Raw genomic sequence first — 55,772 nt, 5'->3', positions numbered from 1 at the left:
TGTGAATAGAATTTTTAAATTTTCTTTTTGTCCAATCAGTTAAAAACTACACTATGCTATTTTGTAGATAAAAAGCATTAAAACCGATATAATATATTGTTATAAACCTGTTGAATTTTATGATTCAGAGTTGAAAGTTTTCAAGTCTCTTTGATAGTTATTGTACTAGCTATATTGTTAAGGCTTTTACTTGATATAGGTTGACCCTAAGGGGTTATTTACGTTAAAATTTAAAGATAGTTATACTGCGGAGGTAAGAGCACATGGAATTATTAAAACAACGTATTCGTGAAGAGGGGATTGTCCTCAATAATCGCGTGCTAAAAGTCGATGGTTTTTTAAATCATCAAATCGATCCACAATTGTTTAAAGCAATTGGTAAAGAAATTGCTGATCGTTATCGTGATGCAGGGGTACAACGTATTGTTACTATTGAGGCATCTGGCATTGCATTGGCATTGATGGCTGCTCTTGAACTTGATGTGCCATTAGTATTTGCGCGTAAGAAAAAATCTATTCTTATGGTAGACGATGTATATCATAGTGTGGTGTACTCCTACACAAAAGAAGAAAACTACGATATTACTATTTCTAAAAAATTCTTGCCAGCTGGTGAAAAAGTGTTAATCATCGATGACTTCTTGGCATCTGGTGAGGCTGCTATGGGCCTTGCTAAATTGGTAGAAGACGCAGGTGATGAAGTGGTAGGTATGGCTATTGCTATCGAAAAATCCTTCCAACCTGGTCGCGAACGCCTTGAAAATGCAGGTTATCGTGTAGAGTCTTTGGTTCGTATTAAAGAATTTAAAGACAATGGTTGTGTATTTATTGAAGACTAATAGTCTGATTATTTGTAGAGGGAATTATGAATCAAAAAGCAGAAAAATTCGACTTACTCGTTGCTGACCTAAATAAAGGTGGTAACTCTTGGTTTACAAAGGAAGAAATGACAGATGATCTTCATACAGTCGTTTATCACGGCCGTTTGGATGTTCATGAGCATAGCTTGCCTGTATTCATCGTTGTGGATGATTCTGCATTCTCCTATGCGCGTATAGCTATTACAACAACATCTATTGATGAAAAAGTGATTCCTGCTGTGTTAAAAGAACTTAACACATTGAATCAAGATTATAAAGTATCTAAATATTATGTAAGCAATGAAGACAATAACATCTATATGGATGTATCTGTTCCTGGTTTGACTGAACAGTTTGATCCTACAGTAGTAGTTAATTTATTGCTTGAAGTTGTTCAACCACACTTAGATGCTGTGCATAAAGGCATTCTTAAAGTAGCTGGTTTAGCTTAATAGAGGTTGTTATGAATCCTAAAGCGTTATTATTTGATAAGTTTTTAAAAGACGAAGAAATCACATCCTTTGAACGTAAGGACTTTGATGATGAAGACGGTACTGTTGTATACCGCTCTTATATTAAATCCCCATTGTGGGATATGCCGTTATTTGTCATTCTCGATAACAGTATTTACAGTGTTATTCGTTTGGTGTTAGGCCCTGAAAAGGTAACTGCACAAAATATGAATGCCTTGAATGCTTTGATTAATCGAGACAATGCAACATACAAAAACTATAAACTATATATTGATGAACAAGATTCTAGTCTATATTTGGACTGCGTATATATGTGTGGTGATGATGCGTTTGAACCTGCATTAATGTATGCATTGATGTCTTCTATTGTTGATTATGTACCTGAAGCTGTAGGTGAGTTGAAAGCTGCTTTTGAAAGTGGTACTCACTAATCAATAACAAATATAGATTAACTGGCATAATGTTCGGAAATTAAATAAAAGAGGGTATCCTATCTTTATAGATAGGATACCCTCTTTTGCTTTTGCAAAAAAATATATATGGTGTAAAATAATGCGTTTATTGCATGGATATTTTTATATAAATTGAGCGGATGTTATTAATCAACCGATTTAAATAAAGTCGATATAATTAAATTTAATATTTTCGAATAGTTCGGAATATAACGAATAATAAAAATAATTAATTAAATAATATTCGAAAATTGTGTTGATTTTGTAAATATTAGGTGTTACAATTTGTGTACAAGAAGGAGGTAGCACCGTGAACTATGCAAATCAACAAACTCAAGGCAAGTCTACGGAGGCTATTTGTGCGCATTTGACCCAGTCTGTTTCGGCTGGGCTTTTTTATTAGGAGGATCTATGAAGGTCGGTATTATTATGGGCAGCAAGTCTGACCTAGACACAATGAAAAAGGCATCTGCCGTACTTGATGAATTTAACATTCCTTATGAAATGGTTATCGCTTCCGCTCATCGTACACCTGAAGCTGTAAAGGATTTTGTTACACGGCTTGAAGACGAAGGGGCTATTGCTTTTATTGCTGGTGCTGGTGCAGCGGCCCACTTACCAGGTGTAGTGGCTAGCTTTACTACATTGCCTGTTATCGGTATTCCTCTTAATGCAACAGCGTTAAAAGGTATTGATTCTTTGCTTGCTATCGTTCAAATGCCATCCGGTATGCCTGTAGCAACTATGGCTGTAGACGGTGCTAAAAATGCAGCACTTTTTGCAGTCCAAATTGGAGCAGCTTTCAACAAAGAATTGAAAGACCGATATGTACAGTATCGCAAAGATATGGCTGAAAAAGTATTAGCGGACAATGCTGAATTACAAGGTGCCATTAAACTATAATCGCTTGAAGCGTTTACATCATCATTTATATATCTTTGAATAGACAAGAGTAAAAGGAGACACATCATGGCTAACATCGACTTGGAAAAATTAACATTATTGTACGAAGGTAAAGCAAAACAAGTATATCAAACAGATAACAAAGACGAGTACATCGTTCATTACAAAGATGATGCTACTGCATTTAATGGCGAGAAACATGATACCATCCTTGGCAAAGGCGTATTGAACAATAAAATCGCTTCCTTCTTCTTTGAATTGTTGAAAAAAGAAGGCGTTCCAACTCATTTTGTTCGTCGCGAAGATGATCGCAACCAAACAGTACTTACATTGGATATCATTCCTTTAGAAGTTATCGTTCGTAACATTGCAGCTGGTTCTATGGCTAAACGCTTTGGCATTGAAGAAGGTACTCCTCTTAAACATCCAATCCTTGAATTCTGCTACAAAAATGATGAATTAGGCGACCCATTCGCCAACGAATCCCAAATCACAGCACTTGGCTGGGCTACTCAAGAGCAACTTGATGTAATCTCTACTATTACGTTAAAAGTAAACGATATTTTGAAAAAATTCTTGGCTACTAAAAATGTAACTCTCGTAGACTTCAAATTGGAATTTGGTACACATAATGGTGAAGTATTATTAGGCGATGAAATCTCTCCTGATACATGCCGTTTCTGGGATGCTACAACAGGTGAAAAACTCGACAAAGACCGTTTCCGTCGAGACCTTGGTAACATCGAAGAAGCGTACAAAGAAATGTTATTCCGTCTTACTGGCGAACGCGCCTAAGGGGGCACAATGAACTACGATCCTGTTTTTGATAAATGGCATGAAGAGTGTGGTGTATTCGGTGTCTATGATAGAACCGTTGATGTAGCACGCTATGTATATTGGGGACTCTTTGCGCTCCAACACCGTGGCCAAGAAAGCGCGGGCATTGCCGTTACCGATGGTCATGATGTAGAACTAAAAAAAGGCATGGGCTTATTGACTGAGGCTATCAAGGAATTACCATCTTTGCCTAGCCATATGGGTACTGGCCATGTGCGGTACTCCACAACAGGGTCCAATAATCCACGCAATATCCAACCTTTAGTAATTCATTACCAAGGTGGTCAAATTGCGGTAGCTCACAATGGTAATTTAACGAATGCTTTAGCCATCCGTAAACGCCTTGAAGCGGATGGTTCCATTTTCCAAACGACAATGGATTCTGAGGTTATTGTAAACCTCATTGCTCGCTCTAAAGCTAAGACACAAGAGGAACGCATTGCTGATGCAGCCCGTCAAATTGAAGGGGCTTTTTCTCTCGTTATTACTACGAACGACTCCTTGGTAGGTGTGCGTGATCCTCAAGGCTTTAGACCTCTTTGTTTAGGTAAAACGGCTAATGGCTATGTCCTTTCTAGTGAAAGCTGTGCCTTAGATGCTATAAAAGCCGAGTTCATTCGTCACATCGATCCAGGCGAAATGGTAATTATCGATGACTCTGGTGTGCGTAGCACAATCTATGTAGAATCAGAAAAAATCGACAAAAAGCTTTGCGTCTTTGAATATATTTATTTTGCTCGTGGCGATAGCCATATCGATGGTCAATCGGTATATCAATCTCGTCTTAATATGGGGCGTGAATTATATAACGAAACTAAATATGATGCAGATATCGTCATGTCTATTCCTGACTCTGGCACTACAGCTGCACTAGGCTATGCTCGTGCATCGGGCATACCATTTGCAGAAGGCTTAGTGAAAAACCGTTATAGTGGTCGTACCTTTATCAAGCCAAATCAAGAGGAGCGGGAATTAGCTGTTCGTATGAAGCTTAATGCATTGTCCCACATTGTAGGGGGTAAACGGATTGTCCTTATCGATGATTCTATTGTACGCGGTACTACGAGTGGTATTATCGTTAAAATGCTAAAGGAAGCGGGCGCTAAAGAGGTTTACATGTGTGTAAGCTCACCAACAATTGAGTATTCCTGTCACTATGGTATTGATACATCGGTGCGTAAAGAGCTAATTGCTGCTACCCATACAGTAGATGAAATAAAAGATTATATTCATGCTGACAAATTACATTATTTATCTCGTGAAGGCTTATGTCGTGCTGTATCTGATATAGCGCCTAATGATTTATGTTTTGCTTGCTTTAATGGTGATTACAGTGTAGAGGTTCCTGCGGAACAAGAGGAAGGGGTCAAATATGTGCTCGAATAAAACTAGTTTAACCTATCGCGATGCAGGTGTTGATATCGATGCAGGCAATCGTGCTGTCGAATTGATGAAAGAATCTGTAAAACGCACCTATACACCAGGTGTTGTAGGTGATTTAGGTGGTTTTGGGGGCCTCTATTCCTTAGCTGGTCGCTCTATGTCTGACCCTATGCTCGTATCTGGCACAGATGGGGTAGGCACTAAATTGCGCCTCGCTATCATGATGGATAAACATGATACTATTGGCCAAGACTGCGTAGCCATGAGTGTTAATGATATTCTTGTGCAAGGTGCAACGCCTTTATTCTTCCTCGATTACATTGCAGTTGGTAAACTTGATCCTGTGAAAGTAGCAGATATTGTGCGCGGTGTGGCTGAAGCTTGTGAAGAGTCCGGATGTGCTTTACTGGGCGGTGAAACTGCTGAAATGGCTGGGTTCTACGATAACGATGATTACGATGTAGCGGGTTTTGCCGTTGGTATCGTAGATCGTCCTAAATTGATTACTGGTGAAAGCATCAAAGATGGCGATGTGATTTTAGGTTTGCCATCTTCAGGTGTCCATTCCAATGGTTTTTCCTTGGTTCGTAAAATTGTATTCGATCATAAACAATTATCTATCGATACAAAAATTCCAGAGTTTGATAAAACTTTAGGCGAAGAATTATTGACGCCTACTCGTTTATATCCTAAAGCTGTATTGCCATTGATTGAACAACAGCTTGTAAAAGGCATGGTTCATATTACCGGCGGTGGCTTCTATGAAAATATTCCACGCGTATTGCCAAAAGGCGTTACTGCAGAGGTAGACGTCACTACATGGCCACGACTTCCTGTATTTACAAAACTACAAGAATGGGGCAATGTTGCCTGGCCTGAAATGTACCGTACGTTCAACATGGGCATTGGTATGATACTCATCGTTGATCAAAAGGATGTAGAAACGGTTAAAGAAAACCTTTCTAGTCGTGGTGAAATGGTATATGAAATTGGCCGCATTGTAAGTGGCGATAGTCCAGTTGTCCTTAAAGGGGCTGAGTTCGATGCGTAATTCTAAAAAGCGGTTAGCCCTCTTTGCTAGTGGTCGTGGTTCTAATGGGGAAGCACTGTATAAGGCTATGCAAGAAGGCTATATTAATGGTGAATTTGTTGTAATCATTACAGATCATGGTACAGCCGGAATTGTGGAACGTTCCCAATCTTGGAATATTCCACTTATTGTTATCGAGCGTAGCGATTATGATTCAAAAGCTAGCTTTGAACAAGCTCAATTAGATGCCTTAGAACCCTATAAGGTAGATGGTATTGTATTAGCTGGCTATATGCGCATAGTTGGGGCTAAGCTCATTGAACGTTATGAGCATAAGATATTAAATATCCATCCTGCATTATTGCCATCGTTCCCAGGACTTCATGGTCATCAACAAGCCATCGATTCAGGTGTAAAGATAACCGGATGTACGGTGCACTTTGTAGATGCAGGAATGGATACGGGGCCTATCATTCTGCAGAATACGGTACCTGTATTACCCGATGATACAGAGGATACCTTGAGTGATAGATTATTACCTATCGAACATAAAACGTATAAAGAGGCATTGCAACTATTTTGTGAAGACAAGCTCACTATAAAAGGGAGAGTTGTTTATATTGAAGATTGATTTATGAAAGCAAAGGAAGACGTTACATGATTAAAAATGCACTTCTTAGTGTTTCAGATAAAACAGGTATTGTAGATTTTGCGAAGGGTTTAGTTGAATTAGGTGTAACTATTTATTCAACAGGTGGTACGCTTAAAGCGATTACTGATGCGGGCATTGCAGCAAAAGCTGTTGAATCTTTGACAGGTTTTCCTGAAATGATGGATGGCCGCGTTAAGACCTTGCATCCAAAGGTTCATGGCGGCATTTTGGCTATCCGTGATAATGCAGAACATCAACAAGCTATGGCAGATCATGGTATCGAACCAATTGACCTTGTAGTAGTCAATCTTTATCCATTCCGTGAAACCATTGCAAAACCAAATGTATCCTTAGAGGAAGCTATTGAAAATATCGATATCGGTGGCCCTACCATGGTACGCTCTGCTGCAAAAAATCATGCGTACGTAGGTATCGTAGTCAATCCAAATCATTATGATGAAATCTTAGCAATGCTTAAGGAACATGGAGAATTGACTCAAGAATATCGCTTTGGTTTGGCGAAAGAAGCCTTTGCTCATACTGCTGCTTATGACGTAGCCATTGCTAACTATATGAGCGGCATCTTAAACGAAGGTCCTACACCGTCTGAATACTTAAGTGCTTATGAAAAGGTTACAGACCTTCGGTATGGCGAAAATCCGCATCAGCAAGCGGCATTCTACAAAGAAATTGGAACGGCTCATGGCATGGGTGCTTTGAAACAACTCCATGGCAAAGAGCTTTCCTATAACAATATCGTAGATATGGAAGCGGCTTGGAATATGGTGTGGGAGTTTACAGATCCTGCAGCATGTATTATTAAGCATACAAATCCTTGCGGTGCGGCTACTGCGGCTACCTTGCATGAGGCTTATGTAAATGCTTACGAAGCAGACTCTGTATCTGCCTTTGGTGGTATCGTTGCTTTAAACCGTGAAGTAGATGCAGCCACTGCAGAAGAAATGAGCAAAATTTTCTTAGAAGTTATTATGGCACCTGCTTTTGCAAAAGAAGCATTAGAAATCCTTGAAGGAAAGAAAAATATTCGCCTCATTCAGTTATCTAAACCTGAATCTGGCCAAGTGACCGTGAAAAAGGTTTCTGGTGGCTTATTAGTACAAACAGAAGATGATATTCTAGAAGACCGCGCTAACTATAAAGTGGTTACGAAGGTACAACCAACAGAGGAACAGTGGAAAGCCCTCGAATTTGCGTGGAAGCTCGTAAAACACGTAAAATCTAATGCGATTTTGATTTCTAACGAAAAACGGACACTCGGTGTGGGGGCAGGACAAATGAACCGCGTTGGGTCAGCAAAGATTGCCCTTGAACAGGCTGGTGAAGCCGCTAAAGGGGCAGTATTAGCATCTGATGCATTCTTCCCGTTTGGGGATACTGTAGAAACGGCGGCAAAACATGGTGTTGCAGCCATCATTCAACCTGGTGGATCCATTCGAGACGAAGAATCTATCAAGGCTGCCGACGAAGCGGGCATTGCGATGGTATTTACAAGCATTCGTCACTTTAAACATTAATTAGTCTATTCTGATTGAGGTTTACGGTTGAGCACTAACGATTGAGCACTAACTCATATCTAATCATTGATGGGTAATAATGATTATAGAAGATCTAAGTGCTTACATAAATATGATGTATTGATGGCGTTTAGGCGTCGATGGAGGACTTATGAAAGTATGTGTAATCGGTAACGGCGGCCGCGAACATGCCTTGGCATGGCGCTTGTCCATCAGCCCTAGCGTAACAAAGGTATATGCCATTCCTGGCAGTGCGGCCATGTCAGATTGTGCCGAGTTAGTCGGCATTGACTGGCAACAAAGCGATCATTTGATTAGCTTTTTAAAGGATAACCAAGTCGATTTAGTCGTTGTCGGTCCTGAGGCACCTCTTGTAGCAGGACTAGCAGATGTACTGAATAAAGCAGGAATTCCTGTCTTTGGCCCATCCAAAGCAGCTGCTCAACTAGAAGGATCCAAAGTGTTCGCCAAAGATTTAATGAAAAAATACAACATCCCAACTGCCGCCTATGGCGTGTTCCACAAGGTCGATGAAGCAAAAGCATTTATCGGTCAAACTGGTGCTCCTATTGTAGTTAAAGCTGATGGTTTAGCAGCTGGCAAGGGTGTTGTAGTGGCTATGACTATTGACAAAGCAAATGCGGCTGTAGAAGATATGCTCAGTGGCAACCGCTTTGGCGAGGCTGGTAGTACTGTAGTTATTGAAGAGTTCATGGAAGGTGAAGAGGCGAGTTTACTTGCCTTTGTAGATGGCAAAACAGTAGTTCCTATGATTGCTTCCCAAGATCATAAACGCATCTTTGATGGTGATAAAGGCCCTAATACAGGTGGTATGGGTACCTATGCACCAGCGCCAGTGCTCACTGATGCATTGCGGGATGAAGCCATGAAAACTATCTTGGAACCTATGGTAGCGGCCATGGAAAAAGAGGGAATGCCTTATGTGGGCTGTCTCTATGCAGGGCTTATGATTACCTCTGAAGGGCCTAAGGTAGTAGAATTCAATGCCCGTTTTGGTGATCCTGAAACACAAGTTGTATTGCCCTTACTAGATAGCGATTTAGGTGAAATCATGATGGCCTGTGCTATGGGCACATTAACAGCTGATATGGTGAAATGGAAAGACTCCTCAGCGGCTTGCGTTATTCTTGCCTCTAAGGGGTATCCTGAAACTTCATCTAAGGGTGATGTGATTCATGGTGATATTAAGCAATACGATACAACTATCGTATTCCACTCTGGTACAAAGCTCATTGGTGAAAATTATGTTACCAATGGTGGTCGCGTACTCGGCGTAGTAGGTCTAGGTAAAAATCTTAAAACGGCGCTCGATAGAGCTTATGGACGGATAGAACACATTGATTTTGAGGGCATGCAATATCGTACAGATATTGGGGCGAAAGCTTTCAAATAAAGAAAAAGTGTTTTAAATACAGTAACAGCGTTTTAAATACAGCATAAAAATGTTTTTAACAAAGTAAAACCTCTACACTCATGCATAACGCAGTGGTGTAGAGGTTTTATTTTCTACCTTTTAACGGTTACCTATGTTATAATAATGTAGATATAAAGAGGGCCCATCGACGTGTGATGGCGTTAGGCTCATCTCAAAATTTGGAAACTTATGGATGACGCCTAACGTGTAGAAGAAACCTTCTACACGTTAGGTGTTTTTACTATAGAATATTTTTCTTATAGCGACGTACAACTATGAAATATAACAAAGAACCGTTAGAACTGAATAGTCCGGTGGCCTTTTGGCTGAACTTCCCCAATGAAGAACGCGTATTTTGGGTGGATCGTCAGAGTGATCGTATCGTTGTAGGCGCTAAACGTCTGGCGACGGTCAAAGATGATGAGGACCGCCATAATTACGCCTACGTATTTTATGGGGATACTTTTTTTGAGACCTCCAAAGATCCTAAATGGTCTGGTATGGGCCATGAAATGATTGCTTTCACTCATTATTACATCGTAGAAAATGGGGAATCTTTCTATCTTCATGCTGGTGAAAGCGTGCCCATCGAGGATTTTGAGGTGCCTCGCGTACACCATAATTTTAAGGAAACCAGTGATGATAAGGCTGCTTGGGATAGCCTTATGAATGCTATTGCTGAGGGCATCAGCAGCGGTGAAATGACTAAGGTCGTCTCCTCTCGCGAAGTAGAGTTTACCAGTGATACACCATATAATGTGGCTAGTATTTTAGCTAATCTAGTAGATAACAATCCTAATTGTTTTATCTTTGGTTACGAAAAGGATGGCCGTACCTTTGTGGGTGCATCTCCAGAAATCCTAGTGCGTCATCGTGGCAGTGAAATCCTCAGTTATGCCTTAGCTGGCACGGCGCCTAAACATGGGCCTAAGGCGTGGACTAAGGAACAACTGTTAACAGATAAGAAAAATCTTTTTGAACATAATATCGTCCGTGATCGCATTGTAAATACTATGAAAGCTATTACTCCAGATGTGACCATAGGTGAAACGGGTATTATGGAGTTAGCTCACCTTTATCATTTGCGTACTATTATTACCGCAAAGGATAGTACGAAGTCCCTCGTAGAGTGGGCAAAATTATTACATCCTACACCTGCTCTCGGTGGGGAACCTCGAGAAAAGGCATTAGCATTATTACAAACGTACGAAGCCCATGAACGTGGCATGTACGCAGCTCCATTTGGTTTTATGAAAGACATGGGGGATGGCATCATAGTCGTTGCCATTCGATCGGCTCTCATCATGGATAATGTACTGTATGCCTATGCAGGGTGTGGTGTTGTTGCCGACTCTGATGCGGATGAAGAATACGCAGAAACTAATAATAAAATGCGCACCATTTTGGAGGCGCTATAATACATTTCCAAACCCTTAGGGGGCGTTGAAAGGGAATATAATGAACGAATATATTGCTGCCTTGGTAGATGAATTCTACCAACTCGGCGTTCGTCATGCGGTGTTTAGCCCTGGCTCTCGTTCTACAACGATGGCCATGCTTTTTACAGAGCATGAAGGATTTGAAACATATATGAATATAGATGAGCGCTCTGCTAGTTTTATGGCTCTTGGCATTGCAAAGGCTCATAAGGAACCGACCGTACTCGTTTGTACCTCTGGTTCGGCAGTGGCTCATTATTTGCCCGCTATTTTAGAGGCTCAATATAGCGGTGTGCCTCTCATCGTTTTATCTGCAGATAGGCCACACACGTTGTTACACGTAGGGGCTCCGCAAACAGTAGACCAACAGAAAATCTTTGGTACCGCTGTAAACTATTACGAAGAATTAGCAGTGCCTCAAGAGGCTCATTACTATACATATCCACGCCAAGTAGCACGTAAAGCGTATATGAAAGCTATGGATACTAAAAAAGGACCAGTACATATCAATGTTCCTCTCTTTGAGCCCTTGGTACCTGAACTGGATAGTAAACATTTTGAAGCGGGACGTAGTCCCTTTAACGTAGTTAAGCCACATTATAGTAGTGGCTGTAATTATGATAATATAAGTCATAGCAGTCATGTAAACAATACTAGTAGCAATAAGGATAGCTTCCTCGGACAATATAAGAATATTCTTATACTAGCTGGACCACAGGTAGATGTTGTGGAAGCTAATAATATTCTTTCTTTTGCTACAACGCTACAAGCACCTATCTTGGCAGATCCATTGTCTAATGTAAGACGATGTTTAAACTCGGTTGGTAGTCATAGTGAGAAGGAATGTATCGATACTAGTAAGGTTGTTATTTCTACATATGATGCATTTTTAGCTGATAAAGAGCTATGGCCTATACTAAAGCCTGATTGCGTAATTCAGTTCGGACAAATCGTTGTGTCTAAACGTGTACAACAGATGGTGGCGAGTTGGGATCATGTAGAATACATTGAGGTTAATCCTACGATGGACTCTATGAATCCAACGGGTAAAACCACTATGCACATGCAAGCAAGTATTGATGTATTTACGAATCTGTATGGTGTACAAAATGATTCCCCAGCATATCTTGGCAAGTGGCAGCATTTAGAAACAGCAGGAAAACAGAAACTAGGTACAGCAATAGAGGAACCAAGTTGTTTTGAAGGTTGTACGATACGCGAGTTACAGCAACATATTTCTAGTGATGCACAAGTACTTGTTGCCAATAGTATGAGTATTCGAGACTTTGATTACTTCTGGTTTGGTGGTGAGTCTGCCGCCGTACTGTATGGCAACCGCGGTGTAAATGGTATTGATGGTACCATTTCTACTGCTTTAGGTCTTGCCACAAATGGACTGCCTACATATCTTGTAACTGGTGACTTGTCTTTGTTCCATGATTTAAATGGATTAGCAGTAGCCAAAATGCATAATCTCAATTTGACGATTATTTTGCATAATAACGATGGCGGCGGCATTTTTGAGTACTTACCGCAAAAGGGAACAAAGCATTTTGATTACTTGTTCTCCACATCGCAAGGCTTAGATTATAGCGGGGCTGCCAAACTCTATGGCTGTGGTTATACTAAAATCACAAGCCCTGATGAATTGAGCACTGTGCTAGCTAATGTTAGCTCAGAAACAGGCGTTCATATCATTGAAATCCCTACAAATCGGGAATATAGTCGACAGTTACATAAGAAATATACAAAAGTTTCAGTTGATATGGAGGCATTACTATGAGTCAGTATTTTTGTAGTATTGTAGATAATGCTTTGTGTAATCCAGCTCAACGCATGTACTTTGATTTGGGTGAATACCGCTACGGTTTAACTGTGGTTGGCGATGGAGAACCTATTGTGTGCTTCCATGGATTCTCTGAATCGAGCTACACTTGGGATGCTATTAATCTTCCCGGCTATCGCGTGGTCCGTATCGACTTGATTGGTCATGGTGATTCAGATATTCCTGATGAAGATAAGGCTTATACGATCCCTCAAATGATAGAGGATTTACATACCGTTATTTATCATATGGTTGGGGATAGATATTACCTCATGGGTTACTCCATGGGGGCCCGTATTGCACTTTCTTACGCTTTGGAATATGAAAGTGAAATCAAAGGAATCATCCTTGAAAGTGGCTCTGTAGGTATCGCCTCTGATGCTGAGCGAGCAGAGCGCCGTAAGGCCGATGAAGATTTAGCGGCTCACATTGAAAATCATGATGGTGCGTGGTTTGCTACACGTTGGGCGGAGGCTCCTATTTTTGAAAGTCAAAAACAACTTTCAGAGGGCGTAGAGGAATTAATCTATCTACGTCGTTCCAATAATAGTACGTATGCCTTAGCATGTACCTTGCGTGGCTCAGGCCAAGGGGTAATGCCTTATGTAGGGGATAAATTAGAGAAATTATCTCTTAAAGGCTTATATGTAAGTGGCGCTTTAGATACAAAATATACTACAATAGGAAGAGATGTGTTTGGCAAGTTGCCAAACTTTAAGCATGTCATCGTCGAAGGGGCGGGGCATAATGTGCATATAGAAAAACCGCAACTATTTGAAGAAGCGGTGTTAGATTTTTTACAGAAGAAAGGTTAAGTCCATGAGCAAATTTGATTGGAAAGTATTGAATCGTAATTATGAAGATGTAATTTACGAAACATATAATGGCATTGCAAAAATTACTATTAACCGTCCAGAGGTGCGCAACGCGTTCCGTCCTAAAACAGTTATGGAGTTAATCGACGCTTTCACAGTAGCTCGTGAAGATAACGAAGTAGGCGTAATCGTATTGACTGGTGCTAACCACGGCAAAGGTGAAGATAAAGAAGCATTCTGCTCCGGTGGCGACCAAAGCGTACGCGGTCACGGTGGTTATGTAGGCGAAGATAATGTTCCTCGTTTGAACGTTCTTGATTTGCAACGTTTGATTCGCGTTATCCCAAAACCTGTTATCGCTATGGTTAATGGTTTTGCTATCGGTGGCGGTCATGTGTTGCACATCGTATGTGACCTTACCATCGCTTCTGAAAATGCTAAATTCGGTCAAACAGGTCCTCGCGTAGGTTCCTTCGATGCTGGGTATGGTGCAGGCTACTTGGCGCGCATGATCGGTCATAAACGAGCTCGTGAAGTATGGTTCTTGTGCCGTCAATACACTGCTGCTCAAGCGTATGAAATGGGCATGGTTAATACTGTAGTACCATTCGACAAATTGGAAGAAGAAACAGTTCAATGGTGTAGTGAAATCCTTGAATTGTCTCCAATGGCATTGCGCATGTTAAAAGGTTCCTTCAATGCTGATACAGATGGTCTTGCAGGTTTACAACAATTTGCAGGCGATGCAACATTGATGTACTACACAATTGATGAAGCAAAAGAAGGTCGTGACGCGTTCAAAGAAAAACGCAAACCAAACTTCAAACAATTCCCTAAATTCCCTTAATAGGGAGAGTTACTAGTCCTAGATTGGGGACTAACTATTTTAAAATAATAAGGGCGCCTCTATATGGGGCGCCTTTCTTGTAATGTCACTAGGATATAATGTTTGGATATGAGATTAATCATTAGGAATAATGTTTAGATACGAGGTGAGACGATGGATTGGTTACGTTATGGTGCTGAGCACTATCCTAATCGCATATGTATAAATGAATATACCTATAACGATATATACCGTGGCGTAGTTCATGTAGCTCGTAAATTAGAGCCTTTAAAAACCTCTCGTGTGGCCGTTTTATCGGACAACTCTGTGATGATGGCAATCTATGTATTAGCAGCTATGCTTGTACATAAAGAAGTTCTATTACTTAATGTACATCTTAAGCCTAACGAGATAGGAAAGCAATTGAAACAATTAGGGGTTATTACTATTTTACATAGTAAAGAACGACGTGATCACCTGCCTAATTCACTGCGTGCCATTGAGTTTGAACCTCTAGAAACCATTCTATCTGACCGAGTTTTAGAAGATGCCTTTGACTGGACATTTAATGATACAGATATTGCAGCTATTATGAACACTAGTGCCACAACGGGGCAGATTAAGTCTGTTCCTCTCCGATGGGGGCAAATTAGAGCTCATGTACAAGCGTCTCAAGAGGTGTTAGGTAAAACCGAACAAGATAATTGGCTTATGGTATTACCTCTGTTCCATGTAAGTGGTCTATCTATTTTGATGCGGTCTCTTTACAATGGTACGGCTGTTACTATATTGCCTAAATACGATGAGATAAAGGTTTTAGAACTCATTGAATCTGAGAAAATTAATATGATGTCTCTGGTACCAACAATTTTGACTCAATTAGAACCGAAGATTACACATCATAAGTTGCGTGTTATCTTGCTCGGTGGTGAGTTTATTCCTATGGCTCTCATCGATGCTTGTGAAAAGAAATCCTTACCAATCTACAAGACCTATGGCATGACGGAAACCTTTAGTCAAAGCGTGACTTTCTCCGTATTGGATTACCCTCATAAACGAGATTCCGTAGGAAAACCATTACCAGGGATGCAGGTTCGCATTGATAAACCTGATGCAGACGGTGTAGGTGAGATTCACTTAACAGGCCCTATGGTTATGACTGGATATATTGACAAGGAACCTATCGATGGTGACCTTAATACCGATGATATCGGTTATGTCGATGAAGATGGGTTCGTATATATTTTGAATCGTCGCAAGGATCTCATCATTTCTGGTGGTGAAAATATTTATCCTAAGGAATTAGAGGATTTAGTCTACACATTGTCATCTGTCAAGGAATGTGCCGTTGTACCTGTACCTGATCCTAAATGGGGACAAGTACCGGCTCTATTTGTGGCCTTTCACGATGGTGAAAGCATGACTGCAGATGCAATTCTATCCTTTATGACTAAATCCCTGGCAAAATATAAAGTTCCTAAATACGTAAAGATATTGCCTGCGTTGCCTAGAAATGGAACAGGTAAAATTGTGCGCAATGAACTGCGTTTAGAAGATTGAGGCGCCTATGAATGATATTTTAAACTTTAAAAGTATAACTACATATCGCCTTAAATTGCCGTTGAAGTTCAACTTTAAAACTGCTAAAGGTGAAGTAAAAGAACGAGAGACCGTTGTCATCCGCATCGAGGACCAACAAGGTTATGTCGGTTATGGAGAGTGTGTAGCTTTCACAGAACCATTCTATACAGCGGAAACCGTAGATACATGTTGGAAAACATTAGTAGATGATTATATCTTTAATTTGCGCATGATGCGGCCTAAACCGCTTATGACCTATGTACGGCAGTTGCAGTTCTGGCTAAATCGAGATCACATGCCAATGACTATTGCTGCCTTAGAAAATGCACTGATTAACCTTCATTGCGAGCGATTAGGTGTAAACTCCGTTTCCTATATTATGGGGCAGCCTTTACAAGATACTATTGAAAGTGGTGTTGTTATCGGTGATGTACCGATGGAACAATTGCTAGATGCCGTAGAAGCTCATGTGGTAAATGGTTGTAAGCGCATCAAGTTAAAGGTAAATCCTACAGATGGCTATGAACGGGCAGCTTTAGTGCGTAAGCATTACCCCAATTTAGTTTTGGCTGCCGATGCGAATCAAAGCTATTCTTATGATGATATTGATGAGGTCCGTCAATTTAACGATTTGAAGTTAGCTTGCATAGAAGAACCTTTTGCTATAACAACGCTTCAATCCTATAAGGAGTGGAAGTGGGAACGCCTCAACAACGATGATTGGCATATTGAAACGCCTATCTGTTTAGATGAGTCCATCTTGGGCTATGACGACTTATCGTATGCTATTGAATATGGCCTGATTGATGTACTCAACATAAAAGTAGGTCGTATGGGGGGGCTCGTACCTACTAAGGCAGCTATTAATCTGTGTAGAGAATGTCATATTCCGTATTGGGTTGGCAGTATGGTAGAGTCGGGCATTTCTAAAATGCTGCACGCTCAACTAGCGGCTCTAGGTGATTCCTATATGGCAGGAGACCTATCTGATTCTAATAGATATTTTGAACGAGATCTCATCTATCCAGATTTGACCTTTAAGGATGGTGTTATGCACGTTCCTGATGGAGATGGCTTAGGTGTAACTGTTTTTGATGATAGACTAGAAGCATATTGTGTGGAGAAACGAACACTATGAATTTGATAGAATCATTACAAATTGAAAAGCCTCATATGACTAGTGATACTACATGTATTGCGAAAATGAATCTAGGCGACTTTCACAAGCAACCGCAAGGTTACCTAAATGGTGGAGCCACCTTGGCCTTTGCAGAAATCGTTGCAGGTATGATGAGTAATGAACTTATTGGTGCAGATAAATTTGGTGTAGGACAATCTGTAACAGCTAATCATTTGCGCCCTGTACGATGTGAAGGGGCCTTAACAGCTTACGGCACCTTACTTGTAAAAGGGAAAATATCCCATGTGTGGCGCTTTGATATGCTAGACGATGCAGAGCGACTTATTTCCCAAGTAACCGTAACACTATCTATTGTGGACTTTGATCGGTAATAGAATAGGTAATAAGCAATAGATAATAGGCAATGATAAAAGGACAGTACATACTATTTTAGTATCTACTGTCCTTTTTAGATTTTGTATAAATTAATAGTTACTTATTATTTATTACTTTTTATTTGCTATTTACGAGTCACTGTATATAAGTCTTCCATGTCTGGAATATCGTAAATAACCCATGTGCCATCACCTAAGTGACGCATCAAAACACGTATATCTTTTGTCATATTTTTTTTATTGTTTTGGATTGTTACTATTACGGTAGCTGTATCTCCATCGTCTTCAGATTTGATATTTTTAACCTCTACATCATGCGCTTTGAAGAGACGGCCATCCACAAGGCGATCGACCATGGACATGTTGTCATCACTTTGAGCCGTATTATTAGTGTCTGTTGTAGTTGGCTGAGATTTAAAGCTATCTGGATCTTCAATATATTTTCGTATCACATCTTCAATTAAAGATGGACCAAATGTTTTAGCTGCTGCAATAGTAGCTTTGCCAAATGGATTGGATGTATCTATATATTTATTGCCTTCCCGTTCTAATATATTTTTTACAATAGATTTCGTATCTATATGACGTAAGGCTTCATCGGCATCTTTATCTTGTATGGCTTGATGGATAATTTTTAGCGTATAAGCTGGTGTGTGGGGAATGTACCACATGAAATACCACGCTGCTGCTAAGGCACCAACAATAGCAATAATTAAGATGGTTATAAGTGATTTTGATTTCATTGTATTGCTCCAAAGTATTTTATATTACATTCTTATTATTTATATAATATATATTTATTTTATCATAGTCAAAGGCCCTTCACTATAATTATTAATTAGTGATACTTAAAATAATAGAACTTTCAAATATATGCACTAATAGACTATAAAGAATATATATGCTGTAAAGTGGATAAGATATATTATTGCTTTAGCTGGCTAAAGGATATATAATAAAAGTATCTTTCATGAAATTTTCATATAAAAGAGGGGTAGATTATGGTTAGTAAAAGGGTTATTATCAAATCTTTAGTATGCACGGCATTGACTTTTAGCTTTGCTACATGTGCTTTTGCTGCAGATAAGGATAATGGGGAAACAGTTCAATCAAGCTGGATGGATCGTACGGATATAGGTATTGGTTTCAAAGGGACTCAGGAAGATACTTATCATGACTATGCAATGCCTAATAAACAAATGACCGATAATAATCTAAGCTATGATTCACGATTTCATTACCGGAATCATAACTCTAAGCAGAAAATGAACTCAAAGTATTTTATAGAAACATTACAACCCATAAAACAATATGGTAAAGATGGAAAATCCGTGGTGTTTGTACAAGGTCGCTTAGATGGTAATGGTGGCGAAAAAGTTTCCACTACTACATATTGGAATGGGTCGGACGCAGATCTTGGAAGAATTGACGGTCAAGGAAGTTATATTGATAAAGGTGAAGTAGTAGAACATGATACTCTTGGTGTTGTTGGTACTGCTGGTATTGGCTATCGTCGTCTTAGTACACATGAGCATGCCTACGTCGGTGCCGATGTATTCTATGACTATGCTTTTAAGGATAAATTTTCTCGTGTTAGTGCAGGATTAGAATATGTAGCTGGTCTAAATACGATTAGTGTCAATGTATACCATGGACTATCAGAAAAAAAGGTGGGACCTTATGACATTAACACACCTTTGCGTCAAGTACCACGGGCAATAATTTTCCATGATAGCTTTAGTACACCACCTGATGGTATTCGTAGAACACCCCGATATTCTTATGAACATGTATTGGATGGCTTTGATATACGGTATACACGTGATTATAAGAATGCTCGTTGGCTATCTAGTTATGTGGAAGGATATCATTGGAAAACAAAAGCACCAGGAGAACAGCCAACAGAGATGTTCTATATTGACCAACATAAGTGGCAGTCTATACATGGGCTAAAGGTAGGCGCTAAAATGAATGTGACGCCTCATATCTCTGTAGACTTAGGAATTGGTAAAAGTAATATTAGCTCTGTGGAACCTTATGTATCTGTTATGTATACTTTAGGTAAGTCTAGATATGCGTACTTTGGTGGTAAACATAGTGAAAATATGATGACTTCGGCACGTTCTAAGATGTTTGATAAGGTTAAACGCAGTGATATGAAGGTTGAGTATTACTGGGAACAAGACTTGCGTGACGGTCCTTGGGATCATTTATAATTAATATCGTATTAATTATGGTGGTTTATAGTTCTTAATAAATCTTAATGAATTGGTATCTATCTATTATTTAAAATAGGTGGATACCAATTTTATTTTATAGGTTTATGAAATATTGCGTATAAATGAGCATTTGAAATATAAATGGTAAATCCAAATGATTTTTGCTAGATAATTCTTAATTTCATATATTTTGGAAAAATTCATCAAAAAATTAGAAAAAAAGTACTTGCATTAGTAGCTTACCTCATGTTAATATATACGAGTAGTCAACGAGAGTTGATACGCGGCCCCGTGGTGTAGCGGTTAACATGTCGCCCTGTCACGGCGAAGATCGTCAGTTCAAATCTGATCGGGGTCGCCATTTTTTTTACAAAAAACGTGCCTCGGTAGCTCAGTTGGTAGAGCAACGGACTGAAAATCCGTGTGTCGACAGTTCGATTCTGTCCTGAGGCACCATTTGTATTCCATGCGGTTGTGGTGGAATGGCAGACACGCCATCTTGAGGGGGTGGTGAGCGTACGCTCGTGAGGGTTCAAGTCCCTCCAACCGCACCAAGATATAAGGACCTACAGTTTACTGTAGGTCCTTTTTGCTATAATATTTAAAGTTGTAGGTGTATATAGGAGAGAGAAATGAATAAGAAATATTTTGTACTAATGCTGCTTTCACTAGCATTATCTAGTCAGTTTAGTTTAGCTGCAACAGTGGACGGGATAAACCAAAATACTAGTGCTGAACTGAAAAATAATGCAAAGTCAAACCAGTCTGTACAAACTAAAGCTCCTGTGAAATTAGATTTTATTGAGATTATTCCTGGTGCTTTTAAAGCTGTTATAAGGGATAAATCTATAAATCCAAAAAAGCTTTCGATTGAAGATGAAATTACATTAGAACGGAAGGAGAAGGAGCACGCTTCTCAGCGATTAAAAATATCAGAAAAAACTGATTTTGGTAGTGAATACAAAACGTTTGATCCACTTTATAATGATAAGGATAAACAAGCACTAAAAGAAATTAAAAACTATAATACTGAATCAACACGTAATCAAGGTTATTTTATTGGTGGTCGAGATAAACCTTTACGCATCGTGAGCCCATATATGAAAAAGAATGGTCAAGGAGAGATTAAGCTAACAAATCCCATTAATACTAAAGATTATAGGACGCGTGCTGATCGGGATAAAGCAAATGAAAAGGCAATTCGAGAGTATTTAGATCAAAATAAAGGGCATGATTTATTTACCGTTCGCTCTAAACAGGAAATAAAAGAGTTACTAGAGAGCCTTTTGAAACCTATAGAATTAATTGAGTATCCTATCAATAATCCAAAAGATTATAAAATGATGCCTATGATTCCTGGTTTCCCAAAGAAAATACCTGGTTTTGCAAAAAATATTCATATGCATAGTAATCCAAGTTTTTTTCAAGGCAGGGCTTACGTACAACTTACATTTGGAGGTACACCGGAACAATTAAAGCCATATATTGATGAAGCACGTTCTAACTCTAAAGTGGTTATTTTAAAATCTGATTTATCCCATGTGTATGTTAAACAATTTATTGATTCGAAGATGGACTATGCAGATTCCCTATCTGCATTAATCCTAAGGTCGATACTGACTGTAAAGAATACAACTGTGCCGATGGGTAAATTTATACAAGAGCGACAAGACCATCCAATTGATAAATTTGTAGATGAAATATATGAGTTAGAAAATCAAGTACTAGCAGAATTTAATAAGGTACAGATTGCAGATGAAGACAAAAGTGCAAAGTATAAGAGATATTTTGAAACTCGTAAACGAATACAAGACGCTCGAGATGCATTAAAGCCTAAACAAGATTATGAAAATAAGCGTGCCAAAGATAAAGTGTATCCAACTTATACTGAAAAAGAAAATCGAAAGCTTCAGCAACAATATTTGCATAGATTGTCATATAATGAAGATTCAGTAGAAATACCTGATAATTATGTATTATATGTATTTGATTTTGGTGGCAGTTGGAATCATCCCTATTCTTTAGGTGCTGCAGTTAGTCCAGATAGTAACTATATCATTTATTTCTGCCAACAAGGTTGATTGTAAAAATAAAAGGTAGCAACAATATATGTTGCTACCTTTTTACTATATCCATATTGGCAGAATTTCATATTATATGTACAATCATAGTAATTAATAATTTAAATTGTTTTAAGAATGAGAGTGTTTTATGAAGTTTAACTATGGCGATACATTGCGTATCCGAAATGAGTTATATACGATCCTAGGCAAAATTCGTTACATTGATACTCATAGGAGAATTTGGTATAAGTATAAGCTGGTTAAACATAAGAATAATGCTGAGTTTTGGATCAGTTGGAATGAAAAACATGATGTATATCAGTTTACAAAGTTATGTGGCAAAGTAATACCATCTGATATGAACGTAGTTCATCGAAGTTATCAGATGGCAATAGGTACAAGAGGGGATATAGATACAGATATAGATATTGGTGCTTTCTCTCGTTATGAAGAGTATGAAGATATTAATGGTACTCATATACTTACTATTGAAAAACGGGTTCATACGACAGAGTATTCCAAAGGCGTTTATGTTGATAAAAAATATGTGTTGCTTGAAAGCAATGCAGAGATAACTAAGCCTATTCTAGATAAAATGGATACCGTTAAGAAGGTGAGATTTATAGGGCCAATTATTTGGTTTTTGGCAAATTTCTTTAAGAATAAATAAAAGGTAGCAACAATATATGTTGCTACCTTTTGGTTTGCTCTAGAATTTAGTTGTTAGCTGTTTGCTTCAGCTGGTTGTAATTGTTCAAGTTCTGCTTCTTTAGCATCTAATTCTTTTGCGCCAAAGTGTGCAAGTACACAGAATGTAATGCAAAGAACACATGCTACTAATAAGAGGTAGAAACCTGCATTCCAACCAAATTTATCTGCTAAAACACCAAATAGCGTTGTACCAAGGTTGGCACCTACGATGTAACTCATGAAGCCACGAAGACCAACGGCAGAGCCTACAGCGAATGGAGGTACAATATCCATAGTTTGTACAGATGCTAAGAATTGAGGAATGTAGATTAGGCAACCTACGACAGCAGCAAAGAATGTAACCCACAAGAGGGATTCACTTTGCCAATAGCCGAAGATACAGAAGAAGATAATACTTACTGCAATGATTGCTGGTGGCATACGATAACCTTTAAAGAATTTATCGGAAATATAACCTGCAAAAATTGTAGAAGGAATAGCTGCCCATTCAAAGAATAAGAATGCGATAGACATTTCTGCTTTAGAGAAGCCTTTCACTTGTAATAAGTAAATAGGCAACCATGTAAGCATACCGAAACGAATCATGTAAACGAATGTATCAACTAGAGACACATACCAAGCATTTTTATTTTTTAATACATATTGTACAAAAATTTGTCTTGTGCTTAGGTGTGGTGCTTCTGCACTTCTATGTGCTTTATGAGCTGTATCGGCAATGATTTCACTAGTTGGTGGTAAGCCTTCTCGTTCTGGACTTTCTTTAATCAAGAAGCAAATAAGAATAGCTACTACAATTGCAATAATTGCAGGAATGCCATAGCTGCCTAATTGCCAGTGATCAGTAGTGGTGAAGTATAACGCAGCAGCTACGATTGGTGCTACGATACCGCCACCAAGATTATGGGAGATATTCCAAATTGCCCCAAAGCGACCACGTTCTTGTTTTGGATACCATTTAGCAAGTGTGATGAAGGATGGGCCTACACCAAAGCCTTGGAAGAAACCATTAAGAACTACTAATACTAAGAAGAAAGCGAGACTGTCGGCAAAGCTCATAAAGATATTGATAATTGCACAGCAAATAAGACCGAAAGCCATAAATTTTGCAGGGCTTGCTTTGTCAGCAAGACTACTCATGAAGCCTTTACTTAGACCGTAGGCGATAAGCATACCACTAGATAGCAAACCGATTTCCGTTTTGCTCATGTGTAAGATATCTGATAAAAAATGAGTTGATAAGGCAAAGTTGTTACGAACGATATAGTACGCAGCGTAACCAATAAATACACCGGCTAGAGATTGAAATCTATATTTGTAATATAAATTCATAATCATATTCTGAGGAACCGATGGTTTTGCCTCTTTTGGTTGTAGAAATGAAAACATAGTTATTACCTTTCTTTCATAATAACCAAATTCTAGTGCACTGCTAATAGTACCATTTATAGATGATTTATGTAAATGATTAATGCTACTAAATTAAGCGTTAAAGCCATAAAATTAATTGATATATGGTTATTTTACAGAAAAATATTATTTATATGTATATAGTAGGCTTAGGATATAGTAACGTGCGGTAGATATACTACATTCTATAGGCTTTGAAATTTATTGTAATGACGATTTATATTTTGGTATAATTATACTCATGCTGAATAGTTCTTAATTATTCTTATTTTAAGGAGATTGTATATGAAAGGTTTTACTAAACGTGCTATACTCGCTGCTTGTGTTGGTGCAGCCATGCTTATTACTGTAGGTTGTGGTTCTAATCAAAGCTCTCAATCTACTCAATTGACATATAATGGTTCCTCCACATTGGCACCAGTTATTTCTAAAATCGCTACAGATTTTACAGAAAAGAATAAAACTTGGAATCATGCGGATAGCTCTTTGCCAGATAAAGATATTACTATCTATGTATCTTCTGGTGGTTCTGGCACAGGCATTAAAGCGGTTATCGATGGCACTGCGGACTTCGGTTTAGTAGCTCGTGAAGTGAAAGACAGCGAAAAAGCAAAAATCAAAGATTACAATGAAATTAAAGTAGGTATTGATGCCTTAACAATTGCCGTAAATCCTGAAAATCCTTTATATGCTATAAAAGATAATCTTACTAAAGAAGAAATTATTAAAATCTTCTCTGGTGAGTACAAAACTTGGAATCAAGTAGATCCTTCCTTGCCTAATCAAGAAATCATCGTAGTAACACGTGATCTTGGTGGTGGTGCTCATGAAGTATTCCAACAAAAAATTATGGGGTCCGTAGAGGTGACTAAAGACGCTATCCAAGCTCCATCCATGGGTGCTCTTGTAGCTAAAGTTAAAGAAAATAAATATGCTATCGGTTACGCATCGTATGGTATGTTAGGTCAAAACAAAGGTCAAATTGTTGCCTTTAAAGTTGATGGTGTAGCTCCAACAGACGAAACGATTACTGATGGTTCCTACATGATTCAACGTCCACTTCTTATCGTAGGTAAAGGTAATATGGGCGGCGTAGCAGATGCTTTCACAAAATACTTGAAGTCTGAAGAAGGCCGCAAAGTTATTCATAAAATGGGCTTTGTTCCTGTAAACTAATCAGATAGAATAAAAGCAAGGCTGCGGCCTTGCTTTTTTCTTATGAAAGGAGAGTCTATGCATTTATCAGATCGTTTTACATCTGGCATAGTACCGATTATGGCGGTGTCTGTTCTCGCTTTATATATAGGGCTCGTGCTCTATATGGCGATAGAGGCGTGGCCCGCTTTGATACATATGTCTTGGACGGATATTGTAACCGGTACAGTTTGGAAGCCTATGGCACAAAGTCCTGTATTAGGTCTTTCCTATATTATTTCTGCTAGTCTCTATGTATCGCTGTTATCTTTGATATGGGCGTTGCCATTGGGGATTGGTACCTCTGTAGGCTTGAGTCTAGGCGTATCGCCACGTATTCGCCAATTTTGTTTATCTACTATCGATATGATTGCTGGCATACCTTCTGTTATTGTTGGTTTTATCGGTCTTGCCGTAGTGGTTCCGGCCATTCAAACGATGTTTTCTTTGTCTACCGGTGAGTCTATTTTATCGGCTAGTCTCGTATTAGCCTTTATGATTTTGCCTTATATTGTGACTCACTGTACGGAATCTATCGAAACCTATCGTCAGCGCTATGAAGAAACGGCTTTGGGCCTTGGTATATCACCGTGGCATACTATGAAAGCGATAATATTGCCTAGTGCTAAAGGTTCTATCATTCTTAGTTCTGTTCTAGCCTTCTCTCGTGCTATGGGGGAGACTATGGCCGTTATGATGGTTGTCGGTAATGCGCCTATTTTGCCTAGCTTATTAGGTAAGGCTGAGCCGATTCCATCTCTTATTGCTCTTGAAATGGGTAGTGTAGAGTACAACAGCTTGCATTATAGTGGTTTATATGTAGCAGCGTTAGTGTTGCTAATGATTTTAATACTGACTAATATTCTAGTCTATATGTATTCTTGGAAAACTAGAAAGGACGGTCATCATGAAGTTATCTAATCTTGCATTAGCTACTTGGGCTTATGGCAGTCTAGTCCTAGTTATGGCAATACTCATCGCTGCTTGCGCCTATATTGTGTATCATGGTGGACCGTTAATAACCGTTGATTTCCTCTGGCTCTATCCAGCGGGGATGCCTCTCGGTGTAGAAGGGGGCATATTCCCTGCCATAATCGGCAGTATTCTAGAGGGCTTATTAACGGCTTCTATGGCGGCTATTGTAAGTATTCCTTGTGCCCTTTACATGGTATATGGCAATATTTCTCGATGGAAATCAGAATGCTTTTTGTTCACTCTACGCTGTATGTCCGGATTACCATCTGTTTTGATTGGCTTGTTCGGCTATAGTGTGCTGATTTTATATCTAGGTATCGATAAAAGCTTATTATCTGCGTCGATTACGTTAACGGTAATGGTTATACCTTTTATTACGTTGCGCCTTGTGAAAGTATTCCACGAGTTTCCTCGTAAAACGTATGAGGCAGCTCTCAATATGGGGCTTTCACCAAGTTATATATGGATGCATATGGTCATACCTAGTGCCATGAGAGACGGATTGAGCGCTATAGCCCTTGGGTCGGCCTATGCGATGGGAGCCACCGCACCGATTATGTACACTGGTGCCGTATTATATACGCGATCCATACCGAATATAACGGATCCATTTATGGCCTTGCCGTATCATTTGTACATTTTAGTCAACGAAGGTTATTCAGTAGATTTAGCTTATGCTACAGCCTTTGTATTGATGGTTATATTACTTTGCATTAATATTATTTGTCGCTGGATAGGAGGGCGGTCTTGATGAGCACCATATTAGATATTAAAAATATAGAGGTGTCCATTGGTGAGCATCCTATTTTGCAACACATAACCTTGCCTATTGCAGAACATGCTGTTACTGCGGTTATTGGGCCGTCTGGTTGTGGTAAAAGCACATTGTTAGCTACGCTTAACGGTAGCTTACAGGCGCCGAAAAAAGTTACTAATGGACAAATTATTTACGATGGCCTATCTACAGACTCAATGGATCCGCACATATTACGTCGTCAAATCGGTCTCATCGGACAACAACCGACTGTATTCCCTGGTACCATTGAAGATAATATGGTATTTGCTCTAAATTATTATAAAGAGTTATCCGCTGCAGACAGAAAGGCTAAGGCGATACAATGTTTAGAGCAGGCTGGATTATATAGCGAAATTAATGGTGACGTAAAGCGTTTGGCAAGTTCTTTATCTGGCGGTCAACAACAGCGCCTGTGTATTGCCCGAAGCTTGACCGTAGATCCAAGGGTTATGCTCTTTGATGAACCATGCTCTGCTTTAGATATAAAAAATAGCTTACATATTGAGGCGTTGCTAACAGAGTTAAAAGTAAAACAAACGATTGTCATTGTTACTCACAATTTACAGCAAGCTAGACGCATTGCAGACTACACTGTATTTATGAATGATGGCCAAGTGGTAGAGTGGGGCTCTACGGAGCAAATATTCTCTGATCCACAACAAGAATTAACTCGTGATTATTTGGCTTTTGGCTGATAATTTTGTAAATTTTATACTTTTTAAAAATATTAAAGATAAAATTTCTATAAACTGTTGACAAAGTTATTTTATAATTGTATATTAAAGGTGACATACTGGCGTGTCAAAAAGGGACTTAGAGAGAGTTTAGCCAGACTGACATACGATATAGTTCGAGAGTAACTATATACATAAGAAGGTGTACCGCTGAGAGACGAGAGAAGGGCGGTACGCCTTTTTTGTATGTCAAATACAATTCAGTGTGTTTTATATACAATCTTAGATCTTTACAATCTAATTAGCAGTATAAAATATTAACATTTTAAATATAAATTTTTGTTAAAATAATGGCGGTTACGAGTTTAAAATATGGACTAAGACCTCCTTATGTATTACAATGTATTACATAAGGAGGTGCTTTTATATGGCAAATATTTCAGTCCGTCTAAATGAACAAGAAGAAGAGTTATTTAAAACCTATGCTGAGTTTATGGATGAAACACTTTCTACCCTCTTTAAGAAGGCTTTACTAGAAAAGATTGAAGACGAATTTGATCTTAAGGTAGGTCAAAAAGCATTAGCAGAATACAAGCAAGATCCAGTTACCTATTCTGTGGCGGAAATGCGTGCAAAATATGGCTTATAAACTTGAGTTTTCTAAACGGTTTGACAAGCAATTTTCTAAATTAGATAAATCAACGCAACGCTATCTTTTTAATTGGCTCATAAAGAATGTAGATAATGTAGAAAACCCTAGGTACTTAGGAAAATCATTGTCGGGGAATAAAACAGGGCTGTGGCGTTATCGCATTGGTAATTATAGAGTCATTGCTGATATTAATGACAATAGATGCATTATTTTAGCCTTAGAAGTTGGTCATAGAAAGGATATTTACAAATAGAGGATATACTATGAAATACTTACGTCGTGAACTTAATCAAGTAGAAAAAGAATACTTAAAACAATTTGGTGAAGGCTCTTTAAACCGTGTCATTCTACACGACCCAAATACGAAGGATAAACAAGAAGTACAAGATACCATTGATATCCTAAAAGAAGCTATGGCAAAAAATAAACCTCTAGAACAAGTTCCAGAGGATATGTGGAAGATTATTGAGTTATAGAGTATTTGCGTGGTTATATGACATGTATACCAACCATTTTATATAGTTTAGCTGAGAGAGATTTGAATGAAGTTAAAAAGAATTGCACTAGTTGTGACCGTATTATCTGCTAGTATAGGGATAACAAATGCAGAGCAGATATCTAACCCACCTATATTAATACCATTGATTGTAAAGACTACTCAACTTGATAGAACACAACCTATAGAGGTTATGCCCTACATGGAAAGTAAAGTTACAGGTGAAACAAAACTATCCTATGCTGTTATGTCCGTTGCTAAAAAAACATATAATGAACAAATGTTGCAACATCGAGATGCAGAATTACGTATGCATGCTCATATTGAGGAACATAATAGAAAAATAAGAGGTGTGCCGCAACGAGACCTTATTAAAAATCCTTATACACAAGAGGAAATTGAAAAACAAATTGTGGATGCTATTAATTTTAGAGAAAGTATTAAGTATCCTATTAATGACAAGGAATATTACAATCATATAGATGTAGATAAAGTGAATGATTTGTCAGGTTTTCCAAAGAAAATACCATCATTTGCTAAGCAGGTTGATATTCATTTAAAACCATCTAAGGCAATTGAAGACGGTCGTTACATTCAAGTTTCTTTCACAGGCAAACCATCAGAACTAAAGCCTTATATTCAAGATGCAGAAAATCATGCTAAGTTTATTATTACTAAGGGAGAGGCTGAACGTGTTTCTATTAAACCTTACGAAGATGTTAAGACGAATTATAGAAAATACGTATCTACTATATTGCCAGAAGAATGGATTGAAGTAACCAATACATTTAATAATATGTATCAATATAAGCTGGCGCTAAGTAATGAAAATATTAAGCGACAAGTTAATCGTGAACTCTATAACCAAAAGAATAATCAAATGGGTTTTGACTTAGAGCAAGATGCTAGCCAATTAAGTTCTGATAAAGTGTTGTCTAATGATGAAAATAAGGCTTTACAGAAAAAATATTTAGGTTACTATTCATATAAAGAGGTAAAGAGACCATTTAACGCAGAGTACACATTCTACATCTTTAAATTTGATTATTTATATAATATGTTTACTGTTGCCGGTATGGCCGTTAATCCAGAACAGACTAGAGTAATTTATTTCCTCCATACAGTACAATAAAAATAAAACAAAAGAAAACAAAACAAAACAAAACTAAAGGCACATTGGTAAATGAATGCTTTTCCTAATATAAGGAGAAATTCAATAACAATGTGCCTTTATGTTATAGGTTGTAGAGTTCCGGTTTACGATCTCTAAAGATATTAATTTTATTACGGATATCTTCGACTACAGCGAGGTCGATGTCTATGGAAGCAATGCCTTCGTTCGTATCCATTTCGAGTAGGTTGGTACCCCATGGATCATAGACGGCAGAGTGACCTGTACTTTGAACACGGCCCACTGTACCACAGCCGTTTACAGCACACACGAAGAGTTGGTTTTCTATAGCTCGTACTTCGTTTAATACTTGCCAGTGGCGCAGACGCATCGTAGGCCATTGAGCAGGTACGAATAGGAGTTCAGTTCCTGGTAATGCAGCCATTCTGACTAGTTCAGGGAAACGAATGTCGTAACAGATGACCGTGCTACAAGGAATTCCATCTAATTCAAAATGAGTTGTATGAGTACCGCTAGCAAAGTATTTGTCCTCTTTGGCAGGGCTAAAGCCGTGCATTTTTGAATATTCGCCTACGAGGGCACCTTCACGGTTGTAAGCATAGGATGTATTGAATACTAAATCATCTTTCGCTACAGCCACAGAACCGCCTACGATATTCACCTTGTGCTCTTTTGCAAAGGTACTGAGCAATGATTTTGTTCTTTCCCCATTTCTGTCGGCAATGGTAATTAAATCATCTGATGGGTGAAAGCCTGTATTCCAAGTTTCAGGTAAAACAATAATATCAGGATTTTCTGTAAGTGCTCGAGTGAGTAACTCTTGAACGCGATTGTAGTTGTATTCTACATCATTTACGTGAACGTCCATTTGAATAATGGTTATGCGCTTTTTCATAGTACATCCTTTATTTGTTGAAATAGTATCGTTTATGTGAAATGTATTATAATTAAAATATTAAAACATTATTGAGTAGATTACAATAATTGCTATAGGCATTCTAGATGAAGCTATGTATCCTAGACCTAGAAAAGCGATTGACGAGGTACTAGCACGTTAATTTTTACTATTCTTCATAGAAATGTTATAATATTCTGTATATAATTGTGTTCTGATAGAGGAGGACCTATGAAACGGATTCCGTTAGTAACACTATTGGTTGTGGCCTTGGCAATGCTGGTGGCAGGTTGTGGATTGCTTTCACAAAAAACAGAGCCTACTAGTTCAGCGCCACCAGTAAAAGAAGTTAAGATGGTACATCCATCGGGCATTCCTGTTCTTATGTATCATAAAATCGGCGACGATAAAGATAATGATGCGGTTATTCGTGAGGATTTATTCAGAGAACAAATGAAGTTCCTCAAAGATAATGGCTATAATCCACTAACGATGGATCAACTATATGACTATGTCGTAAATGGTGCAGCAGTACCTGAAAAACCAGTTGTATTAACCTTCGATGACGGATATGCAGATACGTATTCTATCGTATATCCACTTATGAAAGAATATGGTTTTGCAGCTACTGTATTTATCAATCCTGGCGATGTAGGCACTCGGTTAACTTGGGATCAAATTCGTGAAATGCATAAGAATGGTATCACCATTTCTAATCACGGGTTCCAACATATCGAAATGGGACAATTGTCTGAAGCTAAGCAAATAGAAAATATTACGAAGGCTCAAGAAGCTCTTGCAAAAGAAGTAGGTATCAAGAATAATCCTTGGTTCTGCTACCCTTATGGGGATAAAAATGAATTCACCGATGCAGCTACTAAGAAAGCAGGCATTAAAATGAGTATGGCCATGAAATCTGGCTGGGCTCATACAGGTGATAATCCATATAATATTTTGCGTGTTTGGGTAGGTAATGCAGTAGACATTAAGCATTTTGAAGAACGCATTAGCACTGAACATTTCACTGATTTATAAGGAGAAATACATTGTTCAAAAAGAATTGGGTAAAGTTCATCATCATGGTGTTCCTATTTACCGTTGTGACCTCACCGTTCGTGGTGCTCTTTGGACCATTTAATAATGTAAAGCGCGCTGTTATTGGTGCCATATTGCAATCTCGCCATCCTCATTACATTACGTGGCTATTTAATGAAGAGGAATTGCAATCCATTTTAGGTACTGTTGGCGTGGTGAAAAGCCAAGATCTATTCAAGTTTAATGCCCGTGAAGACAAGTCTTTGAACCTTGAAAAGATTCAGTCTGCTCGTTATGTAGGTTATATTCTTGAAATTCCAGATCCTCGTCGTATCCAAGTAGGTACAGCGGCTAATATTCAAGAAAAAGGCGATACTACAAGTAATATTGCTAAAATGAATAATGCGGTAGCTGCTATCAACGGCGGTGGTTTCCACGATCCTAATGGTACTGGTACAGGTCGCTTGCCTTATGGCTTTATCTTGCATGATGGAGAATATGTTATCGGTAAGGATGTAGGTCCTGATGAAGCAGTAGACTTCGTAGGTTTCTCTAAATCTGGTAACCTTATTGCTGGTAATTACGATAAAACTCAACTTGGTGATATGAAAGCCATGGAAGGTATTACCTTTGGTCCGCCTCTTATCGTAGATGGTAAGAAGATGATTACTGAAGGTGATGGTGGTTGGGGTGTTGGCCCACGTACTGCTATCGGTCAAAAGAAAGACGGTACAGTATTATTCCTCGTAATTGATGGTCGTCAACCAGGGTACTCTATTGGAGCTACCTTGCGTGATGTGCAAGATATTTTATATGAAAAAGGCTGTTATATTGCAGCGAATTTAGATGGTGGTTCTAGTTCTACGCTATACCTCAATGGTAAAGTAGTAAACAAACCAGCCGATTTGTTAGGGGAACGCATGATCCCAACGGCGTTTATCGTGAAATAGGAGGACATATGAAACCTTTTACGCGTGTACTGAGCGCCTTTGCGGTAGGTATTCTTCTGCAAGGTGGGGTGTACCTATACCTTGATCAATATATGTTTGCACCGACTACAGATTTTAATGTGGCTGGTGCTTCAAAGGATGATACTAAGAACTTTCCTGATGTAAAGGAAGGAACTAAATATGTATCTTATGACCGTCAGTTCATGGCGGTTGTTACTGAAAGCTCTTTAAAAATTTATAAGGCTAATGAAAGCAAGCCTACAACGATTGATTTGAAGGGCCGTTCTATTAGTTACTTCAGCTGGATGCCTGACCGTAACTATGCTATCATGGGTCTGTATGACTCTAGAGAGGTTGTTATGGCCCGTCTAAATGCGGACGATCCTGAACATGAAGTAGATACAAAACTTGAAGATTTGCCTCGTAACAGTAAAATCGTAGATGCTGCATATTCCGAAGCGACAAACGTTGTTTACATGAAGGTAAAGGTTCAAGAAAACGCATATCGCATTTATCGTACCGATGCTAACTATGATACGCGTCGCGTTTATATGCAAGCTACAGATATTGGTCATATCGGCGTATTCTATGATGAAGATAGATTCTTCTATGATAATGTCAAGACTGGGGATATCTTCATGTTTAATGGTATTGAAGGTGGTTGGCGTGTTATCAATCCACCAGGACGATTCCGCTTAATCGGTGTTGATATGGATAAAACTATCTATATTGCTCGTGTTGATGAGGATAACAATGCCTTAACTGTTTACACTGGTAAACTCGGTGTAGGCTTCAAACCAGTTTATAAATATAATCATCCAACAACATTCAATGAATTAACATTGTCTGATGTAAAAACTATCATTAAGGATGGTAGTGACGAAACTACGAAGGTAACAGAAGATGATACATCTTCTAAATCTTCTAGTGATAGCAAAAAGAAATCTTAAGAAAAAGCCTTTATAATGATTCATTATAAAGGCTTTATTCCTATACTAGTTTGTACTAAAAGGATATATATGAATATATTATTTGTACGACTCAGCTACATAGGCGACATACTACATGCTACACCTGCAGCACGCTGGATTAAAGAACACTATCCAGAGGCAAAGCTCCATTGGATTGTAACACCTAGTATGGTAGAACTTTTACAGAACAATCCCTATGTAGATGAAATCATTCCATGGGAACGGGATGAATACGAAGCACATTCTAAAAAACTACATATTCCAACGATGTGGCGCATGTGGTGGGAGCTTAGAGATAAGTTGAAACCATATAAATTTGATGTGGCTGTCGATGTACAAGGGCGACTCATAACAGGGCTCGTTTTATTAGCATCAGGTGCACCTATTCGCCTTGGCCTTGGTGGTACAAAAGAATTAAACTGGCTGTTTACCAACTACAAAGCAAAGCCAAGTACGGATCATGTTATCAAGCGATATATAGAGGTAGCAGAATTACTGAATACTGCCGTTACAGAGCATAGTGACCTAAATGTATCCAGTGCTGTTTCTGAGGATAATGTAAAACCTTGTATAGCAAATGGGGTAACTGGTAAAAAGCTATACCACATGGACTTTTTTGTGCCACCTAATTTGCATATTTGGGCAGCAGAACAGTGGAAATCAATTAGTTATGACACATCTTTGGATCGTAGCAAAGTAGAAAAGCCACTACGTGTAGGTCTTGTGCTAGGCACGTCCTGGGCGACGAAAGAGTGGCCTCAAGAGAAATGGTATTCTCTTATTAAATCCCTTCAGTATAGAGCTAATTTTGTTTGTCTAGGTGGTCCAAAGGAGGCTACTCAATACAAACCATTGATGGATTCCTTAACAGCTGGTGGCCTTGATAAAATTATGCTAAATATGCTGGGTAAAACCACACTTCAAGAGGTAGGGGCTTTAATTGAAAGTTGCGATGTAATAGTGACTGCTGATACAGGATCATTACATATTGCATTGGCTTTAAATAAACCTGTAGTAGCATTATTTGGCCCTACGGATCCTAAACTGTGGGGTCCATTAACGGGAAACTTTAAGGTTCTTGTTAATGATGAGTTAGATTGCTTAGGTTGTCGTAAACGACGTTGTCCTAAGCCTGATCAATATTGTATGTCTGGTATTGACTCAGTACGAGTGAAAAAGGCGATTTTCGAATTGATAGGAGATAAATATGGCAAAGTTTAAAATTCAAAAAGGTTTATCCGATGCGGATATGATGAAAAACTTTAAAGATACTGAAAATTTTGAAGATACTATGCTAGATATGGAACGTTCTGCAAAGAAACCTGTAGTACATCAAAGTCCAAAACAAAAGGAAGATGCATTTTATCGTGAATTCCTTACAGATAAGGTAGAAACATTAATTGGTAAAATGTTGCTCGATATTAAGATGGAATACTTTAAAGAAGGGGAAGGAGACTTCTCTATCCAAGTCAAAAGAGATGGTAAAAATATTGTTCTTGAAACAGCACCTAAAAAGGTAAAACCTGAAAAATAACATGATAAAGAGCATGATAAAGAGCATTTAGTAAAAGAATCTACCTATAAAAGGTAGGTTCTTTTGTATATTTATAAAATGTAGAAGTAAGGGGGTTATTATCAATAAAATTGATAAGGTTATAAGTGTACCGATGATTGTCGAATTACTAGATTTATAAATACCGATATACTATGAAAGCTGATAAATAATAACTAAAAATTATTACGAAATAAATTTTTGTTTCTCATTAAAAAGAGCAATTAATAAGAAGAAGATTTGATTAAAAATACACGTTAAACTCTAGCTTTTTAGCACTTTATTGTGAGTTCCATCACGAAAAAATCATAAAAGAATACATGAAATCATGAGTAAATTGCATAATGTGGTTGTTGACAAAGAATTCTATAAGTAGTCTAATATAAGTATGTCTTAACGATTTGTAGAGTATTTGCCTGTGTGAGCAAGTTCTACAAAAATCGTAAAAAAATAGGTATGAGATAGTTGTGTGGTGGATGTATAAAATTACATACACAAAACTATTTCGATTTGGAGGATTAACATGGCTAAAAAATTAAGAATCTGCGAAACCGTTCTTCGTGACGGTCATCAATCTATTTTGGCAACACGCATGCGTTATGAACAAATGGAACCAGTGCTTGGCCTTTTAGATGAAATTGGTTATGAAGCTCTTGAATGTTGGGGCGGCGCTACTTATGATAGCTGTCTTCGTTTCTTGAATGAAGATCCATGGGAACGCCTTCGCAAATTAAAAGCTAATGTAAAAAATACACCACTACAAATGTTACTTCGTGGCCAAAACTTGTTGGGCTACAAACATTACTCTGATGATGTAGTGGAAGCATTCTGTAAAGCTGCTGTAAAAAATGGTATTGACCGTATCCGTATCTTCGACGCATTGAACGACCCTCGTAACATGGAAGCTGCTATTAAATATTCCAAAAAAGCAGGCGCACACGTTCAATCCGCAATGGTATACACTATTTCTCCAGTTCATACAACTGAAAGCTTCTTGAAAGTAGCTGAAACATTGGTAGAAATGGGTACTGATTCCCTTTGTATCAAAGATATGTCCGGTTTGTTAGGACCTGCTGATGCATATGATTTGGTTTCCACATTCAAAAAACGTTTTGGTGAATTGCCAATCGACTTGCACAGCCATTTCACTTGCGGTCTTGCAAGCACTACATACTGGGAAGCTGCTAAAGCTGGCGTAGATATCATCGATACTGCTATCTCTCCATTCGCTCATGCAACTAGCCAACCAGCTACTGAAACTATGATCGAAATGTTCAAAGGTACTGAATGGGATCTTGGTCTTGACCTTGATAAATACATTCCATTAGTTGACCACTTCCGTAAAGTAAAACAACAAATCGCTGAAGAATTCAACTTGAAACCAGCTAGCGATGTAATCCCAGCTGTTCGTCGTTACCAAATTCCTGGCGGTATGTTGTCCAATACTCAAAACCAATTGAACGAAATGGGTATGGGCGATCGCTTCTTTGACGTTATGGATGAAATGCCACGCGTTCGTGAAGACTTGGGTTACCCTCCATTGGTAACTCCAACATCCCAAATCGTTGGTACAATGGCTATGATGAATGTTATGATGGGCGACCGTTACAAAATGGTTCCTAACGAAGTTAAAGACCTTGTACGCGGTAAATATGGTGCGTTGCCTGGTAAAATTTCTGACGAAATTCGTCACACTATCATTGGTGATGAAGAACCTATTACTTGTCGTCCAGCAGACCTTATCGAACCTGAATTGGATGGTTACCGTCAAGATTTAGCTTCCAAAGGCTACAATGGTATCACTGACGAAGACGTATTGACTTATGCTATGTTCCCAGAAGTTGCTATTAACTTCTTCGATGCAAATCGTCGTTAATCCAAATATTAAAAGAGGATTCCTATGGAATCCTCTTTTTTTATGTATAAATAAGGCAATTGAATTATATATGAGTAGAGAAATATTTTGATAATGATAATATAAGGTAAAAGAATTTATTTTTATAGATATAGCATTTTTATATTTAGAGATTTTATAAAAAATATAGAGGCTATTAAATAAGACGTTATAGAACATTATGTTTGATGTCCTAAAAATTACTTGTGGTATGTTGATATAGGTTGCCCGGATACGTGTAATATATATTAAAAACTTCAAAATAGTAGATAATAAAAGGCATATTGACCATATGTAATAACAGCCAATTATAAACTGACAATGAAGAAAATATGAAAGTTAAATCACTTTTTTACGCTTTTTACTTGCTTTAAGTATTAAAAATAGCGTAAACTATAAGAAGTATCTAATATTTATGATATTGAGGTAACCCTGTGAATTTACAAATACGGATTTGGATATCCAATGTTGTGCTCTTTGTAGTGCCTATTTTGATAGCAATTATCTTATTTTTGCTATACTTTACAGGTCTGCGCATATTGGCTAATGCCGGTTACTATTTGCGTATTGAGCAGGAACAACAGTTTAAAAGTGTCAGTCGAATCACTGAAACAATTACCTTTTATGGTTTAGAAAACAACTTAATAGATAGCTTAGTAAAGCCTAGCTATAGTCTACTTGATCCAAAGGAAGTATATGTAGAGGTACTAGATCAAGGTAATATGGTGTACAGCTATGGTAATCCTCAAATCTATAGTGCTTCTGCTATTGTTGGTCTCATTGATGTAAACCCTGAATTACAAGGTATTGTATATCAGTCCAATAATACGTTTGTCTATGAAATGCGGAAATACGATGGGCGTCATGCTTACGTATATCATATTGCTATAAAGCGCGCTACTCATGGTAGTGATAGCTTAATGGAATCTGTATCCTTCTACATAATCATAGTTGCTATATTGCTGTTTATTGTTACATTCTTTGCTATTAACCGATTTGTTACACGCTTTATCATGATTCATGTTAAGAATATGACAAAGTCCTTAGAAATGGCCAATCGTCAGATTGAAATGGAACAGGAGCAACAAAAAGAGTTACTAGCAGGGATATCCCATGATATTCGAACGCCGTTAACAGCTATTAAAGCGTATGCAGAAGGTGTTCGTGATGGTATTGCACCAACCGAAGAGCAACAAAAACGCTATATGGGAATCATTTTGAAACGTGCTAATGATTTAGATTCGATGTTAGAGGAGTTATTCCTCATTACCACATTGAATTACAAGAAAGAATCTCGTCCATCTGAACGAATTGAACTCGGTCAATATGTACGTGATTTTGTAGAAGATCATTTGGCTCCTTATCAAACAAGAGGTCTAGAAATTAAATTCCGTATAGCAGCGGAAAATGCTTTCATTAATGCAAACCCACAATTGTTACAGCGTGTTTTACAAAATGTGTTGAACAATAGTGCTAAGTATAAAATGGCCGATGTTGGTCATTGTGTTATTGATGTAACTAGTGATGATGATTTTGTATACTGTGTTATCAGTGATGATGGCCCAGGGGTACCACCAGAATCGCTAGAACGTCTAATGCGTCCATTCTACCGTGTAGATTCATCTCGTACGAACCCACAAGAAGGTAGTGGTCTTGGATTGTCGATTATTCGTCGAATTATGGAAATCTTTGAAGGCCGAGTTGTGATTGAAAATGTAAGACCACATGGTCTACGTATTATATTAGAATTTCCTAAACAAGGAGAAGAATCATGAGTGAACATATCTTAATTATTGAAGACGATTTGGATATCGCCAATATTGAGCGTGATTATTTGATGGTGGCAGGTTATGATGTAACTATTATGACTAATGGTACGGAGGGTATTGAGGCTGCCTTAAATACTCCTGTAGACCTTATCATCCTTGATGTTATGTTGCCAGAAATGGATGGTTTTGAAGTTTGCCGCCAAATTCGTGACAAGGTTCGTGTACCAATTGTTATGGTAACAGCTCGACTTGATGATATCGATAAAATCCGTGGTCTCGGCGTAGGTGCTGATGACTACATTGAAAAACCATTCTCTCCATCTGTATTGATTGCAAAAATCAAAGCTATGTTGGCACAATATAAACGCTTAACAGAGCGTGATGCTATGGAAACCAATGCAATTCAATCTGGAGAAATCCGTCTTGATCCTAAGATGATGAAAGTTTGGGTAAACGAAAAAGAAGTTCACCTTAAAAAGAAAGAATTCCAGTTATTAGAATTCTTGATGCGCAATCGTGATATCGTATTTAGTAAAGAAGAATTATATTCTCGCGTTTGGGGGCTAGATTCCTATGGTGATTATGCAACAGTAGCTGTACATATCAACCGTTTACGTGAAGAAATTGAAGATAATCCATCCGATAGTAAGCACATCATTACTGTATGGGGCGTTGGTTATAAATTTGTTTGATAACTGAAAAACACTTTCATATTACGCTCACGTTTTTGGTGGCTGTTGATAAAATATGAGTTTATAGGAAGTTATTATATAGATATAATCAAAGATTTAAAAATTGTTTATATACTTCCTTTGATAGTTTAGATATTCCATGTATACTTATCTAAGTAAGGCTGACTTTTGATTCTAGATAAGAAACAACTAAACTTCTCTCTCTTAATAAGTTCTCTCTCAACTTATCTAGATCACATATACTCTCTCTCAACAGTCCTTACACTCTCAAACTATATGCATAAAGGGCATTCCTAGCGACGGCTAGTGAATGCCCTTTATGTTTTATATGGTACATTTTTATATAGATATATTTATATGTAATTTCTCTATAGTTGAATCGTCTTGAAATTAGCTTTGCTTTTAACATATTACAAGATACATATTATTTATAGAAATTATATTTTTATAATAGATGTAATAAATTGTTATCTTGCAATGTAAAGTCTTGCGTACTATAATAGGTTCATCAAAAATTGATTTTATAAAATTGATTTTGGTGAAAGTAGATATATATTGCTATATACTGCTATATATTGCTATATACTGCTATATATTGCTATATACTGCTATATATTGCTATATACTGCTATATTACATTGTTGTTAAAGTGTGTATTCGATTGCGATTGGCAGTTTATATGATAAGGAATATAACACTAAGAAATCATTAAAAGATGATATAAGGAGATATGCATGAATTTTTCAAAATATAAGAAATCAATTATTGCTTGTGTGCTAGCCCTCGGTATTGGCGTAGGTGGAGGATACTATTTCTTTGGTAATCCTGTTACACATCAAACAACTGTGAAGGAGCAAACTAAACAAACTAAACCTATTACAGATACACGTAATACATACGTAGTTCAAGCGGCAAAAGAATCTGGCCCAGCTGTAGTGGGAATTACCACTCAAGTTTTCCAAAAGGATATTTTTAACCGTACCATCTATGCTGGAGAGGGTGTAGGCTCTGGTGTATTGATTGATAATGATGGACATATCGTAACAAATAATCACGTTGTAGCTGGTGCTAAAAATGGAGAGGTTACAGTTTCCTTGTCCAATGGATCTACCGTCACAGGTACAGTTATCGGTACAGATGCACAAACAGACTTAGCTGTTGTTAAAATTGATCCACCGAAGGATATTCAACCTATAAAAATTGGTGACTCTGATTCCTTGCAAGTAGGGGAACCGGCTATCGCCATTGGTAATCCTTTAGGCTTAGAGTTTAAAGGCTCTGTTACATCTGGTGTAATCAGTGCCTTAGCACGTACTATTGATGATCAAGGGCAACGCTTCCCATTGATTCAAACAGATGCAGCTATTAATCCAGGTAACTCTGGTGGTGCTCTCATCAATGCAGATGGTGAATTAATCGGTATCAATAGTTCTAAAATCTCTAAAGAAGGCGTTGAAGGTATGGGATTTGCCATTCCTATTAACTCCGCTATGACCGTTGTAGACTCTATTATTAAGAATGGTAAGGTTGTACGCCCTTATATTGGTGTATGGGCTGTAGATCGTCAAACAGCAGCGCGTAACAATGTAAGTTATGAAGGCGAAGGTCTTCTCATTGTTCAACTTGATGCGAATGGTCCTGCTGCACAGGCTGGCTTAGTGGAAGGAGATACAATTGCTCAAGTTGATGGTAAGGATATTAGCACATTGTTAGAATTAAAAGAGCAAATTGACGCTAAGAGCCCTGGTGATACAGTTTTGGTATCTTATACTCACAATGGTAAAATGAAGAGTACAAAGCTTAAATTAGGTCAAGCAACTTCAAAATAAATAGCTGATGTTAGAGTAAATAGATTATTTTAAAATCAATGAAAAATCCTCATCCGTTGGATGGGGATTTTTATGTTGTAGCCGAAGTATGTGTGATACATATAGGGTGATATTAGTTAAATTAGAAAAAAATTAAGATAGTTTTTGTCTTATAAAAGCAGATATTATCAGTGTTTATAGGTCGTTAAAAGCGTGGATTTATATTTTGCAAAATATATTTTTAACAAGGTACCTTGCATTACGAGGTACCTTGTGTTATTATGTATTTGTCAGTACATGATAGTGACCGTAAGAGAGCTTTCACATTGGCAGGTAGGCACAACCTAAAGGGAGGAACTATGCAAGTTCAATTAAAAAAAGGTGTTATGGATATGCTTGTGCTAGCATTGTTAACACAAAGTGATCGCTATGGATATGAAATCGTAAGCACTATTTCAGAATATATTGAGATTTCGGAAGGAACGATATATCCATTATTTAATAGATTAAAGAAAGAAAAGTATGTTGAGACCTATTTGAAGGAGTCCTCTACAGGACCATCTCGAAAATATTATCATATCACGACTGATGGTCGTGCAGCATACAATAAGATGCGCCAAGAATGGGATGAATTTTCTGGTGTAATCAACATCCTGTTGAAAGGAGTCGACTATAATGAACAAAAATAGCTTTTTAGAAGCACTGCGCAATATATTCAAAAAGGCCCATGTTGCTGATGTAGAAAGTATTATCGAGGTTTATGAAGAGCATTTTGCAGTAGGTTATGAAAGAGGACTTACGGATAGCGAAATCATTAAATCTTTGGGCACTCCAGAGGAAATCTATGCATCTTATGTAGATGCAGGCATTATTACAGATACATTAGGCCAAGATGGTGGTGAAAGTAAATCTGTTAATATGCAAGAAATCTATGCTAGATTTGATGATTACAAAGAACGTTTATTGCCACAATTACCAGGAATGGCTAAAAAAGCATCTAAAACATTGTTATCTATTGGAAGTGCTTTGTCATATATCGTAGGAGTTTTACTATTTATCATTACACCAGCTATCCTATATTTACTTGGAAGCTCATGGCAACCGTTTGAGAATGTAACGGCATTTCCTGCATTATCATTAGTAACTTTAGTTGCACTTGGTGGTGTAGGTCTCTTTGGGGGCCTTACATGTATCTTTGTTGGTGTTGAACTTCGTGGGGTACGCGAACGTTATTTCAGCAATGTGGATTAAGGAGGACCTATGAGACGAATTATAATTGCTGCCATTCTAACTGTAATCAGTGCTGTAGGGGCAGGTACATCATTTGCTGTAAATGATCTACCAAATTTTGGCGAATGGATGAAAACAAATGAACAACAGTTCAGAAAACCACATAGACATGATGGTCCTAATATGCATATGGATCAACATATGATGGATGGACATAATCAAATGATGCCTCAAGATGGTATGGGGCCTAATAATGGTCAACATATGTACCAAAATGGTCAAAACCAAATGATGCCTCAAGATGGTATGGGACCAAATAATGGCCAACATATGCAATCAAATGGTCAAATGCCTCCACAAGGTCCAGGACCGCAACAACCTAATGGTAATGCTTCAGAACAAGCACCTAATGGTGAGACACAAGCTCAATAAAATATATAAAACTATTAATATAGATTGAGCCGTATATTTTAAGATATTAATAGATATAGAGTTAGATCTATCTGAGGATATCGTTGTTTTAATCGTATTTGAATATTAGGTAAAGGTGAAAATATGAAAAAACTTTTAATTGCTACAGTATTAACCGCAGCATTTGGGATTGGCGGTGTAACATTTGCTTCTACTAATGACGTACAAAATAATAATGAGCCAATCAAGATGAACTTGTTAGTAGAACGAAATCATGATGATGCAAACAATTTCCAAGATAAAAAATGTGATATGCTACTAGAAAATCAAAATAACCAAATGCATAGACAAGATCGAATGGAGCATATGCCAATGAATCATCACGTTGATAATATGCATCGAAAAGATAACGATCAATCTATGAGACCAGAAGGTGAAAACCATCAAATGAGAGCTGAAGGTCAAAACCATCATATGAGACAACAATGTAATAATCATCAAGTGCCACCACAAGGTCAGCCTCCTCATGGTGATGGACATAATGATAATGCACCACAACAACAAAGTGATCAAGGTACACCGCAAACTACACAAAACTAACCATATTTTATGAGTCCTTTTCTCTCATAAATGATAGAGAACGTGGTCATGAAAGTGCATTCATGGCCACCATAGAGCCACACACTCTATGTGATACATTCGTATCAGAATCTCTCTCTTACACACAATAACTACACACAAACAAAAAGAGCTCCTCAGTGTGAAGGAGCTCTTTTTGTATCTGTTTATAATTTTATTTGATGTGTTTAGAACCACGTTCTGTCATAGCTACGCCGTCTTTGCAAAGAGGGCATTCTTCAGGTTTGTATGTAGGAACTTCGAGGTTAAGTAAGGCTTGTACTTTTTCATGAGGTACGCCGAATTCTGCTTTACCGCCAGAACGGTTAACAAGAAGGCCTACACCTACGATTTCACCACCGGCTTGGTTTACAACATTTACTACTTCTTGTACAGAACCACCAGTAGTTACGATATCTTCAACGATAAGCACGCGTGTGCCTGGCTCGATTTTGAAGCCGCGGCGCAATGTCATAACACCTTTTTCGCGTTCTGTGAAGATAGCGCGTGTACCAAGAGCTTTACCTACTTCATGAGCTAGTAAGATACCACCAGTCATAGGTCCAATAACGAGTTCTACATTTTGGTCGCGGAAGCGTTCAGCTAATTCTTTACAAAGAGTTTCAGTGTATTTAGGATGTTGCAATACATTGAATTTTTCAACGTACATTGGGCTGTGGAGTCCAGATGTCAAAAGGAAGTGACCTTCTAAAATAGCTTGAGTGTCGATCAATAATTGTTTTACTTCTTGTTCTGTCATCATTTGGATACATTCTCCATTTCTTCAATAATTAAACGAACTGCTTCACGAGGATTTTCAGCCTGTGTAATAGGGCGGCCAATAACGAGGCGAGATGCGCCATCTTGTAATGCACTAGCAGGAGTAGCAATACGTTTTTGGTCGTCGGTTGCTGCAAAGGAAGGGCGAATACCAGGTGTTACGATGAGGAAATCATCACCACATGCTTCGCGGATCATCTTAGCTTCTAATGCGGAACATACAACGCCATCCATACCACATTCTTTAGCGAGTTTCGCTAAACGAATAACTTGGTCGGAAATAGGCAATTGTCCACCAGTAGATGTCCAAGCTTCATCATCAAAGCTAGTTAACACAGTAATTGCCAACAATTTAGTTCTTTCAACACCTAATTGTTCAGCTGTTTCGCGAGCTGCCTGTACAGCTGCTTTCATCATAACTGGACCACCTTGACCATGCATAGTGATCAAGTTAGCACCTAAACGAGTTAGGGAAGACACGCCATGTGCTACTGTATTAGGAATATCATGCAATTTCAAATCAAGAAATACTTGTTTGTTTTGCTCTTGTAAATAGCGAACTGTTTGCTCTCCTTCGGCGTAGAATAGCTCCATGCCGACCTTGTAAAAGCTAACCGCATCACCAAGGGATGTTACGATTTCTTTCATCGCATCCATAGTGGATACATCAAGGGCAACGATTAATCTGTCATCTGCCATCTTGCAACCTCCATACTACATATATATCTAAATAATTTTCACATACAGAGGGCCCATCTGTCAATTAAATTTGATGTGAAAGAGGTGACTATTAGTCACCCTTGAATAGTAGATTATAGACTGTTTCATGCTATAATAAATGGAGAAAATGAATATAATTCTTATATATAAATTTTGAAACATATAGATTTGAAAGGAGTCCTATGTTAGATTTTGTTGCATTAGACTTTGAAACAGCTAATAAATTTAAAAATAGTGCGTGCTCCTTGGCGGTTATTACCGTAAAGGACGGGCAGATTACAAAAAAGGCATACAGCCTTATTAAACCACCATTCATGAGCTTTGATGATGAATGTATTGAAATTCATGGCATTCAACCAAAGGATGTTATCCATGAGAAAACATTTGATCAATTGTGGAATGCTATCTATGAGAATCACTTAAAAGGCAATATCATGGTAGCTCATAATGCAAAATTCGATATGAATGTATTACGTGCTACACTGGATTACTATAAAATTCCTTGGCCAGAGCTAGATTATGCATGTACTGTAAAACTTTCACGTGCCGTATGGCCAGATTTAGTAAACCATAAGCTAAATACAATGGCTGCATACATCGGGGTTGAGTTTAAACATCATTACGCATTGGATGATGCGGAAACATGTGCTAAGGTTGTATTAGAGGCGGCTAAGGCTAAGGGCGTTAATAGCTTGCCAGATTTGTTGAAGGCTACAGGTGTACCACTAGAACCATTTATTGATGACAAAAATCGCGCTGCTCAAGAGGCTTTACATAAAGAACCTGAGCCAGAGCAAATGTCGTTCTTTTAGTAAGGAGAGACACTATGTTAGGTAAAGAATTATTATCTTATGTGGATCACACACTATTACGTCCTACAGCTACATGGGATGATATTAAAGAAATTTGTGACGCCGGCGTAGCCTATAAGACGGCATCAGTTTGTATTCCTCCAGATTTTGTGGCTTCTGCACATGAAGCGTATCCAGAGCTCAATGTCTGCACTGTTATTGGGTTCCCTCTTGGCTATGAAACGACAGAGGTGAAGGTAGCTGAAACAAAACAAGCCCTTTCGGAAGGGGCCTCTGAAATTGATATGGTCATTAACCTAGGCAATGTAAAACAAGGGGATTTTGATGCGGTTACTGCTGAAATTAAAGCTCTTAAAGCAGCCTGTGGAGACAAAATCTTAAAGGTTATAATTGAAACTTGTTACCTTACTGATTCTGAAAAGGTAGCTCTCTGTAAATGCATTACAGATGGTGGTGCCGACTATATCAAAACATCTACAGGTTTTGGTAGCAGTGGTGCTAGCCTTGAAGATATACAACTCTTTAAGAAACACATTGGCCCTAATGTAAAAATTAAGGCTGCCGGTGGTATTCGTTCTATCTCTGATATGAAAGCTTATATTGCAGAAGGTTGTAGCCGTATTGGCGCCAGTGCAGCAGTAGAACTACTTAAAGATCATTTAGACGAAGAAGTGTAATAGAAAACCACCTAGGCAGTGCTTAGGTGGTTTCTTAGAATGGCGGTATAACCATGCGCATGTATGATATTATTCTAAAAAAACGTTCTAATTTACCATTAACAGATGAGGAAATTCGCTTTGTCATCTCTGGCTATGTGAATGGCGAAATTCCCGACTACCAAGTGAGTGCTTTGTTGATGACCATTGTATTTAATGGGATGAATGCTCGTGAACTAGGCATATTGACATTAGCGATGGCACAATCGGGGCATATGGTAGATTTGTCCGATATTGATGGGATAACAGTAGATAAGCATAGCACTGGTGGTGTAGGGGATAAGACAACACTTATCATAGGTCCTCTCGTAGCTGCTTGTGGAGGCAAGGTGGCGAAAATGTCTGGTCGTGGTTTAGGGCATACGGGCGGCACTATCGATAAGATGGAGTCCATACCAAATCTAAAGGTATCATTGGACCAAGAGGCATTTATTAATCAAGTCAATACAATAGGTCTTGCCGTCATCGGACAATCTGAAGGGCTGGCACCTGCAGACAAGAAGCTATATGCTTTGCGTGATGTAACAGGCACCGTCGATAGTATCCCTCTAATTGCATCCTCTGTAATGAGTAAAAAATTAGCCTCTGGAGCACAAGCCATTTTGTTGGATGTAAAGGTTGGTAGTGGCGCCTTTATGAAAACCATAGACGATGCTCGCGCATTGGCGAAAGCTATGGTAGATATTGGAACGGAAAATAGCCGCTCTGTTAAGGCTGTTTTAACCGATATGGACCGACCACTGGGTCACGCCATTGGTAATGCTTTGGAAATCCGTGAGGTTATTGACACCTTGAAAGGTCATGGCCCAGAGGATTTAACTCATGAATGTGTTATTATGGCAGCTCATATGCTCGTATTAAGCCAAATTTGTGATTATGAAACGGCTCTCAGTTGCGTACAAGAGGCCCTTAATTCGGGATCAGCTCTTGAACGATTGCGCATGATGATTGATGCTCAAGGTGGAGATAGTCGTGTTCTTGATGATGAAAGTTTACTAGCCATCGGGAAATTCACTTATGATGTTACAGCGCCTCAAGACGGTTATATTACACACATGAATACAGAACAATGTGGTATTGCATCTGTTATGCTCGGAGCTGGTCGTACTGTTAAGGATGGTCCTATCGATTATAGTGCAGGCATCGTAATGCACAAGAAAACAGGTGATGCTGTTAGGGCGGGTGAAAGCATAGCTACCTTATATGCTTCTCATGAAAGTTTGCTCCTAAATGCGGCTAAAACATACTTAGAGGCAATTACTTTTGGTGAAACAGCACCAGTGGTGGTAGATACGATTCTTGATATGGTGGAATGAGGATATCCATATGATAGAAAAGGAAACTGATATGACGGAACAGGAAATTCAAAAGCTTATTGATCGTGCCATAGTAGCGCGTGAGAAAACCTATAGCCCGTATTCCCATTTTGGAGTGGGTGCAGCCCTTCTGTGTGAGGATGGGGCAATCTATGAAGGTTGCAATATAGAAAATGCATCTTATGGTTTAACTAACTGTGCAGAACGAACTGCTATATTTAAAGCCGTATCAGAAGGGCATACAAAATTTAAGGCCCTTGCCGTAGTTGCTGATACGGAAGGGCCTTGTGCACCATGTGGTGCCTGTCGCCAAGTAATTTCTGAATTTGAAATACCACGAATTATCTTGGCTAATCTAAAAGGAAATTATAGAGTCCTTGATCTTGATGAATTATTACCATTTAGATTTGGTGCGGACAGCTTATAGTAAAAAAAGAGACCACTGATGTGGTCTCTTTTTTGTTATACCTTAGAATGCAGGAACAATTGCACCTTGATATTTATCTTCAATGAATTTTTTGATTTCAGGGGTATGAAGAGCTTCCATCAATTTTTTGATGCGAGGATCGCTTTCATTGCCTTTAAGTACAGTTACGATGTTTACGTAAGGGGAATCTTTAGCTTCGATTGCCAATGCATCTTTACCAGGGTTAAGACCTGCATTTAATGCATAGTTTGTGTTAATAGCTGCTAAAGCTACATCGTCAAGAGAACGAGGTATTTGAGCTGCTTCTAATTCAACAAATTGGTAACCATTAGGGTTGGAAGTGATATCTTGAATTGTAGACAAGATATTGCTGGAGTCTTTCAATGTGATAAGACCTTCTTTTTGCAATAACAATAATGCACGACCACCGTTTGTAGGGTCGTTAGGGATAGCGATTTTAGCGCCTTTAGGAAGATCTTTTAAATCTTTAATTTGATGGGAGTATAAGCCCATTGGCTCAAGGTGAACACCACCAGCAGATACTAGTGGAAGGTTGTGAGCTTTTGCGAATTCATCCATGTAAGGTACATGTTGGAAGAAGTTTGCATCGATTTCTTTATCACCCAAAGCAATGTTTGGTGTGTTGTAATCAGTGAATTCAGTGATTTGTAAATCAATACCATCTTTTGCCAAGACAGGTTTAACTTGTTCCAAAATTTCTGCGTGAGGTACTGCTGTAGCACCGATTTTTAATACTTGTTTGCCGTTGTTAGCAGCTTGTTTGTTATTGTCATTACCGCAACCAGCGATCAATAAAGCACCGCCAAGGATTACAGTAGCTGCTAATGCTAAAAATTTTCTCATTAGACACACTCCTTTTACAATCATTTCATATAAAATATTACATTTATAGTACTAAATTATTTCCTATCTATCAAGAAGGAATTATTACGAGTTCTCCATAGCTTGAAGTTATACCAAAAAGAGATTTCCAAACTAACATCTATAAATTGTTGATAGTATTTGGAAATCTCTCTTTATTTTATGTAATTGTATTTTATGTATGTACGTACGTATTGGTAAACACTTATTTGCTAATAATTGAATCTATGGTTCAACCTTATTTACCTATGATAAGTCCAATGGACCACATAATTTGGTAAATCATTGCAGCCCCTGCAGTTGTACCCATCGCCTTGTCTAGTAGGAACTCATCTGTTTTAGTACTTAAGGTATGTACTGTTTTGAAAGCTAGTGGCGCTGCGAGAAAGGCAAAGAGGGAGAACCATGTCATGTGACCTACAATGATCCATGCAAGAATCCAAATGAAATTGAATAGGTAAGTGACGCTCATTAAACTGAGGGCACGTTCACGACCCAATACGATTGGTAATGTACGACGACCATGGCTTTCATCATTTCGAATATCACGAATGTTATTCGTGAGCATAATGGAACCAACGAGCAATGTAGATGGAATAGCAGGGATTAATAATGCTAAAGATAAGTCTCGCGTCCATGCATAGCCTGTAATGAGGACGATGGCAAAACCCATAGCGATACCAGAGGAAATTTCACCAAATGGTGTGCGAGAAATTGGTTTTGGCCCACCAGAGTAGAGAAAACTGATGAGAATGCAAAGAAAACCAGCTGGAATATAGTACCAAGTGATAGTTGCCGATAGATAAAGACCGATGATAATAGGTACAACCATGAGTACCTTAATCATGGTAACGATGAGCTCTGGTGTAATGGCACCACGGGTGATAGAACCAGCATTGCCGACCTTTTGCCCCGCATCGAGACCAGATTTAAAATCTTTATATTCATTCCATAAGTTAGCAACAATTTGAGCTGTTACAACAGCTAAAAATATTAAAATCGTATGGAAAATGGCGAGACCTGTACCCTTTACTGCACCAAATGCATAATAACTAAAGGCTGCACCTAAAATGGTAGGCCCTAAAGCGGCTGCTAATGTACGAGGCCTAGTGAGTGGAATTATTTCTTGTATCATAATAAAAGCACACTAAGTGTGCACTCCTTTCTATTTCTCATACTCTATGTTTACATATCTATTTAAGTATTGTATAGCAGAACTGATAGGTTGTAAATTACACTATACAGTTATACATCTCTATATAGTATAATAATTAATATATGCAGTATAGATTATCTTTTTGAAATCTTATAGATGCAGTACAGGTTATGAATATAATCTGTATACATAGTGTATTGTTAAATCGTGAGGTGTCTTATGAGAGCTCTCAATAAAAAATTGATGACATTGGCTTGTGCAACGTGCTTGACTGTTGGCATCGGTGCAGTGGCATATGCTGATACAGTAGATTTAGGATATGGCTTGTATGGCAATACGTCTCCTACGGTGAAAGCTGTAGAAGTCATGCGCGTTCCTACGGATGCAAAGCTACGTAATAATGAGCAAAGCCAAATAATTTCAGTGGCAAATAAAGCGGCTGTCGATGCTGTTAATACTAGTTTAAAATTACAAGCACCGGTACAGGTTGATCCTATGAAGGGCGATGTGTTAGATGGATTTTCCGTCTATCAATTGCAAGGGACGGATAAACAAGGTCACCATGTAGGTCAGTTAGTCGTTGTAGACTATTCTAAAAATGCTATAGATCAAGTGTTAGGCATGAGTAAGACTGTAGTAGAAAAGGGCGCAGATGTAAAATCTGGTCCCAAAAATCCTTCTACGTCTAAACCGGTAGCGTTGTATTCGAAAGAGTTAGCTCAAGAAAAATTACAAAAATTAAAAGGCAACACTATTGAAGGTGCTAAATTAGCTAAAGACTTAAAAATGATAAATGATAAGTTACCTGCTCAAATTATGGATGCCTTTGATAAAATGCTTGCTACAGAAAAGAATTTATCTCCTAAAAGTAAAGAAGAGCTCCGTTCTTATGTAGACTTTATGGTAAAACAAGTGAGCCTAGATGCAACTCATGTAGGATATAAACCTGTTCAAACACGTTATGGTACAGCTGTGACTGGTGATTTACGTGGTAGTCTTAAATATGATGGCTTTAGAAATACCGGCTCCTTAATTGGTTATGCTGTTCCTACAGATAAAGGTGTATCTTTACAGCTTTTAATGTCTGATGATTCTAGCCATGATTATTGGGCTAATGAGTTGAATCATATATATCAAACGCAATCTCTCAAGGGAGGTAAATAATATGAAATCTTTGAAAGTATTGGCTTGTGCAGCTTGCTTATTGGGAACCGTATCTGGTGTAGGTTTCGCTAAGGATGTACAAACCATTGCAGGTTCTATGGTAGTGCCTAACAATGTCAATGTTGTTTCTGCATCTAAAACAAACACACGTGATTTTGTAGAGAAGCAAATGAAACAAAATCCTTCAAAAAATATGGCGATGAATATGATGGCTGAAGATATTTTTAAAAACTTTGGCACTACTTTTGATGTATACCAATTGCAAGGGGCAGATAAAACAGGTCTAAAGGATGCATTCGTAGTAGCAGTAGATGTTAAACAAATAGCGCAGCAAGTAGCTAAGGAGAAAACTAATGATCCTATGTTTGTGGCGGCTATGGCGGCTTTAGATAAAGGTCAAATTGACCCTGTTACAGAACAACTTATGTTAGGTGCTATTAACAAGCAAATTCCCACAACTACAACTGTAGTACCTTTAAATGATCCGAAACGCTATGCTAATCTTAAGACTCGTTCAGGTGAACTACTTATAAAACCTAGAACGCTTACCGTAGAAAATGCGGAACAAGTACATCCTGTGGCAGGCACAAAATATCAAACTTATGCAGCAAGTTCTCGCTTGTTATATGCGGATGGAAATGTACAAACTCCACTTTATGCAAATACTGCATTTGTGTTAAAGCCAGGCAAACCGGTACTATACGTAGGTGTAACAACTGATGTACAGCGGGATTATTTCAAAACGATATTTGACAATGCCTTCAAATCTATTAAATAATTTATTATAGATATGCTTTCACGAAGTATATCATTTACAAGGTAATTACTAATGTGAGTATGGCGGCATTAGAATGATCTATATTATTTTCAATTATATTTTAAAGGAGAATTATTATGAACACAATTCACACAGACAAAGCTCCAGCAGCAGTAGGTCCTTACTCTCAAGCTAAAGTAGTAGGCGGTTTATTATTCGCTTCTGGTCAAATTCCACTCGATCCTAAGACTGGTTCCATTGTTGCAAGCGGTATCGTAGAGCAAACTGAACAAGTATGCAAAAACATTGATGCTGTATTGGCTGCAGCAGGTTCTGACTTCTCTGAAGTTATTAAAACTACTTGTTTCTTGGCTGATATTGCTGACTTTAAAGCATTTAACGAAGTGTATGCTAAATACTTCACTTCTAAACCAGCTCGTTCTTGCGTAGCAGTAAAAGATCTTCCATTGGGTGCTTTGGTAGAAGTGGAAATTATTGCGGAAGTATAAGATGGATTATATTTCCTTATTAAAATCAGAGATGCGTCCTGCCTTCGGGTGCACTGAGCCGATTGCATTGGCTTATGCGGCTGCGAAGGCAGTCTCTGTTTTAGATGAGTTTCCTAACCATATTCACGCACGATGCAGCGCGAATATTATTAAAAATGTAAAATCCGTAGTAATTCCTAACTCTGGTGGGCGAAAGGGCCTTCAAGCGGCTGCTACCCTTGGTGCCATCGTAGGTCATCCTGAGCGTGAGCTAGAGGTATTAGAATCTGCTACAGATGAAGATCGTAAATGGCTTGGCACATTGCTAGATGCTAACTTCTGTACGGTCTCACTTGCTGAAGGTGTAGATAATCTTTATATCGAAATCACTGCTGAAACAGATGAACATACAGCAGTAGTTCGCATTGAAAATGACCATACGAATGTAACCTATGTTGCCGTAGATGGTGAGATTGTCTCTGAAACAACTAATGAAATTAAGAAGGCTGCAAAAACTAAATATGCTATGACTTTTGATAGCATTTACGAATTTGCTAAAACGGCAGATATTTCTGGCATCATTCCTCAAATCAAACAGCAAGTAGAATACAATACAGCTATTTCTCGAGAAGGTTTATCTAATGATTATGGCTCCAATATTGGCCAGCTCTTGTTGTTGGATGAAGAAAACCCGTCTTTAGAAACGAAATGTAAAGCTCGTGCAGCGGCTGGATCCGATGCGCGCATGAGCGGTTGTCCATTGCCTGTAGTTATTTGCTCTGGCTCTGGTAACCAAGGCTTAACAGTATCGGTACCTATCATTACAACTGCTGAGGAACTTGGTAAAAGTGATGATGAACTTTATCGAGCGCTCGTTTTTGCTAACTTATTGACGCTTTATGTTAAATCTGGCATTGGTAAATTGTCCGCCTACTGCGGTGTTGTATCTGCTGGTGTTGTAAGTGTAGCCGGTATTGCCTTCTTGAAAGGTGATAGCAAGGATATTATTGAACATACTCTTGTAAATGGTCTTGCAAGTCTATCTGGTATCGTATGTGATGGTGCAAAACCATCTTGCGCAGGTAAGATTGCCATCTCTCTTGATGGCGCGTTCATGGGATATAAACAAGCTCGCCTTAACAAGAACTACCAAAAAGGCGATGGCCTTGTAGCATATTCCGTTGATGATACTATCTGTAGTATCGGTGCTGTGGCTCAAGGTATGAAAGAAACGGACGTAGTTATCTTGAATGAAATGCTAAAACACTAATTTAGCTAAAAATATAAGCCCCCGTAAGGGGGCTTTTTTGTATATTAACTTTTATACTATGATATTATAATGTTGATTATATTTTTTATTATTCATAGGATATATAAATTAAATAAACATATAGATTACAATGTATGAAATATTGAGTGGATTATAGGTGCAACGTTAATGGGATTAGGTATATTTACAATAATTTTTATTATTATGGCAATAACTACAGTTTTAGGCCCAGTCAAAATAAGTAGTAAATTTTTATTTTATATTGCACCAGTAATATTAATTGCTACATCATTGATTGAAATTTTATTGATAAACAATATTCAATATAGAAATGATTATAGAATTATAAATCTTTCTATAATGTTTGTAAGCTTTATGACTGTAGCATATATTAGGAGTAAACAACCTTTAAAGAAATAAAGTAGGTGTTTTGGTGTTTTTTATAAATTATATTTGGTACTTTATTCTTGTTATATCAGTTATATTTGTAATAGTTGGTAGTGTCTATCAAATCAATGGTTGGAACTATAGGATACCGATGAGGCGTAGTGATTTTTTTAAGATCTATATTATTACCTATATAGGCATTATATTCAGTTTATTTTTAACTTATCGCTTGAAGATTAGTGTATATGACAGTAGCAACCTTTTATATGCTATTATAGTTTGCATTATAGGTGCTATAAGTATATCTCAATTCTTTTTGTGTGGAATGCGAAGAATTGTTGATTTGAAATGGTGCTCCCCTTTTTTTTATCCTGTTGTATTTATATCGGGTCTTATACTATCTAAGTATATTCCTGATTTAATGTCACTTATGATGCTAGTCCAGCTTTTGCTTTACTTCACACCAGGTAAAAGTGAGTAAGCTACTCGGTTTTATAATCTTGTATGAGGTAAATGATGACAGTTTTAATGTTTTTCATGATATATTTTGGTTCAGTAGTTCTTTTATGTTCTTATAATTTTATTACATGTGGGAACTTCTGGAGAACGGATTATTCTGCATTAAATAGGAAGTGGTTTTTCTTCTATAGTCTCATTATAGAGAGTATTATCCTTATAGTGTTACCGCAGGTTAGGTATCTATTTAATGAACCTTATCTAAACTCTATGTTAGGTACCATATTATTTGTCCTTATATTGATAGTTTGTAATATGGTTACGCAATATATTGGTATTAAGCGTTTGGTGGATATTGGAATTACGAATCCGAAATGGTATCTAGGGATTAATTTTCTTCTCTTAGGTTCTATATTACTTCCTGGAGAAATAAAAAGTATTATTGTACATTCAATTAATATGGTTGTATTAGTTATGCCACGTCAAACTATTAAAAATAATAAATCACATTGATTTAATGTAGATAGTATAGATATAAAATCAGAACCACCCGTAAAACGGGTGGTTTGCTCACGGGCTATAAGCCCGTAGTACTAGGCCAGCGTCTAAAGGCGCTGGCTTTCACTACGTTCAAGCTGCATAGCCATTGACTCGTAACGTTCCCCTTAAAGGGGATGTGTATTACTTGCTACCCTTAAAAGGGTCCTCATATTCTTTTACACTAAGTTTATCTTTC

56 protein-coding genes and 3 tRNA genes are annotated in these 55,772 nt (G+C 38.0%); 52 read left to right on the top strand and 7 right to left on the bottom strand.

From position 1 onward, the window contains the following. Window positions 1–263: 263 nt before the first annotated feature. From KH109_RS08560 to KH109_RS08480, 17 genes are all read left to right on the top strand, one after another. The gene (locus KH109_RS08560) at window positions 264–839 is read left to right on the top strand and encodes a xanthine phosphoribosyltransferase (RefSeq protein WP_005387850.1); all 576 of its coding nucleotides are present in this window, start codon (window positions 264–266) and stop codon (window positions 837–839) included. A gap of 26 nt (window positions 840–865) precedes the next feature. After that, window positions 866–1,312, top strand: coding sequence for a hypothetical protein (locus KH109_RS08555; RefSeq protein WP_105085270.1), 447 nt, complete (start codon window positions 866–868; stop codon window positions 1,310–1,312). Between the two features lie 11 nt (window positions 1,313–1,323). Then, window positions 1,324–1,764: a hypothetical protein gene (locus KH109_RS08550; protein WP_105094718.1), complete on the top strand. Its 441-nt coding sequence runs from the start codon at window positions 1,324–1,326 to the stop codon at window positions 1,762–1,764. Between the two features lie 432 nt (window positions 1,765–2,196). Beyond that, on the top strand, window positions 2,197–2,688 hold the full coding sequence (purE, locus tag KH109_RS08545) for a 5-(carboxyamino)imidazole ribonucleotide mutase (RefSeq protein WP_129823804.1): 492 nt from the start codon (window positions 2,197–2,199) through the stop codon (window positions 2,686–2,688). A gap of 66 nt (window positions 2,689–2,754) precedes the next feature. After that, a complete protein-coding gene (purC, locus tag KH109_RS08540) occupies window positions 2,755–3,483 on the top strand; it encodes a phosphoribosylaminoimidazolesuccinocarboxamide synthase (protein WP_295218637.1) in 729 nt (242 codons plus the stop codon). A 9-nt stretch (window positions 3,484–3,492) separates the two neighbouring features. Continuing rightward, window positions 3,493–4,911, top strand: a complete 1,419-nt coding sequence (purF, locus tag KH109_RS08535) for an amidophosphoribosyltransferase (RefSeq protein WP_295218634.1) — start codon at window positions 3,493–3,495, stop codon at window positions 4,909–4,911. After that, window positions 4,898–5,959: a phosphoribosylformylglycinamidine cyclo-ligase gene (gene purM, locus KH109_RS08530; RefSeq protein WP_295218631.1), complete on the top strand. Its 1,062-nt coding sequence runs from the start codon at window positions 4,898–4,900 to the stop codon at window positions 5,957–5,959. Before purF ends, purM begins: the two co-directional genes overlap by 14 nt. Beyond that, window positions 5,952–6,569 (top strand): phosphoribosylglycinamide formyltransferase, encoded by a 618-nt coding sequence (gene purN / locus KH109_RS08525; protein ID WP_295218626.1) that lies wholly within the window; start codon window positions 5,952–5,954, stop codon window positions 6,567–6,569. The genes purM and purN overlap by 8 nt, the downstream gene beginning before the upstream one ends. A 26-nt stretch (window positions 6,570–6,595) precedes the next feature. After that, entirely contained in the window at window positions 6,596–8,125 is a 1,530-nt protein-coding gene (gene purH, locus KH109_RS08520; RefSeq protein ID WP_295218623.1) for a bifunctional phosphoribosylaminoimidazolecarboxamide formyltransferase/IMP cyclohydrolase, read from the top strand. 151 nt (window positions 8,126–8,276) lie between these two features. Continuing rightward, on the top strand, window positions 8,277–9,539 hold the full coding sequence (gene purD / locus KH109_RS08515) for a phosphoribosylamine--glycine ligase (RefSeq protein ID WP_295218621.1): 1,263 nt from the start codon (window positions 8,277–8,279) through the stop codon (window positions 9,537–9,539). 296 nt (window positions 9,540–9,835) lie between these two features. Then, the gene (locus KH109_RS08510) at window positions 9,836–10,978 is read left to right on the top strand and encodes an isochorismate synthase (RefSeq protein WP_295218618.1); all 1,143 of its coding nucleotides are present in this window, start codon (window positions 9,836–9,838) and stop codon (window positions 10,976–10,978) included. 40 nt (window positions 10,979–11,018) lie between these two features. Beyond that, a complete protein-coding gene (gene menD, locus KH109_RS08505; RefSeq protein WP_295218615.1) occupies window positions 11,019–12,782 on the top strand; it encodes a 2-succinyl-5-enolpyruvyl-6-hydroxy-3-cyclohexene-1-carboxylic-acid synthase in 1,764 nt (587 codons plus the stop codon). Beyond that, entirely contained in the window at window positions 12,779–13,639 is an 861-nt protein-coding gene (gene menH, locus KH109_RS08500; RefSeq protein WP_295218612.1) for a 2-succinyl-6-hydroxy-2,4-cyclohexadiene-1-carboxylate synthase, read from the top strand. The genes menD and menH overlap by 4 nt, the downstream gene beginning before the upstream one ends. 4 nt (window positions 13,640–13,643) lie before the next feature. Continuing rightward, window positions 13,644–14,486, top strand: coding sequence for a 1,4-dihydroxy-2-naphthoyl-CoA synthase (menB, locus tag KH109_RS08495; RefSeq protein ID WP_295218609.1), 843 nt, complete (start codon window positions 13,644–13,646; stop codon window positions 14,484–14,486). A gap of 153 nt (window positions 14,487–14,639) precedes the next feature. Next, window positions 14,640–16,025 carry an o-succinylbenzoate--CoA ligase gene (menE, locus tag KH109_RS08490; protein WP_295218607.1) on the top strand — a complete coding sequence of 462 codons (1,386 nt, stop codon included), beginning with the start codon at window positions 14,640–14,642 and terminating at the stop codon, window positions 16,023–16,025. A gap of 7 nt (window positions 16,026–16,032) precedes the next feature. After that, a complete protein-coding gene (menC, locus tag KH109_RS08485) occupies window positions 16,033–17,184 on the top strand; it encodes an o-succinylbenzoate synthase (RefSeq protein WP_295218604.1) in 1,152 nt (383 codons plus the stop codon). Next, window positions 17,181–17,558 (top strand): PaaI family thioesterase, encoded by a 378-nt coding sequence (locus KH109_RS08480; RefSeq protein WP_295218601.1) that lies wholly within the window; start codon window positions 17,181–17,183, stop codon window positions 17,556–17,558. The genes menC and KH109_RS08480 overlap by 4 nt, the downstream gene beginning before the upstream one ends. A 128-nt stretch (window positions 17,559–17,686) precedes the next feature. Here the strand turns inward: KH109_RS08480 and KH109_RS08475 are convergent, their stop codons facing one another. Further along, window positions 17,687–18,304, bottom strand: a complete 618-nt coding sequence (locus KH109_RS08475) for a DUF2939 domain-containing protein (protein ID WP_295218597.1) — start codon at window positions 18,302–18,304, stop codon at window positions 17,687–17,689. Between the two features lie 258 nt (window positions 18,305–18,562). Here KH109_RS08475 and KH109_RS08470 point away from each other — a divergent pair, with 258 nt between their 5' ends. The 6 genes from KH109_RS08470 to KH109_RS08445 all read left to right on the top strand — a co-directional run bounded on the left by KH109_RS08470 (window position 18,563) and on the right by KH109_RS08445 (window position 22,513). Beyond that, the gene (locus tag KH109_RS08470) at window positions 18,563–19,777 is read left to right on the top strand and encodes an inverse autotransporter beta domain-containing protein (RefSeq protein ID WP_295218593.1); all 1,215 of its coding nucleotides are present in this window, start codon (window positions 18,563–18,565) and stop codon (window positions 19,775–19,777) included. A 288-nt stretch (window positions 19,778–20,065) separates the two neighbouring features. Further along, window positions 20,066–20,141: transfer RNA gene (locus KH109_RS08465), tRNA-Asp, on the top strand. 19 nt (window positions 20,142–20,160) lie between these two features. After that, window positions 20,161–20,236: transfer RNA gene (locus KH109_RS08460), tRNA-Phe, on the top strand. A gap of 12 nt (window positions 20,237–20,248) precedes the next feature. Further along, a tRNA-Leu gene (locus tag KH109_RS08455) sits at window positions 20,249–20,334 on the top strand. Between the two features lie 78 nt (window positions 20,335–20,412). Next, window positions 20,413–21,861 carry a hypothetical protein gene (locus KH109_RS08450; protein ID WP_295218590.1) on the top strand — a complete coding sequence of 483 codons (1,449 nt, stop codon included), beginning with the start codon at window positions 20,413–20,415 and terminating at the stop codon, window positions 21,859–21,861. 130 nt (window positions 21,862–21,991) lie between these two features. Further along, window positions 21,992–22,513: a DUF4178 domain-containing protein gene (locus tag KH109_RS08445; RefSeq protein ID WP_060924141.1), complete on the top strand. Its 522-nt coding sequence runs from the start codon at window positions 21,992–21,994 to the stop codon at window positions 22,511–22,513. A gap of 53 nt (window positions 22,514–22,566) precedes the next feature. Here the strand turns inward: KH109_RS08445 and KH109_RS08440 are convergent, their stop codons facing one another. Then, the gene (locus tag KH109_RS08440) at window positions 22,567–23,940 is read right to left on the bottom strand and encodes an MFS transporter (RefSeq protein WP_156719608.1); all 1,374 of its coding nucleotides are present in this window, start codon (window positions 23,938–23,940) and stop codon (window positions 22,567–22,569) included. 306 nt (window positions 23,941–24,246) lie between these two features. On the opposite strand from KH109_RS08440, the gene KH109_RS08435 reads away from it, so the two are divergent. The 8 genes from KH109_RS08435 (at window position 24,247) to KH109_RS08400 (ending at window position 29,880) form a co-directional block, all read left to right on the top strand. Then, window positions 24,247–25,137 carry a phosphate ABC transporter substrate-binding protein gene (locus tag KH109_RS08435; RefSeq protein WP_295218583.1) on the top strand — a complete coding sequence of 297 codons (891 nt, stop codon included), beginning with the start codon at window positions 24,247–24,249 and terminating at the stop codon, window positions 25,135–25,137. 57 nt (window positions 25,138–25,194) lie between these two features. Next, entirely contained in the window at window positions 25,195–26,076 is an 882-nt protein-coding gene (gene pstC, locus KH109_RS08430) for a phosphate ABC transporter permease subunit PstC (protein WP_295218578.1), read from the top strand. Continuing rightward, entirely contained in the window at window positions 26,063–26,881 is an 819-nt protein-coding gene (locus KH109_RS08425) for an ABC transporter permease subunit (RefSeq protein WP_295218575.1), read from the top strand. Before pstC ends, KH109_RS08425 begins: the two co-directional genes overlap by 14 nt. Then, window positions 26,881–27,621, top strand: coding sequence for an ATP-binding cassette domain-containing protein (locus KH109_RS08420; protein WP_295218571.1), 741 nt, complete (start codon window positions 26,881–26,883; stop codon window positions 27,619–27,621). The genes KH109_RS08425 and KH109_RS08420 overlap by 1 nt, the downstream gene beginning before the upstream one ends. Window positions 27,622–28,027: 406 nt before the next feature. Further along, complete coding sequence (relB, locus tag KH109_RS08415) at window positions 28,028–28,249, top strand: type II toxin-antitoxin system RelB family antitoxin (protein ID WP_005387906.1); 222 nt, start codon at window positions 28,028–28,030, stop codon at window positions 28,247–28,249. Beyond that, entirely contained in the window at window positions 28,239–28,505 is a 267-nt protein-coding gene (locus KH109_RS08410; RefSeq protein WP_295218567.1) for a type II toxin-antitoxin system RelE/ParE family toxin, read from the top strand. The genes relB and KH109_RS08410 overlap by 11 nt, the downstream gene beginning before the upstream one ends. Window positions 28,506–28,515: 10 nt before the next feature. Continuing rightward, on the top strand, window positions 28,516–28,728 hold the full coding sequence (locus tag KH109_RS08405; protein ID WP_295218562.1) for a hypothetical protein: 213 nt from the start codon (window positions 28,516–28,518) through the stop codon (window positions 28,726–28,728). 66 nt (window positions 28,729–28,794) lie between these two features. After that, window positions 28,795–29,880 carry a hypothetical protein gene (locus KH109_RS08400; protein WP_295218559.1) on the top strand — a complete coding sequence of 362 codons (1,086 nt, stop codon included), beginning with the start codon at window positions 28,795–28,797 and terminating at the stop codon, window positions 29,878–29,880. A gap of 103 nt (window positions 29,881–29,983) precedes the next feature. Here KH109_RS08400 and KH109_RS08395 read toward each other — a convergent pair whose 3' ends face one another. Then, the gene (locus KH109_RS08395) at window positions 29,984–30,775 is read right to left on the bottom strand and encodes a carbon-nitrogen family hydrolase (protein WP_295218557.1); all 792 of its coding nucleotides are present in this window, start codon (window positions 30,773–30,775) and stop codon (window positions 29,984–29,986) included. Window positions 30,776–31,006: 231 nt separating this feature from the next. Here KH109_RS08395 and KH109_RS08390 point away from each other — a divergent pair, with 231 nt between their 5' ends. The 13 genes from KH109_RS08390 to KH109_RS08330 all read left to right on the top strand — a co-directional run bounded on the left by KH109_RS08390 (window position 31,007) and on the right by KH109_RS08330 (window position 43,687). After that, window positions 31,007–31,810, top strand: coding sequence for a polysaccharide deacetylase family protein (locus KH109_RS08390; RefSeq protein WP_295218553.1), 804 nt, complete (start codon window positions 31,007–31,009; stop codon window positions 31,808–31,810). 11 nt (window positions 31,811–31,821) lie between these two features. Continuing rightward, on the top strand, window positions 31,822–32,760 hold the full coding sequence (locus KH109_RS08385; RefSeq protein ID WP_213467690.1) for a phosphodiester glycosidase family protein: 939 nt from the start codon (window positions 31,822–31,824) through the stop codon (window positions 32,758–32,760). A gap of 8 nt (window positions 32,761–32,768) precedes the next feature. Beyond that, window positions 32,769–33,710, top strand: a complete 942-nt coding sequence (locus KH109_RS08380) for a hypothetical protein (RefSeq protein WP_213467691.1) — start codon at window positions 32,769–32,771, stop codon at window positions 33,708–33,710. Between the two features lie 69 nt (window positions 33,711–33,779). Continuing rightward, window positions 33,780–34,952 (top strand): glycosyltransferase family 9 protein, encoded by a 1,173-nt coding sequence (locus KH109_RS08375; protein ID WP_295218547.1) that lies wholly within the window; start codon window positions 33,780–33,782, stop codon window positions 34,950–34,952. After that, window positions 34,939–35,265: a hypothetical protein gene (locus KH109_RS08370; protein WP_005387920.1), complete on the top strand. Its 327-nt coding sequence runs from the start codon at window positions 34,939–34,941 to the stop codon at window positions 35,263–35,265. The genes KH109_RS08375 and KH109_RS08370 overlap by 14 nt, the downstream gene beginning before the upstream one ends. Before the next feature lie 541 nt (window positions 35,266–35,806). Further along, window positions 35,807–37,159, top strand: a complete 1,353-nt coding sequence (locus tag KH109_RS08365; protein ID WP_156719618.1) for a pyruvate carboxylase subunit B — start codon at window positions 35,807–35,809, stop codon at window positions 37,157–37,159. Window positions 37,160–37,611: 452 nt separating this feature from the next. Then, a complete protein-coding gene (locus KH109_RS08360; protein WP_060924132.1) occupies window positions 37,612–38,952 on the top strand; it encodes a HAMP domain-containing sensor histidine kinase in 1,341 nt (446 codons plus the stop codon). Next, window positions 38,949–39,638, top strand: a complete 690-nt coding sequence (locus tag KH109_RS08355) for a response regulator transcription factor (protein ID WP_005387927.1) — start codon at window positions 38,949–38,951, stop codon at window positions 39,636–39,638. The genes KH109_RS08360 and KH109_RS08355 overlap by 4 nt, the downstream gene beginning before the upstream one ends. 734 nt (window positions 39,639–40,372) lie before the next feature. Then, on the top strand, window positions 40,373–41,467 hold the full coding sequence (locus KH109_RS08350) for a trypsin-like peptidase domain-containing protein (protein ID WP_295218542.1): 1,095 nt from the start codon (window positions 40,373–40,375) through the stop codon (window positions 41,465–41,467). A gap of 338 nt (window positions 41,468–41,805) precedes the next feature. Then, window positions 41,806–42,135 (top strand): PadR family transcriptional regulator, encoded by a 330-nt coding sequence (locus KH109_RS08345; RefSeq protein WP_036466165.1) that lies wholly within the window; start codon window positions 41,806–41,808, stop codon window positions 42,133–42,135. After that, window positions 42,122–42,697: a DUF1700 domain-containing protein gene (locus KH109_RS08340; protein WP_024047881.1), complete on the top strand. Its 576-nt coding sequence runs from the start codon at window positions 42,122–42,124 to the stop codon at window positions 42,695–42,697. The genes KH109_RS08345 and KH109_RS08340 overlap by 14 nt, the downstream gene beginning before the upstream one ends. Before the next feature lie 9 nt (window positions 42,698–42,706). Next, on the top strand, window positions 42,707–43,108 hold the full coding sequence (locus tag KH109_RS08335; RefSeq protein WP_156719621.1) for a transcriptional regulator: 402 nt from the start codon (window positions 42,707–42,709) through the stop codon (window positions 43,106–43,108). A gap of 123 nt (window positions 43,109–43,231) precedes the next feature. After that, window positions 43,232–43,687: a hypothetical protein gene (locus KH109_RS08330; RefSeq protein WP_295218533.1), complete on the top strand. Its 456-nt coding sequence runs from the start codon at window positions 43,232–43,234 to the stop codon at window positions 43,685–43,687. Between the two features lie 193 nt (window positions 43,688–43,880). Here the strand turns inward: KH109_RS08330 and pyrE are convergent, their stop codons facing one another. Together pyrE and pyrF are read right to left on the bottom strand one after the other, a co-directional pair. After that, window positions 43,881–44,468 carry an orotate phosphoribosyltransferase gene (gene pyrE / locus KH109_RS08325; RefSeq protein WP_295218530.1) on the bottom strand — a complete coding sequence of 196 codons (588 nt, stop codon included), beginning with the start codon at window positions 44,466–44,468 and terminating at the stop codon, window positions 43,881–43,883. Further along, the gene (pyrF, locus tag KH109_RS08320) at window positions 44,465–45,184 is read right to left on the bottom strand and encodes an orotidine-5'-phosphate decarboxylase (protein WP_156719623.1); all 720 of its coding nucleotides are present in this window, start codon (window positions 45,182–45,184) and stop codon (window positions 44,465–44,467) included. The genes pyrE and pyrF overlap by 4 nt, the downstream gene beginning before the upstream one ends. A 203-nt stretch (window positions 45,185–45,387) precedes the next feature. Between pyrF and KH109_RS08315 the strand changes: the two genes are divergently transcribed. The 4 genes from KH109_RS08315 to KH109_RS08300 are packed head-to-tail and all read left to right on the top strand — an operon-like array spanning window position 45,388 to window position 48,476. Further along, entirely contained in the window at window positions 45,388–46,017 is a 630-nt protein-coding gene (locus tag KH109_RS08315; RefSeq protein ID WP_119206488.1) for a 3'-5' exonuclease, read from the top strand. A 14-nt stretch (window positions 46,018–46,031) separates the two neighbouring features. Then, window positions 46,032–46,694, top strand: coding sequence for a deoxyribose-phosphate aldolase (gene deoC, locus KH109_RS08310; protein WP_257847264.1), 663 nt, complete (start codon window positions 46,032–46,034; stop codon window positions 46,692–46,694). Between the two features lie 53 nt (window positions 46,695–46,747). After that, on the top strand, window positions 46,748–48,049 hold the full coding sequence (locus KH109_RS08305; protein ID WP_295218523.1) for a pyrimidine-nucleoside phosphorylase: 1,302 nt from the start codon (window positions 46,748–46,750) through the stop codon (window positions 48,047–48,049). A gap of 31 nt (window positions 48,050–48,080) precedes the next feature. Next, entirely contained in the window at window positions 48,081–48,476 is a 396-nt protein-coding gene (locus KH109_RS08300; protein ID WP_363158849.1) for a cytidine deaminase, read from the top strand. Window positions 48,477–48,518: 42 nt separating this feature from the next. Here KH109_RS08300 and KH109_RS08295 read toward each other — a convergent pair whose 3' ends face one another. Both KH109_RS08295 and menA read right to left on the bottom strand, forming a co-directional pair. Continuing rightward, a complete protein-coding gene (locus tag KH109_RS08295) occupies window positions 48,519–49,340 on the bottom strand; it encodes a MetQ/NlpA family ABC transporter substrate-binding protein (protein WP_295218509.1) in 822 nt (273 codons plus the stop codon). Between the two features lie 256 nt (window positions 49,341–49,596). Continuing rightward, complete coding sequence (gene menA, locus KH109_RS08290; protein ID WP_287512095.1) at window positions 49,597–50,493, bottom strand: 1,4-dihydroxy-2-naphthoate octaprenyltransferase; 897 nt, start codon at window positions 50,491–50,493, stop codon at window positions 49,597–49,599. 240 nt (window positions 50,494–50,733) lie between these two features. Here menA and KH109_RS08285 point away from each other — a divergent pair, with 240 nt between their 5' ends. The 4 genes from KH109_RS08285 (at window position 50,734) to KH109_RS08270 (ending at window position 54,193) form a co-directional block, all read left to right on the top strand. Continuing rightward, on the top strand, window positions 50,734–51,678 hold the full coding sequence (locus KH109_RS08285; protein WP_295218505.1) for a hypothetical protein: 945 nt from the start codon (window positions 50,734–50,736) through the stop codon (window positions 51,676–51,678). Window position 51,679: 1 nt separating this feature from the next. Then, window positions 51,680–52,456 carry a hypothetical protein gene (locus KH109_RS08280; RefSeq protein WP_295218501.1) on the top strand — a complete coding sequence of 259 codons (777 nt, stop codon included), beginning with the start codon at window positions 51,680–51,682 and terminating at the stop codon, window positions 52,454–52,456. 116 nt (window positions 52,457–52,572) lie between these two features. Beyond that, the gene (locus tag KH109_RS08275; RefSeq protein WP_105093967.1) at window positions 52,573–52,944 is read left to right on the top strand and encodes a RidA family protein; all 372 of its coding nucleotides are present in this window, start codon (window positions 52,573–52,575) and stop codon (window positions 52,942–52,944) included. 1 nt (window position 52,945) lies between these two features. Next, window positions 52,946–54,193, top strand: a complete 1,248-nt coding sequence (locus KH109_RS08270; RefSeq protein WP_363158847.1) for an L-serine ammonia-lyase, iron-sulfur-dependent, subunit alpha — start codon at window positions 52,946–52,948, stop codon at window positions 54,191–54,193. Window positions 54,194–55,772 lie beyond the last annotated feature (1,579 nt).

Source organism: Veillonella sp. (assembly GCF_018381775.1).
Taxonomy (GTDB): Bacteria; Bacillota; Negativicutes; order Veillonellales; family Veillonellaceae; genus Veillonella.
Note: the sequence above shows the minus strand (reverse complement) of the source record. Positions and strands in the feature narration are given on the sequence as shown.

Excerpts from the sequence above, each read along its gene's own strand:
- pstC (WP_295218578.1), top strand. The coding sequence starts at position 25,195 with ATGCATTTATCAGATCGTTTTACATCTGGCATAGTACCGATTATGGCG.
- KH109_RS08480 (WP_295218601.1), top strand. The coding sequence starts at position 17,181 with ATGAATTTGATAGAATCATTACAAATTGAAAAGCCTCATATGACTAGT.
- KH109_RS08470 (WP_295218593.1), top strand. The coding sequence starts at position 18,563 with ATGGTTAGTAAAAGGGTTATTATCAAATCTTTAGTATGCACGGCATTG.
- KH109_RS08270 (WP_363158847.1), top strand. The coding sequence starts at position 52,946 with ATGGATTATATTTCCTTATTAAAATCAGAGATGCGTCCTGCCTTCGGG.
- KH109_RS08305 (WP_295218523.1), top strand. The coding sequence starts at position 46,748 with ATGCGCATGTATGATATTATTCTAAAAAAACGTTCTAATTTACCATTA.
- KH109_RS08405 (WP_295218562.1), top strand. The coding sequence starts at position 28,516 with ATGAAATACTTACGTCGTGAACTTAATCAAGTAGAAAAAGAATACTTA.
- KH109_RS08410 (WP_295218567.1), top strand. The coding sequence starts at position 28,239 with ATGGCTTATAAACTTGAGTTTTCTAAACGGTTTGACAAGCAATTTTCT.
- KH109_RS08355 (WP_005387927.1), top strand. The coding sequence starts at position 38,949 with ATGAGTGAACATATCTTAATTATTGAAGACGATTTGGATATCGCCAAT.
- KH109_RS08560 (WP_005387850.1), top strand. The coding sequence starts at position 264 with ATGGAATTATTAAAACAACGTATTCGTGAAGAGGGGATTGTCCTCAAT.
- KH109_RS08380 (WP_213467691.1), top strand. The coding sequence starts at position 32,769 with ATGAAACCTTTTACGCGTGTACTGAGCGCCTTTGCGGTAGGTATTCTT.
- KH109_RS08400 (WP_295218559.1), top strand. The coding sequence starts at position 28,795 with ATGAAGTTAAAAAGAATTGCACTAGTTGTGACCGTATTATCTGCTAGT.
- KH109_RS08375 (WP_295218547.1), top strand. The coding sequence starts at position 33,780 with ATGAATATATTATTTGTACGACTCAGCTACATAGGCGACATACTACAT.
- KH109_RS08280 (WP_295218501.1), top strand. The coding sequence starts at position 51,680 with ATGAAATCTTTGAAAGTATTGGCTTGTGCAGCTTGCTTATTGGGAACC.
- KH109_RS08435 (WP_295218583.1), top strand. The coding sequence starts at position 24,247 with ATGAAAGGTTTTACTAAACGTGCTATACTCGCTGCTTGTGTTGGTGCA.
- KH109_RS08315 (WP_119206488.1), top strand. The coding sequence starts at position 45,388 with ATGTTAGATTTTGTTGCATTAGACTTTGAAACAGCTAATAAATTTAAA.
- KH109_RS08300 (WP_363158849.1), top strand. The coding sequence starts at position 48,081 with ATGACGGAACAGGAAATTCAAAAGCTTATTGATCGTGCCATAGTAGCG.
- menC (WP_295218604.1), top strand. The coding sequence starts at position 16,033 with ATGAATGATATTTTAAACTTTAAAAGTATAACTACATATCGCCTTAAA.
- KH109_RS08350 (WP_295218542.1), top strand. The coding sequence starts at position 40,373 with ATGAATTTTTCAAAATATAAGAAATCAATTATTGCTTGTGTGCTAGCC.
- KH109_RS08345 (WP_036466165.1), top strand. The coding sequence starts at position 41,806 with ATGCAAGTTCAATTAAAAAAAGGTGTTATGGATATGCTTGTGCTAGCA.
- menB (WP_295218609.1), top strand. The coding sequence starts at position 13,644 with ATGAGCAAATTTGATTGGAAAGTATTGAATCGTAATTATGAAGATGTA.
- KH109_RS08340 (WP_024047881.1), top strand. The coding sequence starts at position 42,122 with ATGAACAAAAATAGCTTTTTAGAAGCACTGCGCAATATATTCAAAAAG.
- KH109_RS08550 (WP_105094718.1), top strand. The coding sequence starts at position 1,324 with ATGAATCCTAAAGCGTTATTATTTGATAAGTTTTTAAAAGACGAAGAA.
- purN (WP_295218626.1), top strand. The coding sequence starts at position 5,952 with ATGCGTAATTCTAAAAAGCGGTTAGCCCTCTTTGCTAGTGGTCGTGGT.
- KH109_RS08450 (WP_295218590.1), top strand. The coding sequence starts at position 20,413 with ATGAATAAGAAATATTTTGTACTAATGCTGCTTTCACTAGCATTATCT.
- KH109_RS08365 (WP_156719618.1), top strand. The coding sequence starts at position 35,807 with ATGGCTAAAAAATTAAGAATCTGCGAAACCGTTCTTCGTGACGGTCAT.
- KH109_RS08475 (WP_295218597.1), bottom strand. The coding sequence starts at position 18,304 with ATGAAATCAAAATCACTTATAACCATCTTAATTATTGCTATTGTTGGT.
- menH (WP_295218612.1), top strand. The coding sequence starts at position 12,779 with ATGAGTCAGTATTTTTGTAGTATTGTAGATAATGCTTTGTGTAATCCA.
- deoC (WP_257847264.1), top strand. The coding sequence starts at position 46,032 with ATGTTAGGTAAAGAATTATTATCTTATGTGGATCACACACTATTACGT.
- KH109_RS08440 (WP_156719608.1), bottom strand. The coding sequence starts at position 23,940 with ATGTTTTCATTTCTACAACCAAAAGAGGCAAAACCATCGGTTCCTCAG.
- pyrF (WP_156719623.1), bottom strand. The coding sequence starts at position 45,184 with ATGGCAGATGACAGATTAATCGTTGCCCTTGATGTATCCACTATGGAT.
- KH109_RS08420 (WP_295218571.1), top strand. The coding sequence starts at position 26,881 with ATGAGCACCATATTAGATATTAAAAATATAGAGGTGTCCATTGGTGAG.
- menE (WP_295218607.1), top strand. The coding sequence starts at position 14,640 with ATGGATTGGTTACGTTATGGTGCTGAGCACTATCCTAATCGCATATGT.
- purF (WP_295218634.1), top strand. The coding sequence starts at position 3,493 with ATGAACTACGATCCTGTTTTTGATAAATGGCATGAAGAGTGTGGTGTA.
- menD (WP_295218615.1), top strand. The coding sequence starts at position 11,019 with ATGAACGAATATATTGCTGCCTTGGTAGATGAATTCTACCAACTCGGC.
- KH109_RS08285 (WP_295218505.1), top strand. The coding sequence starts at position 50,734 with ATGAGAGCTCTCAATAAAAAATTGATGACATTGGCTTGTGCAACGTGC.
- purH (WP_295218623.1), top strand. The coding sequence starts at position 6,596 with ATGATTAAAAATGCACTTCTTAGTGTTTCAGATAAAACAGGTATTGTA.
- purM (WP_295218631.1), top strand. The coding sequence starts at position 4,898 with ATGTGCTCGAATAAAACTAGTTTAACCTATCGCGATGCAGGTGTTGAT.
- KH109_RS08395 (WP_295218557.1), bottom strand. The coding sequence starts at position 30,775 with ATGAAAAAGCGCATAACCATTATTCAAATGGACGTTCACGTAAATGAT.
- menA (WP_287512095.1), bottom strand. The coding sequence starts at position 50,493 with ATGATACAAGAAATAATTCCACTCACTAGGCCTCGTACATTAGCAGCC.
- KH109_RS08275 (WP_105093967.1), top strand. The coding sequence starts at position 52,573 with ATGAACACAATTCACACAGACAAAGCTCCAGCAGCAGTAGGTCCTTAC.
- relB (WP_005387906.1), top strand. The coding sequence starts at position 28,028 with ATGGCAAATATTTCAGTCCGTCTAAATGAACAAGAAGAAGAGTTATTT.
- pyrE (WP_295218530.1), bottom strand. The coding sequence starts at position 44,468 with ATGATGACAGAACAAGAAGTAAAACAATTATTGATCGACACTCAAGCT.
- KH109_RS08510 (WP_295218618.1), top strand. The coding sequence starts at position 9,836 with ATGAAATATAACAAAGAACCGTTAGAACTGAATAGTCCGGTGGCCTTT.
- KH109_RS08370 (WP_005387920.1), top strand. The coding sequence starts at position 34,939 with ATGGCAAAGTTTAAAATTCAAAAAGGTTTATCCGATGCGGATATGATG.
- KH109_RS08330 (WP_295218533.1), top strand. The coding sequence starts at position 43,232 with ATGAAAAAACTTTTAATTGCTACAGTATTAACCGCAGCATTTGGGATT.
- KH109_RS08335 (WP_156719621.1), top strand. The coding sequence starts at position 42,707 with ATGAGACGAATTATAATTGCTGCCATTCTAACTGTAATCAGTGCTGTA.
- KH109_RS08390 (WP_295218553.1), top strand. The coding sequence starts at position 31,007 with ATGAAACGGATTCCGTTAGTAACACTATTGGTTGTGGCCTTGGCAATG.
- KH109_RS08555 (WP_105085270.1), top strand. The coding sequence starts at position 866 with ATGAATCAAAAAGCAGAAAAATTCGACTTACTCGTTGCTGACCTAAAT.
- purD (WP_295218621.1), top strand. The coding sequence starts at position 8,277 with ATGAAAGTATGTGTAATCGGTAACGGCGGCCGCGAACATGCCTTGGCA.
- purC (WP_295218637.1), top strand. The coding sequence starts at position 2,755 with ATGGCTAACATCGACTTGGAAAAATTAACATTATTGTACGAAGGTAAA.
- purE (WP_129823804.1), top strand. The coding sequence starts at position 2,197 with ATGAAGGTCGGTATTATTATGGGCAGCAAGTCTGACCTAGACACAATG.
- KH109_RS08295 (WP_295218509.1), bottom strand. The coding sequence starts at position 49,340 with ATGAGAAAATTTTTAGCATTAGCAGCTACTGTAATCCTTGGCGGTGCT.
- KH109_RS08425 (WP_295218575.1), top strand. The coding sequence starts at position 26,063 with ATGAAGTTATCTAATCTTGCATTAGCTACTTGGGCTTATGGCAGTCTA.
- KH109_RS08445 (WP_060924141.1), top strand. The coding sequence starts at position 21,992 with ATGAAGTTTAACTATGGCGATACATTGCGTATCCGAAATGAGTTATAT.